The organism is Corallococcus sp. AS-1-12 (assembly GCF_020036995.1).
Classification (GTDB): domain Bacteria; phylum Myxococcota; class Myxococcia; order Myxococcales; family Myxococcaceae; genus Corallococcus.
Genome location: NZ_JAIQDD010000023.1, coordinates 111417 through 153686 on the forward strand (window position 1 = coordinate 111417; position 42270 = coordinate 153686).

38 protein-coding genes and 1 pseudogene (1 of these 39 cut by a window edge) are annotated in these 42270 nt (G+C 70.1%); 27 read left to right on the plus strand and 12 right to left on the minus strand.

Going from position 1 to position 42270, the window contains the following annotated elements; all coding sequences use genetic code 11:
* Positions 1–142, minus strand: partial view of a DUF2378 family protein gene (locus K8556_RS28725; protein ID WP_223743307.1) — the 5' portion only. 470 nt of this gene lie to the left of the window's left edge; the window shows 142 of its 612 coding nt (coding positions 1–142); its start codon is at positions 140–142; its stop codon lies beyond the left edge, outside the window.
* Positions 143–266: 124 nt separating this feature from the next.
* The gene (locus K8556_RS28730; RefSeq protein WP_223743308.1) at positions 267–659 is read right to left on the minus strand and encodes a response regulator; all 393 of its coding nucleotides are present in this window, start codon (positions 657–659) and stop codon (positions 267–269) included.
* Between the two features lie 305 nt (positions 660–964).
* Here K8556_RS28730 and fdh point away from each other — a divergent pair, with 305 nt between their 5' ends.
* From fdh to K8556_RS28755, 5 genes are read left to right on the plus strand one after another with little or no spacing between them, the layout of a single operon-like run.
* Positions 965–4225, plus strand: coding sequence for a formate dehydrogenase (fdh, locus tag K8556_RS28735; protein ID WP_255652377.1), 3261 nt, complete (start codon positions 965–967; stop codon positions 4223–4225).
* Between the two features lie 4 nt (positions 4226–4229).
* Entirely contained in the window at positions 4230–5030 is an 801-nt protein-coding gene (locus K8556_RS28740) for a 4Fe-4S dicluster domain-containing protein (protein ID WP_223743309.1), read from the plus strand.
* The gene (gene nrfD / locus K8556_RS39560; RefSeq protein ID WP_304504016.1) at positions 5027–6232 is read left to right on the plus strand and encodes an NrfD/PsrC family molybdoenzyme membrane anchor subunit; all 1206 of its coding nucleotides are present in this window, start codon (positions 5027–5029) and stop codon (positions 6230–6232) included. The genes K8556_RS28740 and nrfD overlap by 4 nt, the downstream gene beginning before the upstream one ends.
* A 43-nt stretch (positions 6233–6275) precedes the next feature.
* On the plus strand, positions 6276–7370 hold the full coding sequence (locus K8556_RS28750; protein ID WP_223743310.1) for an AAA family ATPase: 1095 nt from the start codon (positions 6276–6278) through the stop codon (positions 7368–7370).
* A 6-nt stretch (positions 7371–7376) separates the two neighbouring features.
* A complete protein-coding gene (locus K8556_RS28755; RefSeq protein ID WP_223743311.1) occupies positions 7377–7976 on the plus strand; it encodes a hypothetical protein in 600 nt (199 codons plus the stop codon).
* 3 nt (positions 7977–7979) lie between these two features.
* Here K8556_RS28755 and K8556_RS28760 read toward each other — a convergent pair whose 3' ends face one another.
* Complete coding sequence (locus K8556_RS28760; RefSeq protein ID WP_223743312.1) at positions 7980–8606, minus strand: hypothetical protein; 627 nt, start codon at positions 8604–8606, stop codon at positions 7980–7982.
* Between the two features lie 47 nt (positions 8607–8653).
* A complete protein-coding gene (locus tag K8556_RS28765) occupies positions 8654–9265 on the minus strand; it encodes a molybdenum cofactor guanylyltransferase (RefSeq protein ID WP_223743313.1) in 612 nt (203 codons plus the stop codon).
* Between the two features lie 156 nt (positions 9266–9421).
* Between K8556_RS28765 and glp the strand changes: the two genes are divergently transcribed.
* The 10 genes from glp (at position 9422) to epsU (ending at position 20903) form a co-directional block, all read left to right on the plus strand.
* On the plus strand, positions 9422–10675 hold the full coding sequence (glp, locus tag K8556_RS28770) for a gephyrin-like molybdotransferase Glp (protein ID WP_223743314.1): 1254 nt from the start codon (positions 9422–9424) through the stop codon (positions 10673–10675).
* Positions 10672–12120 (plus strand): formate dehydrogenase accessory sulfurtransferase FdhD, encoded by a 1449-nt coding sequence (gene fdhD, locus K8556_RS28775; protein ID WP_223743315.1) that lies wholly within the window; start codon positions 10672–10674, stop codon positions 12118–12120. The genes glp and fdhD overlap by 4 nt, the downstream gene beginning before the upstream one ends.
* Positions 12121–12422: 302 nt before the next feature.
* Positions 12423–13895: an exopolysaccharide biosynthesis polyisoprenyl-phosphate hexose-1-phosphate transferase EpsZ gene (gene epsZ, locus K8556_RS28780; RefSeq protein WP_223743316.1), complete on the plus strand. Its 1473-nt coding sequence runs from the start codon at positions 12423–12425 to the stop codon at positions 13893–13895.
* A gap of 110 nt (positions 13896–14005) precedes the next feature.
* The gene (wzx, locus tag K8556_RS28785; protein WP_223743317.1) at positions 14006–15559 is read left to right on the plus strand and encodes an exopolysaccharide biosynthesis flippase; all 1554 of its coding nucleotides are present in this window, start codon (positions 14006–14008) and stop codon (positions 15557–15559) included.
* 14 nt (positions 15560–15573) lie between these two features.
* The gene (gene epsY / locus K8556_RS28790; RefSeq protein WP_223743318.1) at positions 15574–16209 is read left to right on the plus strand and encodes an exopolysaccharide export protein EpsY; all 636 of its coding nucleotides are present in this window, start codon (positions 15574–15576) and stop codon (positions 16207–16209) included.
* A gap of 4 nt (positions 16210–16213) precedes the next feature.
* On the plus strand, positions 16214–17521 hold the full coding sequence (gene epsX, locus K8556_RS28795) for an exopolysaccharide export protein EpsX (protein WP_223743319.1): 1308 nt from the start codon (positions 16214–16216) through the stop codon (positions 17519–17521).
* A 10-nt stretch (positions 17522–17531) separates the two neighbouring features.
* Positions 17532–17708, plus strand: coding sequence for a hypothetical protein (locus K8556_RS28800; RefSeq protein ID WP_167508149.1), 177 nt, complete (start codon positions 17532–17534; stop codon positions 17706–17708).
* Between the two features lie 23 nt (positions 17709–17731).
* Positions 17732–18139, plus strand: a complete 408-nt coding sequence (epsW, locus tag K8556_RS28805; protein ID WP_223743345.1) for an exopolysaccharide biosynthesis response regulator EpsW — start codon at positions 17732–17734, stop codon at positions 18137–18139.
* Positions 18136–19635, plus strand: coding sequence for a PCP family exopolysaccharide biosynthesis protein EpsV (epsV, locus tag K8556_RS28810; protein ID WP_223743320.1), 1500 nt, complete (start codon positions 18136–18138; stop codon positions 19633–19635). Before epsW ends, epsV begins: the two co-directional genes overlap by 4 nt.
* Before the next feature lie 56 nt (positions 19636–19691).
* Positions 19692–20903 (plus strand): exopolysaccharide biosynthesis GT2 family glycosyltransferase EpsU, encoded by a 1212-nt coding sequence (epsU, locus tag K8556_RS28815; protein WP_223743321.1) that lies wholly within the window; start codon positions 19692–19694, stop codon positions 20901–20903.
* 3 nt (positions 20904–20906) lie between these two features.
* Here epsU and K8556_RS28820 read toward each other — a convergent pair whose 3' ends face one another.
* From K8556_RS28820 to epsH, 4 genes are all read right to left on the minus strand, one after another.
* A complete protein-coding gene (locus tag K8556_RS28820; RefSeq protein ID WP_223743322.1) occupies positions 20907–21362 on the minus strand; it encodes a MerR family DNA-binding protein in 456 nt (151 codons plus the stop codon).
* The gene (locus K8556_RS28825) at positions 21337–21777 is read right to left on the minus strand and encodes a hypothetical protein (RefSeq protein ID WP_223743323.1); all 441 of its coding nucleotides are present in this window, start codon (positions 21775–21777) and stop codon (positions 21337–21339) included. The genes K8556_RS28820 and K8556_RS28825 overlap by 26 nt, the downstream gene beginning before the upstream one ends.
* A gap of 51 nt (positions 21778–21828) precedes the next feature.
* Positions 21829–22167, minus strand: coding sequence for a hypothetical protein (locus K8556_RS28830; RefSeq protein ID WP_223743324.1), 339 nt, complete (start codon positions 22165–22167; stop codon positions 21829–21831).
* A gap of 88 nt (positions 22168–22255) precedes the next feature.
* Positions 22256–23566 carry an exopolysaccharide biosynthesis glycosyltransferase EpsH gene (epsH, locus tag K8556_RS28835; protein ID WP_223743325.1) on the minus strand — a complete coding sequence of 437 codons (1311 nt, stop codon included), beginning with the start codon at positions 23564–23566 and terminating at the stop codon, positions 22256–22258.
* A 56-nt stretch (positions 23567–23622) separates the two neighbouring features.
* On the opposite strand from epsH, the gene wzy reads away from it, so the two are divergent.
* The 3 genes from wzy to K8556_RS28850 all read left to right on the plus strand — a co-directional run bounded on the left by wzy (position 23623) and on the right by K8556_RS28850 (position 27275).
* Complete coding sequence (gene wzy / locus K8556_RS28840) at positions 23623–25188, plus strand: exopolysaccharide repeat unit polymerase (RefSeq protein ID WP_223743326.1); 1566 nt, start codon at positions 23623–23625, stop codon at positions 25186–25188.
* Between the two features lie 123 nt (positions 25189–25311).
* On the plus strand, positions 25312–26574 hold the full coding sequence (locus K8556_RS28845) for an AAA family ATPase (protein WP_223743327.1): 1263 nt from the start codon (positions 25312–25314) through the stop codon (positions 26572–26574).
* Positions 26571–27275 (plus strand): hypothetical protein, encoded by a 705-nt coding sequence (locus tag K8556_RS28850; RefSeq protein ID WP_223743328.1) that lies wholly within the window; start codon positions 26571–26573, stop codon positions 27273–27275. Before K8556_RS28845 ends, K8556_RS28850 begins: the two co-directional genes overlap by 4 nt.
* A 44-nt stretch (positions 27276–27319) precedes the next feature.
* On the opposite strand, the gene K8556_RS28855 is transcribed toward K8556_RS28850, so the two are convergent.
* Together K8556_RS28855 and K8556_RS28860 are read right to left on the minus strand one after the other, a co-directional pair.
* A complete protein-coding gene (locus tag K8556_RS28855; RefSeq protein ID WP_223743329.1) occupies positions 27320–27781 on the minus strand; it encodes a hypothetical protein in 462 nt (153 codons plus the stop codon).
* Positions 27782–27805: 24 nt separating this feature from the next.
* The gene (locus K8556_RS28860) at positions 27806–28852 is read right to left on the minus strand and encodes a cation diffusion facilitator family transporter (protein WP_223743330.1); all 1047 of its coding nucleotides are present in this window, start codon (positions 28850–28852) and stop codon (positions 27806–27808) included.
* Between the two features lie 162 nt (positions 28853–29014).
* Between K8556_RS28860 and K8556_RS28865 the strand changes: the two genes are divergently transcribed.
* Entirely contained in the window at positions 29015–30640 is a 1626-nt protein-coding gene (locus tag K8556_RS28865; RefSeq protein ID WP_223743331.1) for a mechanosensitive ion channel domain-containing protein, read from the plus strand.
* A 4-nt stretch (positions 30641–30644) separates the two neighbouring features.
* Here the strand turns inward: K8556_RS28865 and K8556_RS28870 are convergent, their stop codons facing one another.
* Positions 30645–31196 carry an RNA polymerase sigma factor gene (locus K8556_RS28870; protein ID WP_223743332.1) on the minus strand — a complete coding sequence of 184 codons (552 nt, stop codon included), beginning with the start codon at positions 31194–31196 and terminating at the stop codon, positions 30645–30647.
* Positions 31197–31589: 393 nt separating this feature from the next.
* Here K8556_RS28870 and K8556_RS28875 point away from each other — a divergent pair, with 393 nt between their 5' ends.
* Positions 31590–32282: a DUF6445 family protein gene (locus K8556_RS28875; protein WP_223743333.1), complete on the plus strand. Its 693-nt coding sequence runs from the start codon at positions 31590–31592 to the stop codon at positions 32280–32282.
* A gap of 3 nt (positions 32283–32285) precedes the next feature.
* On the opposite strand, the gene epsE is transcribed toward K8556_RS28875, so the two are convergent.
* The gene (gene epsE, locus K8556_RS28880) at positions 32286–33500 is read right to left on the minus strand and encodes an exopolysaccharide biosynthesis GT4 family glycosyltransferase EpsE (protein WP_223743334.1); all 1215 of its coding nucleotides are present in this window, start codon (positions 33498–33500) and stop codon (positions 32286–32288) included.
* 161 nt (positions 33501–33661) lie between these two features.
* Between epsE and K8556_RS28885 the strand changes: the two genes are divergently transcribed.
* From K8556_RS28885 to K8556_RS28915, 7 genes and pseudogenes are all read left to right on the plus strand, one after another.
* The gene (locus tag K8556_RS28885; protein ID WP_223743335.1) at positions 33662–34183 is read left to right on the plus strand and encodes a hypothetical protein; all 522 of its coding nucleotides are present in this window, start codon (positions 33662–33664) and stop codon (positions 34181–34183) included.
* Complete coding sequence (epsD, locus tag K8556_RS28890; RefSeq protein ID WP_223743336.1) at positions 34180–35217, plus strand: exopolysaccharide biosynthesis glycosyltransferase EpsD; 1038 nt, start codon at positions 34180–34182, stop codon at positions 35215–35217. The genes K8556_RS28885 and epsD overlap by 4 nt, the downstream gene beginning before the upstream one ends.
* 5 nt (positions 35218–35222) lie before the next feature.
* The gene (gene epsC, locus K8556_RS28895) at positions 35223–35759 is read left to right on the plus strand and encodes a serine O-acetyltransferase EpsC (protein WP_223743337.1); all 537 of its coding nucleotides are present in this window, start codon (positions 35223–35225) and stop codon (positions 35757–35759) included.
* A 61-nt stretch (positions 35760–35820) separates the two neighbouring features.
* Complete coding sequence (gene epsB / locus K8556_RS28900; protein WP_223743338.1) at positions 35821–37965, plus strand: GH44 family glycoside hydrolase EpsB; 2145 nt, start codon at positions 35821–35823, stop codon at positions 37963–37965.
* A gap of 10 nt (positions 37966–37975) precedes the next feature.
* A complete protein-coding gene (gene epsA, locus K8556_RS28905; RefSeq protein WP_223743339.1) occupies positions 37976–38776 on the plus strand; it encodes an exopolysaccharide biosynthesis glycosyltransferase EpsA in 801 nt (266 codons plus the stop codon).
* Between the two features lie 240 nt (positions 38777–39016).
* Complete coding sequence (locus K8556_RS28910; protein ID WP_223743340.1) at positions 39017–41815, plus strand: Ig-like domain-containing protein; 2799 nt, start codon at positions 39017–39019, stop codon at positions 41813–41815.
* 90 nt (positions 41816–41905) lie between these two features.
* Positions 41906–42270: pseudogene (locus K8556_RS28915) on the plus strand (hypothetical protein); the annotation flags it as partial.

The window sequence follows — 42270 nt, forward strand, 5'->3', positions numbered from 1 at the left end:
CCGGCCCGCCCAGGAAGCGGACCGCGTCCAGCACGCCCAGGAAGAACAGGCCCCGGCTCGTCTCCTCCGGCGCCGTCGCGGCCAGACGCGCTTCCAGGTCGCGGGCGACGTCCTCGGGTAGATTCAGCGTGCCAGCCGGCATCTGCGTCGTCCTTTGAATGAGGGGGAATGGACCAGGCGGGGACCTGACGGGGCGCGAGGATTCCACAGGTCCCGCTCCATCGCGAGTCCTCGATGCGCACGCGCCGCGCCACGCGACACATGTTTCACGACGTGTGAGGTCCTTGCTGGCCTTCCCCGGATGGCGGAAGGAAGTGGCGCACCACCTCCATCAGTGACGCCACCGACACGGGCTTGCGCAGGTAGGCCGCCGCGCCCGGCGGATGGAAGGGGCTGCCGGACAGCACGATGATGGGCACGCCCTCCAGCATGCGCTCCTGGGACAGCCTCGCGAGGAAGGCCTGTCCGTCCATCACCGGCATCATCAGGTCCAGCAGCACCAGTCCCGGACGCGGGTGGGACTTCAGCCAGCTCCAGGCATCCGCACCGTGGATGCACTGCGCGACGCGATAACCTTCCAGCTCCAACAGCGTCGCGACCGCATCCCGGAGGTCTTCTTCGTCCTCGATCAACAGGATGAGAGGGGCACTGTCCGTCATGCGGTTTCTCCACTCGCTTTCCGCCACGCATCCGGCCGTCGCGTGGCTGTGTGGGGATTCCGGCTCCGCCTGGAGACCCGGAGGTCCGCGGGGGGGAGGAGCCGGAAGAGGCATTGGCGCCGTGGAGAAATAACGACTCGAACCCCCCGGCCTGATTTCTTTCACCGCGCGTTTTCGTGCCTGCCCGCCTGCTCTCGCGTCCGCTACTGGACGTGGCCACGGGGCCGGCGGCACTGGCCCTCGCCGCCGCGCGTCCCCATCTTCAGGCTGGGGAGACGCGTGCGCGTCCTGAGAGAGGAGCGGCCTTGAAGTTCCGCGACCTGTTGAATGGCTGGCCGGTGCTGCGTCAGTTCGCCCGGGGAGATGGCCGGGCGCTGGGCGACACGGCGATGTCGGCGCGAAGCCGCTCGCTGGCTCCGCGCACGAAGTCCGCTGATGCCATCGTGAAGTCCATCTGTCCGTACTGCGCGGTGGGCTGCGGGCAGGAGGTGCACGTGCGCGACGGGCGCATCCTCGACATCGAGGGCGACCCGCACTCGCCCATCTCCCGCGGCCGGCTGTGTCCCAAGGGGGCCGCGACCTTCCAGTGGGTCACGGGCACGCAACGCGTGCGGCAGGTCCTCTACCGCCGCCCCGGCGGTACGGAGTGGGAGCCCATCCCCCTGGAAGAGGCGATGGACAAGGTGGCCGAGCGCGTGAAGCGCACGCGCGACGCGACGTTCGAGGTGACGGACGCGAAGGGCCAGTGGGTGAACCGGACGCTGGGGATGGCGCACCTGGGCGGGGCGACGCTGGACAACGAGGAGAACTACCTCCTCAAGAAGCTCTTCAGCGCGCTGGGTGTGGTGCAGGTGGAGAACCAGGCTCGAATATGACACGCGTCCACGGTGCCCGGTCTGGGCATCACGTTCGGCCGCGGCGGAGCCACGACGTTCCAGCAGGACCTGCAGCACTCGGACTGCATCCTCATCCAGGGGTCCAACATGGCCGAGTGCCATCCGGTGGGCTTCCAGTGGGTGATGGAGGCGAAGGCCCGGGGCGCGAAGGTCATCCACGTGGATCCGCGCTACACGCGCACCAGCGCGGTGGCGGACGTGTACGCGCCCATCCGCGCGGGCACGGACATCGCGTTCCTGGGCGGGCTCATCCACTACGTGCTGGAGCACGAGCGCTACTTCCGGGACTACGTGGTGCACTACACCAACGCTGCCACGCTCATCCGCGAGGGCTTCCAGGACACGGAGGACCTGGAGGGGCTCTTCAGCGGCTACCAGCCGGAGGCCAACCGCTATGACATCGCGTCCTGGCAGTACCAGGGCGCGGCGGGCGCCATCCCGGCGGCGGGCCACAAGGAGCTGACGGACGAGCCGGGCGCGGGCGGCGGCGGGCACGACCACCGCGTGGACGTGCACGACGAGCACCGCGACGAGACGCTCCAGCATCCCCGGTGCGTGTTCCAGCTCCTGAAGCGCCACTTCTCCCGCTACACGCCGAAGGTGGTGTCGCAGGTGTGCGGCGTGGAGGAGGCGCTGTTCCTCCAGGTGGCGCGGACGCTGTGTGACAACTCCAACCCGGAGCGCACCAGCGCGTTCTGCTACGCGGTGGGCTGGACGCAGCACTCGGTGGGCGTGCAGTACATCCGCACGGCGGCCATCCTCCAGTTGCTGCTGGGCAACATCGGCCGGCCCGGCGGCGGCATCCTCGCCCTGCGCGGGCACGCGTCCATCCAGGGCTCCACGGACATCCCCACGCTCTACAACCTGCTGCCCGGCTACCTGCCCATGCCGCGCGCGAACGCGCCCGCGGACGGCCTGGAGCACTACCTCCGGAACAACCCGTCCGGCAGCGGCTGGTGGTCGGAGTTCCCCAAGTACGCGGTGTCGCTGCTCAAGGCGTGGTTCGGGGACAAGGCCACGCAGGACAACGGCTACCTGTTCCGCCACCTGCCCCGGCTGACGGGCAATCACTCGCACATGCAGACGGTGGCGGACATGGCGGACGGGAAGCTCCAGGGCTACTTCGTCATGGGGGAGAACCCCGCCGTGGGCAGCATGAACGGGGCGCTCCAGCGCAAGGGGCTGCGCCACCTGGACTGGCTGGTGGTGCGCGACTTCACCCTCATCGAGACCGCCGAGTTCTGGCGCACGGCGCCGGAGGTCCAGGCCGGGCAGGTGCGGCCGGAGGACATCCCGACGGAGGTCTTCTTCTTCCCCGCCGCCTCGCACACGGAGAAGGACGGCAGCTTCACCAACACGCAGCGGCTGCTGCAATGGCATCACAAGGCGGTGGAGCCGGCGGGGGACACGCGCAGCGAGCTGCACTTCGTCTACCACCTGGGGCGCAAGCTGCGGGAGCGCTACGCCGGCTCCACGGACCCGAAGGACGCGCCGCTGCTGGATTTGACGTGGGACTACCCCACGCACGGGCCGCACGCGGAGCCCTCCGCCGAGGCGGTGCTGAAGGAAGTCAACGGCTACACGGTGGCGGACGGCAGGCCGGTGGACGGCTTCACGGCGCTGAAGGACGACGGCTCCACGGCGTGCGGCTGTTGGATCTACTCGGGCTGCTACAAGGACGGCGTCAACCAGACGGCGCGGCGCAAGCCGGGGCAGCAGCAGACGTGGGTGGCGCCGGAGTGGGGCTGGGCGTGGCCGTCCAACCGGCGCATCCTCTACAACCGCGCGTCCGCGGACGCGAGCGGCAGGCCCTGGAGCGAGCGCAAGCGCTACGTGTGGTGGGACGCGGAAGAGAAGAAGTGGACCGGCGAGGACGTGCCGGACTTCATCGCGGACCGGCCGCCAGAGTACCGGCCGCCCGAGGGCGCGACGGGGCTGGCGACCCTCGCGGGCAATGATCCGTTCCTGATGCAGGCGGACGGCAAGGGCTGGCTCTTCGCGCCCAGCGGGATGATGGACGGGCCGCTGCCCACGCACTACGAGCCCATGGAGTCGGTGGTGCCCAACCCGCTCTACGCGCAGCAGTGCAGCCCCACGCGCGAGGAGTGGCGGCGCAAGGACAATCCCTATCACCGGGCCTGGGGCGACCCGCGCTATCCGTACCTGGTCACCACGTACCGGCTCACCGAGCACCACACCGCGGGCGGCATGTCGCGCTGGCTGTCCTGGCTGAGCGAGCTGCAGCCGGAGATGTTCTGCGAAATCTCCCCGGAGCTGGCGCGCGAGAAGGGGCTGAAGAACGGGGACTGGTGCACGCTGGCCACGGCGCGCGGGGACCTGGAGTGCCGGGCGCTCGTCACGGAGCGCATCCGCCCGCTGAGGGTGAAGGGGCGCCAGGTGCACCAGATTGGCCTGCCGTACCACTGGGGCGTCACGGGGAGAGTGCGCGGCGAGGGGGCCAACGAGCTGACGGCGTTCGTCGCGGATCAGAACGTGGACATCCAGGAGTCGAAGGCGTTCACGGCGGACCTGCGGGCGGGGCGGATGCGCTCGGGGGAGCGGGCCGCGGCGGGAGCGGCGCCGCCTCCGTTGACGGTGCCGGAGGTGCCGCGCGACGTGACGCCCCAGGCGGACCACGCGGAGACGCAGGAACCCGAGGGGAAGGGATAGGCGCATGGGGAGCCGCAAGGGGTTCTTCACGGACACGACGCTCTGCATCGGCTGCAAGGCGTGCGAGGTCGCGTGCAAGCAGTGGAACCAGCTCCCGGACGACGGCTTCCACTTCACGGGGATGTCCTACGACCACACGGCGCACCTGGGCGCGGCGACGTGGCGGCACGTGGCGTTCGTGGAGCGGCCGGTGCCGTTGCAGGGGCAGACGTCGGGCGCGGGGGACTTCTCGTGGCTGATGATGTCGGACGTGTGCAAGCACTGCCAGCGCGCGGGGTGCCTGGAGGCGTGCCCCACGGGCGCCATCGTGCGCACGGAGTTCGACACGGTCTACGTGCAGCCGGACGTGTGCAACGGCTGCGGCTACTGCGTGTCGGCGTGTCCGTTCGGGGTGATTGACCGGCGCGAGGATGACGGGCGCGCGTGGAAGTGCACGCTCTGCTACGACCGCATCGGTGACGACCAGACGCCCGCGTGCGCGAAGGCGTGCCCCACGGCGTCCATCCAGTACGGCGACCTGGACGAGCTGCACGCGAGAGCGGAGTCGCGGGTGCGCGACCTGCATCAGCGAGGCATGACGGACGCGTACCTGTATGGGAAGGACGCGCAAGCCCAGCCGGGCACGGGCGGGCTCAACGCGTTCTTCCTGCTGATGGACAGGCCGGAGGTCTACAACCTGCCGCCGGATCCGGTGGTGCCGACGAAGAAGGCGCTGCGCTCGTGGGCCTCGGTGGCGATGGGCGCGGTGGGCATGGTGGCGGTGGCGCTGGGCGCGGTGGCGTTCGGCCGGGAGGGGCGCGGATGAGCGACGACACGCTGTTGGATCGGCTCCAGCGCAAGGCGGACGGGCGGAACATCGACCCGCGCGCGGGCATCCTGGAGGGCGAGGGTGCACAGCAGCGGGTGAAGGACCCGGAGCCCGCGCGGCAGGGGATGGACGTGCTGACCACGGTGCCGTCGCGCTCCGGGCCGGACAGCGCGGAAGCTCCGAGCTACTACGGCCTGCCGGTGTTGAAGGAGCCGCTGTGGATCTGGACGGTCCCGGCGTACTTCTACGTGGGCGGGGTGGCGGGCGCGGCGAGCGTGCTCGGGGTGGCGCTGGAGCACCTGGGGGGACGCAGGCTGGAGCGGCTGGCGGAGCGCTGCCACGCGGTGGCCACGGCGGGGGACATGGTGAGCGCGGGGCTGTTGATCCACGACCTGGGCCGTCCGTCGCGCTTCCTGAACATGCTGCGCGTGTTCCGGCCCACGTCGCCCATGAGCATGGGTTCGTGGGTGCTGGCCGGTTCGGGCGCGGTGAACACGGCGGCCTTCGTGCTGCGGCGGATGCCCGGCGCGCTGGGGGTCATGGGGCGCGCCGCGGGGTGGATGGGCGCACTGCTGGGCCTGCCGCTCGCGGGGTACACGGCGGTGCTGGTGAGCAACACGGCGGTGCCGCTGTGGCAGCAGGTGGGGCGCACGCTGCCGCTGTTCTTCATGGCCTCCGCGACGGCGAGCGCGGGGAGCCTGTTGTCCCTGTTCCCGCACACGGACGCGGAGGAGCGCGTGCTGCGCCGCTTCCGCATCGCGGGCAAGGTGGCGGAGGTGTTCACGCGCGAAGCGGTGGAGCTGGAGGCGCGGCAGGTGGCGGAGGTGGGGAAGCAGCTGCGCACGGGTGCGTCGGGAGCGCTGTGGGCGCTGTCGAGGACATGCTCCCTGGCGGGCCTGGTGATGGACGTGCTGCCGGGACGTGCGAGGTGGAAGCAGGTGACGGCGGACGTGCTGACCACGGTGGGAGCGGTGGCCGCGAGATACGCCGTCATCCAGGCGGGCAAGGCCTCCGCGAGGAACCCGCAGGCCACGTTCCAGGGACAGCGGCAGGGCCTGGGCGCGGCACAGGTGGACGGGAACACGGAGGCGTCGGACGGAAAGCCCCTGAGCTTCCCTTTGCCCGTGCTGGGTCAGGGCTCGGCGCCACGGGCCGGCATGCCCTACGCGCGGTTCATGGTGACTCGGCCGGAGCGGTAATACCGCGTCTTACCTTGTCGGTCGGGAGTGCTACGTTCGGAGCATGATCGAGTCCATCACGCTCGCGAACTTCAAGAGCTTCGGCGAGGAGCAGACCATCCCACTGGAGCCCATCACGGTGCTCGTGGGGCCGAACAACTCCGGCAAGTCGAACTTCATGAGCGTGGCGCGGTTCTTGGGCAACGTTGCTTTGACCGACGTTAGCGTAGCCGCCCAACAAGAAGGGAAGTTCCTCCTCCATGCACCACCATCTGGGGATGGCACCTGCTCTATCGGGTGGAAAACCCCTGAATCCCAATACTCCTTTCAACTTTCGCCATCCATCTCAGTGCTCAGCGAGTACGCGACAGATCCTGATGGTGTCCCGTTCTCATTGGCTTATGGAAAAGTCTTCGTCAGGGGTCGTGAGCACTCCGGATATCTCCACAAAGGAGGCCTCGCCATCCATGAGATGCGTAGTTGGAATCCTCCATTCCATCTCTTCAAGACTCCATGGAAGTCCTTCAGCAATACGAAGTCAGTCAAGCTCTCCCTCACTGCATTACGTGGGGATGCCGAGGTCATTCCCAACCCTGAAATAGGCCTAGATGGCCGAGGACTCGCGGCCGTCTTGGGCCTCTGGCGAGGGGCTGAACCCGAGAAGGTGAACGCGCTCAACGGCTTCCTAACGCGGTGCCTGCCTGAGTTGAAGGACGTGCTTGTGCGTCCAGCGCCAGTGCCAGGACATCAACGCCTCTGGTTCCGGCAGAAAGACGGTCTGGAGTTCGACGCCGAACACGTCTCCGACGGAGTGCTGGCCTTTACCGCGCTTGCCATGCACGCGCTCAGCAGCGAGTCGGGCCAACTCCTCTGCATTGAGGAACCCGAACAGTCCATCCATCCCAAGCGACTCCGTGAACTCGTCGATTTACTCAAGGATCTTGTCCGCGAACGCGGCTGCCAGTTCATCATCGCCACACACTCGACTGTGCTCCTCAATGTCTTCCGAGATGAACTGGAAGCCATCCTCCTCTTCCGCCGCACCGACAAGGGGACGCGCGTGAAGCGTTTGAGCGACGTACCCGAACTGGTCGAGGACCTTCAGAAGACACCACCAGGAGATCTTCTGGAGACCGGCGCCTTCAGCACCGCGTTCTGAAATCCCGTGCTCACGGTCGCAATCGCCAGTGAGTTCCACGCTTACGACGGGGAACTCTACCGTTACCTCCTTGAGCGGGTTCTCGGCACTCCTGTTCACGCATGGGAGAGTGAGCTCAAGTTCGACGGCTGCAAACATGTGCGAAAACAGGCAGGCCTGTATCTCAACACAGCAGCGAAGCATGGCGTCCGCCACGCGCTCGTAGCCGTCGACAATGACGGCGGGAGCAAGCGCAGGCTTCCCCACCACCCGGATCATGACGTCGCACAACAGAGCGCAAACGATGACGGGTGCCGTGTGTGCTGGCTGCACAGCGCCATTCCGCCGGACTGGCGCGAAGACCCCTATCGCTCCTGCGTGATCGTGCCCACGCAGACCCTGGAGACCTGGCTCCTCATCGCCAAGGGCCATGACTTCACAGAGCCGTCTCCCGAGCAGCGCTACAACCGTCAGGCGCTGAAGAAGGACTGCTACGGCAAGCCCCTGCCCTCAAGTCAGGTCATGAAGGGCAAAGCGCTAGAATGGCTCCAGCACCCTGAAGCCATCACACGACTTTCAGCACGCCCAAGCTTCCAGGCCTTCGTCGACCAGGTGAAACGCTGGTGACCTTTACGACAGGTGCGGGACCTGAAGGAGATCCACTGCCATCGCCCGAGGCGGCTGGGAGATCCACTGCGCCAGCGCCCCATCCAGGATCCGCCCGGTCGTGGCCTCGTCGTACTTGAGCGAGCGTCCCAGCGCGCGAGCCAGTCCCACCAAGAGGAAGTCCAGCTTCTCCGCCGCCCGCCGCACAGCGCTGTCCACATGCCTCGAAGTCCGCAGGTGCCGCGCGGCCTCGCTGGCACGCGGTGCTCCCATGGCAGGCAGGTGGTTCGACAGCAGCGCCATCAACACGTCCGGCCCCACATCACTCGCGAGCGCAGCGAGCCGTTCTCCCAGCAGCAGCACGAACCGAGCCTGCTCCTGCTGCTCATCAGCCATCCGCGTTCCTGTATCGAACGACCAGTTCGTGAACCCCTCCGAGTGGGGAACACGCATCTCCGACAGCTGCTTGTGCAGCGACAGGATGAGCACGTACTCCGGCTTCCCTCCCGCGTTCTCCAGCCGCACGCTGACGACCTGACTCCCGGTCCGCAGCCGCTCCTTGAGCAGGCGCAGGAAGGGCTCCCCCTCCGCGCCCTCCAGGGCGTAGCGAATCAGCGAGTTCCAGTCCCGGGTCATCCTGAAAGGGTCCATCCTTCCCTACTCCCCGTCAACCTGCCCCACACGCCCACGTCCCGGACTCACCGCTCCGGCAACGTCACGCCGTAGCGGACCAGGTCCTCCGGCGTGTTCACGTTCGCCAGGGCCCGCAGCTCCGGATCCACCGCGCGCAGTGCGTCCACGGGCAGCACCCGCGTGCGGAACCGCATCAGCAGCCCCCGCAGAGACGGATCCGCCACCAACGCTTCACCCCAGCGTGACACCAACTCCGTACGATAGGCCGCGAACAGGGGCTCCCACCGGCCGTCTCGCTCGATGCACACCGCGTCCACATCCTCGCCCCGTGCTTCCAGCACCACCCGCGCCGCGGCCTCCGTCACAAACGGCATGTCGCATGCCACCGCGAACACCCACCGCGTGCGGGCCGCGCCCAGGGCCGCGTGGACCCCTCCCGGTGCACCCTTGCCCTTCACCGCGTCCGCCACCGTGCGAAGCCCGAAGCGTTCGTACGGTTCCGGAACATTCGCCACCAGCAACACGTCCTCGAAATGCGACCCGAACGCCCGCAGCCGTTCCAGGGTCGTGAGGCCCTCCACGCTCAACAGCCCCTTGGCCACGCCTCCCAACCGGGTCCCCTGCCCCCCTGCCAGGATGGCCAGCGTCACGTCGGGAAAGGTCGCGGATCCGTCCATGTCCGCCGACCCTACACACCTCTCATCCTCCCGGAAAACGCTCCACATCCCGGATATCGCCAAGCCCCTGGGGGAGGGAGCAACCGCGCACCCCACGCCCCCCGTGGACAAGGCACGCGCACCCCGTCGTAGAGTCCGGCCTCCCGTCCTGGACGCATGCCGCTGACTCCCCTCCCCGCCGCGCGACTGGCCGCGCTCGACGCCATCGCGCCCGCGGCGCCCGCCCGCCTTCCCTTGATGGAAGCCCATGGCCGGTTCCTCGCCGCTGGCATCGTCGCGTCACGCGCGCTGCCCGGCTGCGACAACTCCGCCATGGACGGCTGGGCCGTGCGCGCCGGGGAGACCCGGGGCGCCAACCGGGACCGCCCCGCGCGCCTGCGCATCGTCGACACCGTCTACGCCGGCCACCTCCCGCGCCGCGCCCTCCAACCCGGCGAGGCCGCGCGCGTCTTCACCGGCGCCCCCCTCTCCCCCGGCGCCGACGCCGTCGTCCGCCAGGAGGCCGCGCGCCCCACCCCGGACGGCGCCCACGTGGACGTCTTCGTCTCCGTCGACCCCGGCCATGACCTGCGCCGCGCCGGCGAAGAGGTGATGCCCGGCACGCCGCTGTTCCCCGCCGGCCAGCGCGTGGACGCCACCGTGCTCGGCGTGCTCGCGTCGCTGGGCGAGGCCACCGCGCTCGTGCGCCCCGCGCCGCGCGTCGCCGTCGTCGCCACCGGGGATGAGCTCGTCCCCCCCGGCCAGCCCGCGGCGCCCCACCAGGTCTTCGAGAGCAACCGCGTCCTCGTGGCCGCCCTCGCCCGGGAGGCCGGCGCGGACGTCACGCACCTGGCCCGCTCGCGCGATGACGAAGCGGAGCTGCTGGCCCGGCTGGAGACGCTGGCGCCCCAGGTCGACGTGCTCATCACCACCGGCGGCGCGTCCGTGGGCGACAAGGACTGCGTGAAGCGCGTCCTCACCCGGATGGGCGCGCGCTTCCTCGTGGACGGCGTCGCGCTCAAGCCCGGCAAGCCCGTGGCCGTGGCCCGCCTGGGCTCCACCGCCGTCGTCGTGCTGCCCGGCAACCCCGGCGCCGCCACCGTCGCGTTCGACCAGCTCGCGCGCCCCCTCCTCTTCAAGCACCAGGGCGTCATCGAGCAGCGCCGCGTCACCCGCGCCCGCCTCTCCGAACCCCGCCACAAGCAGGCCGGCCTCACCTACCTGGTCACCGTCGCGGCGCTCGAGCCGCGCGAGGACAGCGCCGAGCCGTGGGCCCGCCTGCGCCCCCAGGGCGCCGGACAAATCCTCCAGAACGTGGCGGCCCGGGGCTGGGCCGTGCTCCCCGCCGGCCGCGCCGACTTCGCCCAGGGCGAGTCCGTGGACGTGCAGCGCTTCGACTCGCCGGACTTCCACGCCGTGGAGGCCGGGTGAAGCCTCCTCCCGCGATGGCCCTCGTCGGCCACTCCGGCGCCGGCAAGACGACGCTCCTGGAGCGCCTGCTGCCGGAGCTGGCCTCGCGCGGCCTGCGCGTCGCGTTCGTGAAGCACTCCTCGGATGCGCACCCGCTCCACCGCCCGGGCAGCGACACCGCGCGCCTGGACGCCGCGGGCGCCGTCCTCACCGGCTTCGCCACGCCGGACGGCACGCAGCTCACCACCCGGCGGCCCCTGTCCCCCGCGCTCCTCGCGCGCGACGCGGACCGCGTGGACCTGGTGCTCGTGGAGGGCTGGAAGGACGGCCCCCTCCCGAAGCTGGAGGTGTGGCGCGAGGGCCTGGAGGCCCCGCTCGCGGCCTCGCGCCCCGACGTCCTGGCGCTGGTGACGGACGCGCCCGCGCTGCCCGCCGCCGTCGCCTCGCGCCCGCGCGTGCCCGCCACCGCCCCCGCCGTCGCGGACTTCCTCACCCGCTGGCTGGGCGAAGCCGCCGCGCTGCCGGACGCGCATGCATCGAACGCCCCCACGAGGCCTCCTCTGCCTGAACCTCGCGGCGTCACCCACCGCGCCGTGCGCCGCTTCGACGGAGACACGCTCCGTGCGGCCGAGGATGACCGCGTGGCCGTGGAGGAGCCCCTGGAGATCCGCGTGAATGGCGACCCCGTCGCCACCACCATGAGAACCCCCGGGAATGATCGCGAGCTGGCGGTCGGCTTCCTCTTCGCCGAGGGCATCCTCGATGACCGCGACGACCTGGGCAGCCTCTTCCACTGCGGCCACCCCGGCGAGGAGGGCTACGGCAACGTGCTGGAGGTCGTCCCCGCCGCCGGCGCCGTGCTCGACCTGGAGCGCGTGGAGGCCACCCGCCGCGGCACCCTCACCACCTCCGCGTGCGGCGTGTGCGGCCGCCGAAACGTGGACGACCTGATGGCCACCCGCGCGAGCGTCGCCCCCGGCCCCGTCCTCTCCGCCCGCACCGTGGCCCGCGCCACCGAACAACTGCGCGCCCTCCAGCACACCTTCGAGCTCACCGGCGGAGTGCACGCCGCCGCCGCGCTGGACGCCCACGGCCAACTGCTCGCCGCCCACGAGGACGTGGGCCGCCACAACGCCGTGGACAAGGTGGTGGGCGCCCTGGTGCTGGCCGGCGCCGTGCGCGCCCCGCGCCGGTTGCCCACACCGCCCTTCCCCGCCGCCCCCACGGTGCTCGCCGTCAGCGGCCGGGCCAGCTTCGAAATCGTCCAGAAGGCCGCCCGCGCCCGCATCCCCGTCGTGGTCAGCGTGTCCGCCGCCAGCTCCCTGGCCATCGACCTGGCCCTGCGTGCCGGCGTAACGCTCGCCGCGTTCTCAAGGAACGGCCGCTGCAACGTCTACACGGCGACAGAACGCCTGGAGCCACACCCCCAACCCTCGGGAATTCCTCATGACTTCCGCCATGACTGAGCCCGGTGAAGGGGCAGCCAGCCGCCTGTCAGACCGGCATCGTACATGCAGTCGGCGGCCCCGCCGGGTCATGTGGGGGGCCAGGGGGGATCCAATGACCCCGTCCGACTTCAATGTCCACGCACGGGAACTCACACCCGACGGCTGGGATGGGTGTCCAAGTTTTCACCTGTTGTCATGTATTTCTTGCTGAGCAGTGGTTGCGCCGCGACGCACTATTTGGCAATCTTTCATTTCCTCCTGGTTAAACTTTTCTAGTCTAGACGGTATCCTCTGCAAGAGCCGGACGTGAGCAGAGGGGGGTGGACACGATGAGCAGTGCGACTGCAAGCGCCGAGGTCAAGGCTTCCGGGGCGACGGGGGTGACGGCCGCGGCCGAGGTCACCGATCCGCCGCGCCTGGCCCCTGGCTTCGCGGCGAAGCTGAACCTCACCGTGGACGTGGCGCTGCTGGTGGCGGTGCTGCTGGGCTCCGCCTGGATGCGCGGCGGGCTGACGTTCCCCATGAGCTGGGAGCTGCCCAGCATGGTGGTGACGGCGGTGCTGGTGTGGCTGATCACCGGCACGGCGCTGTGCCTGTATGACTCGCGCTTCGCGGAGCGCAGCAAGCTGGACCACGTGGCGCTGGTGTCCGTCACCACGCTGGCGGTGGTGACCATCCAGGCGGTGCTGGAGCTGGCGATGCCCATGGCGGCCCACGTGGGCCTGGCGCCGCTGCTCTTCATCTTCTGGCCGGTGGCGCTGCTGCTGCGCCTGGGCGTGTTCCGGCAGGTGGCCTCGCAGGAGGCCCCCACGGAGGAGGTGCTCATCGTGGGCACCGGCGCCATGGGCCGCTACACGGGCGAGGACCTGCTCAAGCGCGGCCGTCACAAGATTCTGGGCTACGTGCGCTTCCCGGAGGACCACGCCTCCGGCGACAGCCTGCCGGCGGACGTGCTGGGGCCCGCGGACGAGCTGGAGCGCCTGTTGCGCACGCTGCCCGTCAGCGAGGTCTACATCGCGGGCAACACGCTCAAGCAGGGCGAGTCCATGCAGGCGGCCATCAAGCTGGCGGAGCGCTTCGGCGTGCCGTTCGCGCTGCCAGCGCACTCGTTCCGCCTGGACCGCGCCCGCCCGGTGGAGTCCCGCGCGGTGGCGGACGGCTACCTGCACTTCGCCGCGGTGGCGCCCAAGCCGCACCAGATGGCCATGAAGCGCCTGTTCGACATCGCCGTGTCCGCGGTGGCGCTGTGGGCGCTCCTGCCGCTGTTCGCGGTGGTGGCGGCGGCCATCAAGCTCACCTCGCGCGGCCCCATCTTCTTCAAGCAGCTCCGCACCGGTCAGCACGGCAAGCCGTTCTACATGCTGAAGTTCCGCTCCATGGTGGTGAACGCGGAGGAGCTCAAGGAGCGGCTGGCCGCGCAGAACGAGCAGACCGGCCCCGTCTTCAAGATGAAGAACGACCCGCGCATCACCGGCATCGGTCGTTTCATCCGCAAGTTCTCCATCGACGAGCTGCCCCAGTTCCTCAACGTGCTCCGGGGTGAGATGAGCATCGTGGGCCCGCGCCCGCCGGTGCCCAGCGAGGTGGCGAAGTACGAGACGTGGCAGCGCCGCCGCCTGTCCGTGCGCCCGGGCCTCACCTGCATCTGGCAGGTGTCCGGCCGCAATCAAATCTCCTTCGAGCAGTGGATGTACCTGGACATGCAGTACATCGACCACTGGAGCCTCACCGGCGACCTGCGGCTGCTCCTGCAGACGGTCCCGGTGGTCATCACCGGCCGCGGGGCAAGCTAGCAACCGGCATCCGCTCGCGGGCCCGGCGTTGACGCGCCGGGCCCGTTCGTCTTTCCATGGGGCGGGCCTTCCTCCCCTGGCGTGCGCAGCCCCGAAGGCCCGCATCATCCATGACCGTGAACAGTCCGAACACCCCCTCCGCTGAAGCCGACGACGGCGCCCGTGCGAACGAAGTGCGCGGCGCGGTCCGCAGCACCCTGCAGCTCGGTGGCTCGCTGATGGTGACGTACGCCATCGCGCTGGGCATCCGCGCGCTGATGCCGCGCTACCTGGGGCCGGAGGCGTTCGGTTACTTCAACTGGTCGGAGGCGTTCGCCGCCACGTTCTTCGTGGCCACGAACCTGGGCCTGGAGACGTACATCCGCAAGGAGGTGCCCGTCCGCCCGGATCACGCGAGCGACTTCTTCGGCACCACCATGCTGCTGCGCCTGGGGATGACGCTCATCCTGATGGTGGCGCTGGCGCTGGTGCTCCACCACACCGGGGAGCCCCCGGAGGTGCAGCACCTGGTGCAGTGGTTCGCGGTGGCCCAGTCGCTCATCGTCATCAACGCGTCCATGGCGGCGCTGCTGCACTCCAAGGGCAAGGTCGCGGGCCTGTCCGTCTCCAACGTCATCACCAAGATTGTCTGGGGCGGCGGCCTGGCGCTGATGGCCGCGTTCGGCGTGGGCCTGCAGTGGCTGGCCGTGCCCATGGTGCTGTCGGAGGCGGTGAAGCTCATCATCAGTTGGAAGCTGGCGAAGGAGCACCTGGGGCTGAAGTTCCGCATCGACCTGGGCGAGACGAAGAAGGTGATGAAGGCGTGCCTGCCGTTCTTCCTCACCGCGGCGGCGCTGGCGTGCAACGGGCGCACGGACATGTCGCTGTTGGGCAAGCTCGCGTCGAAGGAGGAGGTGGGCTGGTACGGCGGCGCGTTCAGCATCGCGGGGCTCACGTTCCTCATCTCCCCCATCTTCGGCTGGGTGCTGATGCCCATGATGTCGCGCGCGGCGGCCCGGTCCCCGGAGGAGCTGTCGCACCTGACGCGCCGCTCGCTGGAGGGCGTGCTCGCGTTCACCGTGCCGGTGATGATGGCCATGGTGCTGGGCGCGGACCTGTGGGTGCGCCTGATGTGCGGCCCCGGCTTCGAGCCCGCTGCGCTGCCCCTGCGCGTGCTGTCCCCCATCTTCGTGATGGCCTACGTCACCATGGTCAGCAGCATCTGGCTGACCATGTCCAACAAGGAGTGGTGGGTGACGCTGGCGGCCACCATGGGCGCGGTGGTGAACCCGCTGCTGAACCTGGCGCTCATCCCGTGGCTGTACGGCCGCATCGGCCCGTCCGGCGGCGCCACCGCCACGGCGCTCTCCATGTTCCTCACGGAGGTCATCGTCACGGTGCTCTTCCTCGGCCGCATGGGAAGGAACTCCTTCGACCGGCGTTCCCTCCTCATGGTGGCGAAGACGGCCGGGGTGTGCGCGGGCTGCGTGGTGCTGGACCGGGTGCTCGCGGGCGCGGGCGTGCAGGCGTGGCCCCGGCTGGGGCTGACGGCCACCGCCTACGTGGTGGGCGTGCTGGGCACCGGCGCCGTGCGCCCCTCGGAGCTGCTCCAGGTGGTGCGCATGGCGAAGCAGCGCGGTGGTAATGGTGCGCAGGTGGCCGTGCCGGCCGCCCCCGCCGCGTGAGGAGCCTCCAGCCCATGCCTTCCCGCCCTTCCCGATTCCGCGGTCCCGTCTCCCGCGCGCTCGCGTGCGCCGGGCTGCTGCTCCTCCTCCCCGCGTGCGGCGGCCTGGGCAAGTACACCTGGGTGAACGACTACCAGGAGAAGCCCGTCGCGTCGGACGAGGCCTACCGCATCGTCCCCGGCGACGTGCTCAACGTGAAGGTCTTCGGCCAGGAGGCGCTCACCACGCGCGCCCGGGTGCGCGAGGACGGCCACATCAGCCTCACCTTCCTGGACGACGTGGAGGCCGCAGGCCACACGCCGGCCCTGCTGGCGCAGCAGATCCAGACGCGGCTCAAGGACTTCATCAACCACCCCGTCGTCACGGTGTCGCTGGAGGAGGCGCGCCCCATGTCCGTGACCATGCTGGGCGAGGTGGCCAACGTGGGCGCGCACGTGCTGGACCCGGGCGCGACGCTGCTCCAGGCGCTGGGCGCCGCCGGCAGCTTCACCGACTACGCCCACCGCGACCGCATCTTCGTGCTGCGCCGGGACGACCCGCAGGCGGAGCAGCCCACGCGCATCCGCGTGCGCTACGAGGACATCATCCGCGGCGAGGGGCGCGCGGCCGCCTTCCGCCTGCGCCCCGGCGACGTGGTGGTGGTGGAGTAACCGGATGCTGGACGCGGCCCTGGCGAGCGTGTGGCTGGAGGTGGCCGCCGCCTCCGTGACGTACGGCGCCGCGGCCCGCGTGGACACCCGCGCGCGCTCCATGGACGCCCAGGCCACCGGCGGGCCCGTGGCCCCCCTGGCGGCGGACATGGACATCGTCCCCACGGTGGGCCTGAAGTACGACGACGGCAGCGCGGTGGCGCAGGTGCAGTACGCGCCGCGCATCTCCTTCCGCGAGGCCACCACCGCTCCCCGCACGGAGGTACAGCACGTGGGGCGGCTGTTGGGGGACTGGCGCCCCTCGCGCGGGCTCACCCTGCACGGCACCCAGGAGTTCGTGCTGGGCCAGGTGAACCTCTTCACCAACCTGCCCCTGGGCGGCAGCCTGGACGACGACCCGACGGCGCCCGGGGACACGCCGGCCACGGACATCCCCATCCAGCCGCTGCCGGAGGGCGTGGACACGGTGTTCTTCCTGTCCTCGCTGACGACGCTGGCGGCGGAGACGGTGTGGCTGGGCCCGGGCTGGCGGCTCTCGGGCAGCCTGGGCTTCTCCGCCAGCGGCGGCCTGGACGACACGGCGAAGGCGGCGGTGCCCTTCCAGTACGGGCCTCGGGCGCAGGTGTCCCTGGGCCACTCCCCCGCGCCCCGGAACACCCTCTCCACCACGCTGGCCTTCTCGGACTCGCGCTTCTCCACCGGGGCGCGCGCCTCCGTGACCACGTTCACCGGCGGCTGGACCCACCGGCTGGACCGGCGCACGTCGGTGGAGGCGGGGGTGGGCGTGGGCGTGGCGTACTCCGTGCGCGCGAGCGCGGAGGACACCCCGGACGCCCCGGACGCCACCCCGTCAGGTGGCCGGCGGCTGACGACCCTCCAGGTCGGGGGCGCTCCGGGGGAGGACCCGGCGCAGCGCCTGGAGCTGCTCCCGGACCTGACGCTGGCGGTGTCCCACCGGGTGCCGTCGCGGACGGCGGACTTCAACGGCCGGCTCGCCGCGCGGGTGACGCCCTTCGTGGACCGGCTGACGGGGCTCGTCTACCCGCGCGCGGACCTGACGTTGAACGGCACCTGGGCCCTGAGTCCGCGATTCCGGTTCTCCGGGACGGGCGGCGGCGCCTTCGCGGTGGGTGGGGCGGTGGGGGACCGGCAGGTGGTGGGCGGTGTGGGCGCGGGTTGGACGGTGAACCGGTGGGTCACCCTGGAGGTGGATACGCGCGCGGCCTGGACTCGCTCGCCCGACGTGGAGGCGGCCCGCACGGCGTGGTCCGCGACGCTGGGACTGACGGTCCAGAAAACGGGTATCCTCTGAGCCTCCCTCCATGGCGAAGCTCATCCTCCTGTCCGTCCTGATTGCGACCATCGCGCTGCCCGGAGCGGCCGCGCGCGATGCGCATCCCTGGCGGGGGATGAAGAAGGCCATCTTGTGGGTGGCCCTCTTCAACATGGCGTACGCATATGGCGTGCTCGTCCTCGTGCCCAGGTACGGGTTCGGGTGAGGGAAGGAAAGGCGTCAGACGTGATGGAGCTCCAACAGCTCACCGTCCTCCTCGTGGAGGACTCTCCGATGTTCCGCGTCATGCTGCGTGACATGCTCCAGCAGATGGGCGTGAAGAACGTGGTGGAGCAGCCCAACGGCAAGGCCGCCATGGAGTACCTCGCGGCCGGCGAGCCCAAGCCGGACCTCGTGTGCCTGGACCTGACGTTGCCGGACGTGTCCGGCTACGACGTCTGCGAGCACATCCGCCGCACGCCCGCCATCGCGCACGTGCCGGTGCTGATGGTGTCCGCGCGCAACCTGCCGGAGGACAAGGCCTACGCGGAGGAGGCCGGCGCCAACGGCTACCTGGGCAAGCCCTTCACGCCCGAGGAGCTGGAGAAGCGCGTGCGGCAGGTGCTCAAGGCCGCCATGCCCCGGGGCAGCGCGTGACCACGCCCGCCCCGCGCACGCCGCGCTCCGCCCCGCCCCCGCCGTACGTCCCCGAGCGCGAGGAGACGAACGCGCCGGCGGACCTCATCGACTGGGGCTTCCTGTTCGACGGGCTGGGCTTCGTGCGCAGGGCCATCTTCCGGCACTGGTTCCTGGGGCTGTGCATCATCGCGGTGATGGCGGGGCTGGGGTCCGCGGCGGCGAAGCTGATGCCGCGCAAGTACCACGTCGAGACGCGGATGCTGACGTACCGCAACCTCATCATCTCCTCGCTGGTGAACCCGGGCCGCTCCATCCCGGTGGAGGCGGATCAACCCACGCGCGCCGCGTGGGAGATGGTGCTCAGCCGCGGCAACCTCAAGTCCGTGGTGAAGAACGCGAAGCTCATCGAGTACTGGGACCACATGCGGTCCCCCTTGAGCCGCCTGAAGGAGCAGTACCTGAAGAAGGCGCCGCCTCCCATGACGGACGAGGAGAAGGAGGAGGCGCTCATCGCGATGCTGGAGACCAGCCTCATCGTGATGGCGGAGGGCGGCAGCGGCACGGTCACCATCGGGGTGGACTGGAGCGACCCGCAGATGGCCTTCAACATCGTGGAGGCCGCGGCGCAGAACTTCCTGGACATGCGCCACGAGTCGGAGATGGGCGCCATCTCCGAGTCCGTGAACATCCTCCAGGGCCAGGTGGCCAACGAGGCCGCGAACATCAAGCAGGCCATCGCGGACCTGGAGCGCGCGGTGCGGGCCGCGGACGCGCGCCGCAAGAAGAAGGAAGCGGACCCCAAGCAGGCCAGCGCGCGGCAGGCGCTGCTCCAGACGGACCACGCGCTCGCGCAGTTGAAGTTCCTGGTGCAGGCCAAGCGCCGCGCCATCCGCGACGTGGAGGAGTTCCGCGGCCGCCGCCTCACGGAGCTGCGCGCGCAGTTGGCCGAGCAGCGCGTCGTCTTCTCCCCGCAGCACCCGGTGATCGTGGACCTGGAGCAGCGCGTGGCGACGATGCAGGCGGACTCGCCGCAACTGACGTCCCTGCGCGCCGAGGAGCAGTCGCTCATCCAGGAGTACCTGCGCATGGGCGGCACGGACGTGGACTCCGCGACGGAGGGCACCAGCCTGGCGGCGGGCTTCGGGCAGCCCCTGGCGGGCGCGATGCTGGGCACGCCGGATGATCCGGAGGTGGCGGTGGCCACGGACCGGATGCGCATGGTGGTGATGCGGCACCAGGAGAAGCTGCGCCGGTTGGACCAGGCGCAGACGGAGCTGGAGATTTCGAAGGTCTCCATGAAGCACCGCTACAGCGTGCTGTTGCCGGCGCTCTTCCCGGAGAAGCCGTCCAAGCCGAACCCGAAGCTCATCGCCATCGCGGGCGTGGTGGGCGGGGTGGCGCTGGCGGTGTTCGCGGCGGTGGCGCTGGACATCCTGCGCCGCCGGGTCCTGGAGAAGTGGCAGGTGGAGCGGCTGCTCAAGTTGCCGGTGCTGGCGGAGCTGGAGCGGCGCTGAAGGTTCGTGCGTTTGGCCGTCCTGGGTGATGGCGCGAGCGCGGGGGTGACACTGTCGTGACGGTCTGGACCTGGGTGGACGTGGCGCTGTGCGTGGGACTGCTGCCGGTGGTGGTGGGCTGCGGCTACCTGCTGCTGCTGACGCTGATGTCGGGGCGCAAGGCGGCGCCGGTGCCGCCGTCGCCGGCGGCGCGGAAGTTCGACGTCATCATCCCCTCGCACAACGAGGAGCTGGGCATTGCCCGGACGGTGGCGAACCTGTCCGCGGTGGACTACCCGGCGCACCTGCGGCGCATCATCGTGGTGGCGGACAACTGCTCCGACGCCACGGCGGAAAAGGCGCGAGAGGCGGGCGCCACGGTGCTGGAGCGCCAGGACGCGGAGAAGCGCGGCAAGGGCTACGCGCTGGCGCACGCCTTCGAGCACAGCCAGCGGGACGGCTTCGCGGACGCGGTGGTGGTGGTGGACGCGGACACGGTGGTGTCCGCGAACCTGCTGCACGCGTTCTCCCGGCGCATCGAGGACGGGGCGCACGGCGTGCAGGCGCACTACGGCGTGATGAACCCCACGGCGTCGTGGCGCACGCGGCTGATGACCATCGCGCTGGGGATGTTCCACCGCGTGCGCTCCATGGGGCGCGAGCGGATGGGCGTGTCCTGCGGCCTGCGCGGCAACGGCATGTGCTTCACGCACGCGGTGCTGAAGCAGGTGCCGCACGACGCGTTCAGCGTGGTGGAGGACCTGGAGTACGGCATCCGCTTGGCGCGCGCGGGGCACCGCGTGCACTACGCCTGGGAGGCGGAGGTGCTGGGGGAGATGGTCACGGCGGAGAAGCAGAGCCGCTCGCAGCGCCAGCGCTGGGAGGGCGGCCGCGCGCAGATGCGCAAGCTGCATGGGTGGCCGCTCTTGAGCGACGCGCTGAAGCAGAAGAGCGGGCTGCTGCTGGATTTGTCCATGGACGTGCTGGTGCCGCCGCTGAGCCAGTTGGTGCTGGCGACGGTGGCGGGCTCGGTGCTGGCGGCCGGGGTGGCGTGGCTGTCCGGCGGCACGGCGGTGGCGGCGTCCGCGCTGGCGTCGTTCGGGCTGATGTCGCTGGCGCTGTACGTGCTGCGCGGCTGGTGGGTGTCCGGCGTGGGGGCTCGCGGCCTGCTGGACCTGGCGTGGGCGCCCATCTACGTGGTGTGGAAGGTGTGGCTGATGGTGCGCGGCCCCGGCGCGGAGAAGCGCGGCGAGTGGGTGCGCACCACGCGCGAAGCCGAGCGGCGGTAGCGCTCAGGCGCGGGGCTTCCGCTTCGGCGGAGGCTTCGGCGCGCCGAGCGACGCCTGGATGGGGCACACGGTGTCCGGCGGGCAGAAGCCCTCGGCCATCAGCGTGGTGATGGCGCGGCGCATGCGGCGCAGGTCGTCGATGCGCGCGTCGATGGCCTGGACCTTCGCCTCGGCGAAGCGGGTGACGTCGCGGGTGGGGGTGCCGCGCCTGTCCGTGAGGGCGAGCACGGCGGCCACCTCCTTCAGCGTGAAGCCCAGCTCCTGGGAGCGGCGGATGAAGCGCACGCGGATGGCGGCGTCCGGGCCGTAGAGGCGCTGGCCGCTCTCGCTGCGGTCCAGGGGCAGCAGCAGCTTGCGGCGCTCGTAGAAGCGCAGCGTGGACAGCTTCACGCCGGACTCCCGGGCGAGCGCGCCGATGCGCAAGGGGGCTGCTTCAGCGGGCCGTCGCGGGGATGCCACCACGCCACCTCCTGGCGCCGAGGATGACACCGCCCTGGGCGAACATCCACGCCAGCTCCAGCACGAGGAAGACGACGAGCACCCGCGTCGCGCCCTGGGTGAGCGACCACGCCATCCAGGTGGAGAACAGCGCCCGGCCCGCGGTGTCCACGGCGCCGTTGAACGCGGTGGGGTGCACGAGCCGCACCACGGACCACAGCGTCACGATGGTGCCGAACAGGGCCACGAAGAACAGGTGCGTGGACGTGAACGCGGGGAGCGGCTCACCGCCCAGCCCCAGCGCGAGGTGCGCGGACCGGATGCTCGCGAGCACGGCCTCCGCGGTCCACGGCGTGGCGAAGGGGACGGTGACGACGAAGTCGTACAGCGCGCTGGCGAAGACGACACGGCGAAGCAGGGACGGTTCAGGGTTCATGCGAAGGACGCTAACCCCTGCACCTTGGTGCAGAGGCAAGGGCCCTCTTGTTCAAGCGGGCGCGGCGACCCGCCGTGCGCCGAGCAGGAGCGCGCCCTGCACGACCATGCCCGCGACCTCCATCACGAGGAACACGCCGAGCACCTGGGATGCCCCCTGCGTGAGCGCCAGCACCATCCACGCGGAGACGAGCCCCCGGCCCACCGTGTCGATGGCGCCATGCAGCGCCGTGGGCTGGAGCACGCGGACCAGCGCCCAGATGACGGCGAGCACGCCGAAGAGGGCGACGAAGAACAGGTGCGTGGGCGTGAAGGCCGGCGTGGACTCACCGCCCAGCGCCAGGCCCTCGTGAGCCAGCGCATGACGCCCAGCATCGCGTCCGCGGTCCACGGCGTGGCGAACGGGAGCGTGACGCACAGGTCGTACACCGCGAAGCCACGGACCGCGCGGGGGAGCAGGGCGGAGCCCATCCCGGCCCTCAGTCCGCCAGCGGCATGCCGAAGTCCGGCTGGCCGCGCTCGCCGGACACCCAGCGATACACCTCCAGCACCTGCTCCGCCTTCGCCTTCCACGTGAAGTGCTTGAAGATGCGCGCCCGCGCGCGCTCGCCCATGGGGCCGATGACGGACGGATCCGCGACCAGCTTCTCCAGGACGCCTCGCACGCGCTCGACGATCTCCTGCGGGCTGCCCATGGGGATGGCGAAGCCCGTGGTCGGACTGACGATTTCACCCGGACCGCCGTAGTCCATCACGATGGGCACCAGCCCCAGCGCCATCGCCTCCGCCACCACCGCGCCGCCGAACTCGCGCACGCTCGGGAAGCCGAAGATGTGGTTCTTCGACAGGCGGCCCTGCAGCTCCTGGTGCTTCACCCAGCCCGCGAACGTCACGCCCTTCTCCAGGCCGCCCCTGGCCACCTGCGCGCGCAGGTTCTGCATCTCCGCGCCGTCGCCGATGAGCTCCACCTGCACCTTGCCCTCGCGCACCAGCGGCGCCGCCGCGTCGATGAGCATCGCCATGCCCTTGTACGGCACGAAGCGCCCCACGAACGCCACCCGCAGCGGCTCCCCCGGCTTCGGCGGCTCCGCCTTCGCGGACCCGAAGCGCCGCACGTCGATGGCGTTCTCCGGGATGTAGACCACCTTGTCCTGGTACTCCCGCGACAACTGCGCCCGCGTCGCCCGCGAGCCCATCATCAGCGCCGCCGCGTTCCTCCGCGTCGACTGGTAGAAGGGCATCAGCTTGTAGACGTCCCGGATGTAGCTCAGCCACTCGCGCTCGCGCAGGCGCGCGTCCCCGAAGCCCTTGGGCCACGGCAGGCCGCCGTTCATGGGGCCCATGATGAAGGGCACCCCCGCGTCCGCGCACCGCGCCGCCAGCGTGCTGGGCGTCGTGGGGCTGATGGGCGTGTAGCGGTGCACCACGTCGAATTCCTTCGCGCGGATGCGGTCCCCGAAGCGCCGCCAGAGCAGCTCCTCGAAGTAGTAGTAGGGCAGCACGCTCAGCGCCGTGGCCGTCGTCCAGCCCACGCCCGCCTTGCCGCGCAGGACCTCGCCCACCTTCTCCAGCGGGCGCTCCACGGGCGTGGAGTCCAGGGCCGTGAAGTCCCGGCCTTCCACCAGCCCCTGCTTGAGGATGTTCTCGCGGTTGCGGACCTGGGTGACCAGGTGCACGTCCGCCACCTCGGAGAGCGCCCTGGCCAGGGACCAGCCCTCCAGGGGGACGCTCACCCAGTCTGGGTTGCACAGCTCAGCAATCAGGAGGACGCGGGGTCGGGTGCCAGCCATACGCCTTCCGCATCTATCCCAACCCGGGCCCGGGATATAGCCTCCCCCTCGCTCGAATGGCCTTCAAACCCTCGCTCGCCGCCTGGCTCCAGTACATCGTCATGGTCGTGGGCCTGGGCGCCGTCACCCTGGGGGCGGCCGCCGTGGGTAACGGGGACCCCATCGTCACCCTGGCGCCCGTGCTGGCCGTCACCGTGGTGTGGGTCATCCTGAAGGTGCCGCTGCGCTACCTGACGCTCACGGTGCTCTACCTGGTGCTGGCGGTGGACTACACCCCCGAGCGCCCCCAGTCGATGTTCTGGCCCTCCCCGCTGTTCCCCCTGGGGAAGCTGCTGTTCACGCAGATGCATGAGCTGGTGGGCATTGGCGCCCTGCGCTTCCCGCTCATCGACGGGCTCATCGTGGGGTCCATCGCGCTGGGCATCTACCGGCGGGCCACGAAGTCGACGATTGATCCGCCGGTGGTGCCCATCCCCCGGCCGCTGGTGGTGGTGCTGACGCTGTCGTTCTTCTCCATCATGTGGATGGAGGTGTGGGGCATCGCGCGGGGCGGGGACATCAAGAACTCGCTCTGGCAGTGGCACCAGGCGGCGGTGCTCCCGCTGGTGGGGATGATGTACCACTACAGCCTGCGAGGGCCGGAGGACTGGCCGGTGGTGGCGAAGACCATCATCGCGGCGGCGCTGACCAAGTCGGCGGTGAGCACGTACTTCGCGCTGGTCATCATCCCGTCCCAGCACCTGGAGGTGGAGTACACGACCTGCCACTCGGACTCGATGACGTTCATCTTCGCCATCACCGTGTGCATCGCGCGGTGGCTGGAGCGGCCCAAGTCGGGCCACGCCATCCGGGGCCTCCTCATCATCCTCCTGGTGTTCATCGGGATGTTCTTCAACGACCGCCGGCTCGCGTACGTGAGCCTCGTGGGCGGTCTGGCGGCGGCGTACCTGTTCAACCCGTGGACGCCGCTGAAGAAGCTCGTCACGCGGGGGCTCATCGCGTGTTCGCCGCTCTTGGTCGTGTACTTCCTGGTGGGGTGGAACTCCAACAGCGGCGCGTTCAAGCCGGTGCAGACCTTCAAGTCCATCATCGAGGGGCAGCACGCCGAAGGAGAGCTGGACTACCGCGACATCGAGAACCTCAACCTCATCGCGACGTGGAACACGAACCCCGTGTTCGGCACGGGCTACGGGCACGAGTTCCTGGAGCCCTACCCGCTGCCCAACATCGCGTTCGTGTTCCCCACGTACCGCTTCCACCCGCACAACTCGCTGTTGGGCCTGTTGGCCTTCGGCGGGTGGTTCGGGTTCACGGGCGTGTGGATGTACCTGGTGGTGACGGTGTACCTGGCGGCGCGCGCGTACCACCGGGCGTACTCGGCGGAGCACCGGACCGCGTGCCTGGTCATCGTGGGCGTGGTGGCGTCCTACCTGAACCAGGTGTTCGGAGACATGGGCATCATCTCGTACATCTGCACGTTCCAGGTGGCGGTGTGCTCCATCCTCGCGGGCAAGCTGGCCATGGTCACCGGCGCGTGGCCGTGGCCGCAGCGGGAGAAGGTGCTGGGCCTGACGCGCGCGGCACCGGAAGAGGCGCCGCCCTCGGGAGCGACGGCGGCCTGAACGGCTTTCGACTGGCCGGTTTCCTGGAATGCCTGGGACGACGAGGGACGAAACCGACGTTTGTCCCGTCTATCGACCTGACCTATACCCGCGCCCAGAACGGGGCCCCTGCCCGGAGAAGAGATGCTCGAACGGCTGGAACTCCATCATGTCGGACCGGCCTCACGGCTCGAGCTCGACCTAGCCCCGCGCCTGAATCTCCTCACGGGTGACAACGGGCTGGGGAAGACCTTCATCCTGGATGTGGCTTGGTGGGCCCTGAGCCAGACCTGGGCGGGATATCCCGCGTCACCTCACCGCGGAGAGCACCTCACTCCGGAAATCGCCTTCCGCCTCAAGAGTGCTCAAGGCGTCTTCGGCTCCACCAGCGAGTACGACTACGGCGGCCAGTTCTGGCGCCCTTCCCAGACGACTTCGAAGAACTCCAGCCTGGTCATCTATGCCCGCATCGACGGTTCCTTCTCGGTCTGGGATCCGCTGAGGAACAGCTCGCGGCCACACTCCACCCGGCCCGGTACGCCACTGCCACAGAGCGCGTATCATTTCACTCCCCAGCAGGTCTGGGATGGTCTGGAGCCGGATGGGAAGGTGCTCTGCAATGGCCTGATTCGGGACTGGGCCACCTGGCAGGGGCGCAACGACGTGCCCTTTCATCAACTGCTACGGGCCCTGGAGGTACTGTCGCCCTCCGAGCGAGAACGGTTGGCTCCCGGAGAACTGACCCGGATCAGCCTGGAAGACGTTCGCGACATGCCGACGCTTCGGACCTCGTATGGCCAGGAGGTTCCAGTGGTTCATGCCTCCGCGGGAGTCAAACGCATCATCGCCCTGGCCTATCTCCTTGTCTGGTCGTGGCAGGAGCATGTCCAGGCGAACCGGCTGCTTCACCAAGGCGTGACGCGGCAGATCATCTTCCTTATCGATGAACTCGAATCCCATCTGCATCCCCGATGGCAGCGGACCATTCTTCGCTCGCTCCTGGGCGTCATGGGCGCGCTGACCCGCGAAAAGGTCGAGGTCCAGGTGCTCTCGGTGACGCACTCGCCGCTGCTGCTCGCCTCGTTGGAACCGTTGTTCGACCCCGCGAAGGATGCGCTCTGGAACCTGGACCTGGTGAACCAATCCGTGGTCCTGAAGAAGGAGCCCTGGTGGCGCCGGGGTGACGCGAACTCGTGGCTCACCTCGGACGTATTCGACCTGACGGAGCCCCGCTCGCTGGAAGCGGAAGAAGCCCTCCAGCAGGCCAAGGCGCTCATGGGCCGCAAGGGTGTCACGCACGAGGAATTCAACGAGGTCCGTCAGAAGCTCCGGGCCAGTCTCTCGGACGTGGATCCATTCTGGCTGCACTGGGGCTTCTGGGCGCAGGAGGCAGGACTCCAGAAATGATCCGGGTCGAGAAACAACCCGAGCCGCGTCCGCCCGGCTTCGACTTCGACAATCGAGTGCGTCAGCCGGGGCTCAGCGCACTGGCTGAACTGACGGGCCAACCCCAGACGCTCACGCGCTCAGGACGCCCCATCGGGCAACGGGCCATCCGGGTCGAGGACCTGACGCACAACGACCTGCGGGACTATCCCTATTGGACGCGGGCGCTCGATGCCATGCACGAGGCCTATCGAGGCATCTGCGCCTATTCATGCTTCTACATGGAGCCCCTCTGCGGGCCCACGGTCGACCACTTCGTCGCCCTTTCACGCACGGGGGCTGCGCAGGCCTACGAGTGGGACAACTACCGGCTGGCGTGCTCGCTGATGAATGCGGCCAAGAACAAGTTTCCGGATGTGCTCGACCCCTTCGTCATCCAGGACGGCTGGTTCACGCTCAACCTGGTCACCTTCCAGGTCGAAGCGGCGGAAGGCCTCGATGAGCCGTTGAAGCAACAGGTTCAGGCCACCATCACCCGCCTGAAGCTCGACTCGCGGGAGGTCAGCAACACGCACCTCAAGTGGTTCGAGACCTACTGGAAGCCCATGGTGCCCACTCAGCCGATACCGCTGTGGTTCCTTGAACAGCGAGCGCCCTTCCTGGTCCGCGAAATGCGTCGCCAGGGGCGTATCCGGCCTGAAGATGCCGCGGGCCTTCGGTGATGTGCACCCCTGCGCGCTCGCTGACTCGATTCTCCTGAAGAGGGTTAGCGCTGGATGCCGACGATGCGCCACTGGCGCGTGTCGATGGCGTACGTGGCGCTCGCGTCCGTCACGGGCCCTTCGGAGTTGCAGACGTCCTGCCGGGGCACGAAGCGCACGAACATCACGCCCTCCGGGCCGGGCGACGTCCACACGTCGAAGGAGTCCCGCCGGTAGAGGCACAGCTCGTCCGCGGTCGCGCCCTTGTGCGGCTTGAGGTCCAGCGGGCGGAAGTCATCCATCGCCAGCTGCGTCGCCACCGCCACGGCGGCGGGCGTCTGCGTGCGCCCCTCCGCGGGCAGGTCCAACGGGAACTGGAAGCGGGCCATGTCCGCGTCGGAGGCGCGCGGCGGGCGGATGGGCCTGCCGAAGAGGACGCAGCCGCAGAGGGGCAACGCCAGCAGCGCCACGAGCCCGCGTTTCACGAACAGCCCTGACGAACCCTGGCGCCCCATCGAGTCCTCCATGGACGTGACCCTCCCTGGCAAAGCCTATCCGGTCCGGGCGCGGAGCTCCGCGGCCTCGGCGGCGGCGGCGCTCAGGTGCTCCAGCTCCAGGTCGATGTGCTTCGCCTGCGGGATGGCGCGGCGGACCTCCGCTTCGATGGCGTCGATCTCCTCGCTCAGCGTGCGGATGAGGTGCCGGGCCGCGTCCGTCAACGCGCGCTCCCGCTCCGCGCCCACCGGGGGCAGCCCCTGCGCGGGCAGGGCCTCCGCCAGCCGGGCCGCCACGAAGGACTCGCTGAAGCGCAGCTCCGCCTTGAACTGGTAGGACTCCGGCGTGAGCTGCCGCGTCTTCACGTCGTGCAGGTCCGCCAGGCTGGGGCGCGCGCGCAAGAGGTCCTCGAAGCGCTGCTCCACGTCCGAGGGCACCGACCGGCCCAAGAGCAGCTCCCGGTTCTCCACCATCAGGTAGAGGGCGATGAGCCCCAGCAGGATGCCCACCGTGAGCGACGCCAGCGCGTCCCACACCGGGTTGCCCGTCACGTGCGCCAGCCCGATGCCCGCCGTCGCCAGCACCAGGCCCAGCACCGCCGCGCCGTCCTCCAACAGGATGGCCACCGACGCCGGGTCGGCCTTCGTCCGCACGAAGCGGAAGAAGGGCTCGCCCGCCGCCTGCGTCAGCAGCCCCCGCACCGCGAACAACAACACGCCGCCCTCGATGAGGAACGACAACCCCAGCACCGCGAACGTCACCGGCCCCGTCTCCGCCACGTGCGGGTGCAGCAGCGACTGGATGCCGTGGTAGACCGTCACGCCGCAGCCCACGAAGAAGATGCCGGACGCGGACAGGATGCCGAAGATGAAGCGCTCGCCTCCGTAGCCGTACGGGTGCGAGTCGTCCTCCACGCGCGCCGCCCGCTTCAACCCCAGGAACAACAACACCTGGTTGCCCGTATCCGCCGCCGAGTGGATCGCCTCCGACAACATCGCCCCCGACCCCGACAGCAAGAAGGCGATGAACTTGATGAGCGTGACCAACATATTGCCGGACAGCGCGGCGATGACGGCCTTGAGCGACGAAGCAGGAGCGGACATGGAGGTGCGAAACCTACCATGACGCCATGACGCGACAGGGCCGTCGCCCTCCCGCCCGTCCGCACCGCGTCCGGGCCTTGGCGGTCCGCGTCATCCCCGCTGGACAGCCCCCGCCCGGGGTGATTGTTTGTTCTCAAATTACATACAAATCAGGAGAGTGCCGTGCGCCGTTTCGTGCCGCTGTGGGTGTTGCTGCTGTTGGGGCCGGTGGGGGCCTTCGCGTTGAACGCGGGGCTGCCTCCGCCTCCGCCGGAGGTGGACCGGAGCACGCCCACGGCGACGGCGGCGGGGTTCCTGGACGCGGCGCATGCCCGGGACGGGCTGCGGGCGCCGCACTACCTGGACCTGTCGCGGCTGCCTCCGGAGACGCAGGCGGAGGAGGGGCTGAAGCTGGCGCGGCGGCTGGTGGTGGTGATGGACCGGACGCTGTGGCTGGACTTCGCGCGCATCGGCAAGGAGCCGGCGGGCCCCGGGGAGCGCGCGCGCCGCGAGGTGCTGGGCCAGGTGGCCACCTCGCGAGGCCCCCAGGACATCGTGCTGGAGCGGGTGGACGCGCAAGGGGGCCCGGTGTGGGTCTTCAGCGCGGACACGGTGGGCGCCATCGACACGCTGTTCCAGGAGCACGGGTCGCCGCTGCTGGAGATGCTGCCGCCGGTGTTCTTCACGCGCCCGCTGTGGGTGCTGGAGACGTGGCAGTGGCTGGGATTGATGGTCGTGCTCGTGGGGGCGTGGGCGCTGGGGCGGCTGGTGGAGGCGGTGGCGCTGCGGGTGGGCGCCCGGGCCGCGGGGCTGACGAAGTCCGGCTGGGATGATGAGGTGCTCGCCGCGGGCCGGGGGAGCATCCGCTACGTGCTGGCGGGCATGCTGGCGGCGGCGGGCGCGCGGCTGCTCAAGCTGCCTCCGCCCGCGCAGGCGGCGGTGGACCTTGCGGCGCGCTCGGTGATCATCGTGGCCGTGGCGCTGTTCGTGCTGCGCTTCCTCACCCGGGCGGCGCGGTTCGTGGAGGCCAAGGTCGCGAAGTCGCCAGAGGGCGCGGACGTGGCCCGGGTGCGCGGGCTGCGCACGCAGTTGGCCATCCTGCGGCGCGTGGTGGAGGTGGCGGTGGTGCTGGTGGCCGCGTCGCTGCTGCTCCTCCAGTTCGAGGCGGTGCGCAACGTGGGCGTGTCGCTGCTGGCGTCCGCGGGCATCGCGGGCCTGGCCATCGGCCTCGCGGCGCAGAAGTCGCTGTCCACGCTGCTGGCGGGCATCCAGTTGTCCATCACGCAGCCCATGCGCATTGGCGACACGGTCATCGTCGAGAACGAGTGGGGGTGGATCGAGGAGATAACCCTCACCTACGTCGTGGTGAAGGTGTGGGATTTGCGCCGGCTGGTGATTCCCATCACGCAGTTCCTGGAGAAGCCTTTCCAGAACTGGAGCAAGGTGTCGCCGGACATCCTGGGCACGGCGGAGTTCTACGTGGACTTCCGCACGGACGTGGCCGGGGTGCGCGCGGAGCTCAAGCGCATCCTGGAGCAGGAGTCGCAGGGGCTGTGGGACGGCAAGGCGCAGGGGCTCCAGGTGACGGACCTGAGCGAGCGGACCATGAAGCTGCGCGCGCTGGTGAGCTGCTCGGACGCGGGCAAGGCGTGGGACCTGCGCTGCCTGGTGCGCGAGAAGCTGGTGGCCTACCTCCAGGCCCAGCCGCACGGGCTGCCGGTGCTGCGCGCGGAGGCCACGCCCCTGCCCCTCCCGGAGGAGAAGGCCGCGGGACCGGCGCTGCTGGCCGCGCACGCGGTCAACCGCTGAGGACTCAGTGCCACGTGCCCACGGAGGAGAGCCGGCGCTCCTCCGCGATGGGCTGGAGCCGCTCGCGCAGTTGTTCGCGCACCTGGTGCAGCCACCAGCCCACCGTGCCCGTGGAGCGGCCCACCTGGGCGCCGATGCTCACGTAGGAGCGCCCCTGCGCTCGCAGGTGGAAGACCTCCCGCTGCTGCGGCGGGAGCCGCTCCACCGCCTCGCGCAGGTCCTTCTCCTGGATGAACGTCCAGAGCTCGCCGGCCTCCACCTCCTCGGGGTCGTCCGCCAGCACCGTCACCCAGCCCGCGTTCACCGCCTTGCGCTGCTCCGCGCGGTGGTGGCGCAAGAGGCTGATGGCCCGCGTGTTGATGACCCGCCCCGTCCACGCCCGGAAGGCCTCCGGCCCCTGGAGGTGCAGCCGCTCCTTCCACGCCTCGTCCAGCGCGTGCTGCACCAGGTCCTCCGCGTCCGCCGCGTTCCCCAGGATGCGCTGGGCGTGCTTCAAGAGCCCTGAGCGGAACTGGATGACCAGCGCCGCGAACGTCTGCATCTCTTTGTCAGCCATGGAAGTGCCCCCCCGAGCTCCGTTTCCGTGCAGGACCATCATGACCAAGCCATTCAAGCCGGACAGAGCAAACTATCCATGAATTACCCAGAGTGTCTGGAAATCCCATCCCACCCGGCGATTTCCACCTCCAACGTCCCGAATGCATCCACTGTCTGTCTTTCGGGTGTCCATCCAGGGCAGGTGCGCCTGGGTTTCCGACAGAAGCACACCGGGGTGATCAGCAGTCGTCATCCCCGGCGAAGGCGCACGACGAAGGCCCTCCGGGGTGATTGACCCCGGGGCAAAACGCCCCGGTGTGGCGAGTCCCCCGGTGGGATGGGGCAGAACGCCCCGGCCCGTTGTGTGAAACACCGGTGAAGACACGGCAGGGTTCTTGCTGACACGCCCCCCATGCTCGACACACGGCGCCCGGAGTCGGCCGTCCGCGACGTGCTCCCCTACCGGAAGCCGAAGCTGGGACGGGACTACTGGATCAAGGACAACGCCCTGCCCAACGCGCTGGAGGTCTACGAGCGCAACCTGGCCCGCGAGGACTGGACCCTGGGCGCCCCGTGGAAGCCCGAAATCTGGCCCGGCATCCGCGCGCCCCACGCGCTCACCCCCGCGGAGCTGGCCCCCATCGAGCAATGGATCTGCGCACAGGCCGGCGTGCGCGCCCTCAAGCAGGAGGCCCCGGCGCAGGGCTCGCTGTCCCACAACCACGTGCAGCTCGTGGGGGAGAAGGAGTCCACCGCGAAGCCGCACGTGGACTCGCTGGCGCTGTGCGACTTCGCGGGCGTCATCTACCTGCACCCCAAGCCGCCCGTGAAGCACGTGGGCACGTCCTTCTACCGGCTGCGCATGCCCGGCGGCGGCCTGGGCGGCAACACCTGCCCTCCCGGCTGCGTCAACCTCACCCAGGCCTTCGGCGTGACGAAGCTGCCCGCCAACGCGTGGACCCAGGACGTGGAGGTGGAGAACGTCTTCAACCGCCTCATCGTCTACCGGGCCGACTTCGTGCACTCGGCGACCGCGTACTTCGGACAGGGCGACAAGCGCAGCAAGCGCGCCACCGCCCTGTTCTTCTGGAAGGCCGTGCGCTGACGGCTACGCGAGCATCCGCGCCAGCATGTCCGCGCTGCGCTCGCTGCTGAACTGCTCCTCCACCTTGCGGCGGCCGGCCTCGCCCAGCCGCACCGCCTCGGCCGGGTCGCGCGCCAGCTTCTCCAGCTTCTCCGCCAGCACCGCGGGCGCCTGCGGCGGCACCAGCACGCCGTCCACGCCGTCGTCCACCAGCTCCTTCACGCCGCCCGCGCCCGTCACCACCACCGGCGCGCGCATGGCCATGGCCTCCATGATGGCCACGCCCAGCGGCTCCTGGAGGCTCGCCAGCGCGAACAGGTGCGAGCGCTGGATGCCGTCCTTCACCACGTCCTCGCTCACCGCGCCCAGCAGCGTCACCGCGTCCGTGAGGCCGTCCTGCGCGAGCTTCGCCTCCAGCACCTTGCGGTACGTGGTGCCGCCCGCCTCGTCCTCGCCCGCGATGGACAGCCGCGCGTCGATGCCCTTCTTGCGCAGCATCCCCACCGCGTCGATGAGGTCCGCGTGCCCTTTGCACGGGTTCAGCCGGCCGCACGCGAACAGCCGCAGGGGCCCCTCCCCGGACCACGGCTCGTAGGGCACCGTGCGCTGGAAGCGCGACAGCTCCACGCCCATGGGCGCCAGCTCGATGCGCTCCGGCAGGCTCCCCGCCAGCTCCTGGCGCACTTCGGCCAAGAGCTTCTTCGTGATGACGAAGGCGAACTTCGCGTGCCGCCACTTCTCCCGCTGGTTCGGCCCGTAGTCGTCCAGCGGCCCGTGCAGCGTCATGCTGTACGTGAGCCCGGACAACAGGTGCGCGAACATGGCCACGTGCGCCGCGTTGGCGCAGGAGTGCACGTGCACGTGCGTCCAGCCGCGCTCGCGCGCCAGCGACGCCAGCCGGCCGCCCATCACCGCGAACGCCACCAACTGCGCGCGGCCCTTCGCGTCCAGGCCCTCCGCCCGGGCGATGGAGGCCAGCACCCGCGCCCAGCCCGTGGGCATGGCCCGGGCAATCTCCAGCGCGGCCCGCAGCACGCCCAGCGGAGGCGGCGGCGCCAGGTACTCCGTGCGCGACATGGCCTCGCGCGCCCAACTGTGGCTGATGATGCGCGCGGGCGGCGGACGGGTGGACACCAGCTCCGGCGACACGCCCTTCCCCGGCAGCGCCTGCAGCTCGCGCCAGAAGAAGATGTGGGTCTGTCCGGGGAACTCGGGAATCAGGTAGCCGATCTTCTGCACCCCTCTTCCATAACACGCCGCGTCCCCCAGGCTCCCCGTGCCCGGGCCGCGTCCTGAGGGGGTCAGCCGTGACAGCAGACCGGTGGCGCGCTCCTTCGCCTGCCCGCCCGCCCGGGTCGTTGGGTCATGACGCCTCATTGCGTTATACCGTCCGCGCTCCCATGTCCGCCGATTCGAGCCCCCCGTCACCCGCCGAGGAGACCCCGCCCGCCAGCGCCGTGCCCTCGCCGGAGCTGTCGCGGCTGTGGTTCGCGCTGGACCGCCGCGCCTGGAGCTACCTGGTCGTCGTCCCCGCCCACCCCGGCGCCCCCGCGCAGGACGCGGGCCAGGCCCTGATGGAGGCCGGCGCGCCCTACCCGGAGCCGCCCCTGCGCCTGGTGGACGCCACCGGCATCGAGCCCGCTGGCGCCCCGCGCATGGTCCAGGAGGTGCGCCGCCGCGTGGAGCAGGGCGAGCGGGTCATCGTGGTCATCGACTCGCTCGTCACCCACCCCGCGAGCCTCCCGCTGGCCCTGGCCGCGGACACCGCCCTGCTGGTCGTCACCCTGGGCGAGACGGACTTCGGCTCCGCGCAGAAGACCCTCAAGCTGGTGGGCGAGGACCGCTTCGCCGGCAGCGTCACCTTCCCGCGTCCCACGAAGAAGCAGAAGCGCGCCGACGCGGCCAAGAAGAAGAAGCCATGAGCCCTTCCGACTCCCCCGCTGCCCCGGCCCCCCGGCTCAGCGTCGTCATCGCCACGTACAACCGGCTGCCCCTCATCACCCGCCTGCTCCAGCAGTTGGCCGGCCAGACGCTGCCGCCCGAGGACTTCGAGGTGGTGGTGGTGGACGACGGCTCCGCCTCCGACGTGAAGGGCCCGCTGTCCGCGCTCAAGCTGCCCTACACCCTGCGCGTGGAGGTGCAGCAGAACGCGGGCGCCGCCGCCGCGCGGCACCGGGGCGTGCTGGCCGCGCGGGCCCCCACGGTGCTCGTCACGGATGACGACATGCAGGTGGCCTCCGACTTCCTCGCGCGCCACCTGGCCCACCACCCGCCCGGCTCGCGCAACGTGGTGCTGGGCCGCATCCGGCCGGACCCCGAAATCGGGGAGATGCCCCTCTTCGAGCGCTGGTACGCGCACCTCAACAACCGCATGGCCGAGGAGCTGTCCGTCCCCGGCGTGAAGGCGCGCGGCAACCACCTCTACACGGGCAACGTGTCCTTCCCCCGCGCGGACTACGTGGGCGTGGGCGGCTTCGACAAGACGCTGGGCCAGTCGGAAGACGTGGAGCTGGGCGTGCGGCTGGAGAAGGCCGGCTGCGCGTTCCTCTTCGCGCCGGACGCGTACGTGCTGCACGGCAGCGACCACGTCAGCTTCGAGAAGTGGATCCGCCGCGCCCACCGCTACGGCATGTTCGACACCCACGTCTCCGTGAAGCACCCGGACGTGAAGGGCGTGAACCCGTGGCGCCTCTTCTTCGAGACGAACCTGCTGTCCCGCCCGCTGCTCGCGTCCGCGGTGGTGGCGCCGGAGGCGTCGCGCAAGCTGACGGAGGCCGTGGTGAAGGCCTCCACCGTGGCGGACAAGCTGGGGCTCACGGGCGCCGCGTTCGCGGGCACGTCCGTGGCGTACGGCATGGAGTACCTGCGCGGTGCCCGCACGGAGGCCGGCGGCTGGGTGGGCGTCGCCAAGGGGCTCGCTCGCTACCTGCAGGGCCGGGGAAATCCCCAAGGATGAAAGCCATGTTCGGAGCCCTCATCTCGGACGCGTTGGAGATGGCCAAGGCGGCCAGCGGTACGTCGGACGCGAAGTCCATCGCCAAGGTGGTGCTGACCAGCGACTCGTACCGCATCACCGCGCTCAACCGCGCGCGAGAGGCGGCGCTGGCCTTCCACATCCCGCTGGTGAACCACGTGCTGCGCGTGGCCCAGACGGCGGTGATGGGCATTGAAATCGGCAAGGACGTGACGCTGGGCAAGGGCGTGTACTTCGTGCACAGCCTGGGCGTCGTCATCGGCGGGGACGCGCGCATCGGCGACCGCGTGCGCTTCTACGGCAACAACACCGTGGGCACCGCCAAGGACAACGGCTACCCCACCATCGAGGACGACGTCTGGATTGGCGCGGGCGCCCGCATCCTGGGGCCCGTGCGCATCGGGGCTCGCTCGCGCATTGGCGCGAACGCCGTGGTGCTCCAGGACGTGCCGCCGGACAGCGTCGCGGTGGGCATCCCCGCGCGCATCTTCCCGCGCAAGGACCTGGACGAGGTCCCGCTGTAGCCGCTGTCGCTTGCTGATCCGCTGTGCCGGGTTCGTTCCGGGGGATGCGTTGAGGAAGGTCATGGCAGAGACGAAGCACGGCCGGTGGAAGCGGACCGTCATCCTCACCTGCGCGGTGCTGGGCGGCGGCGCGGGCGTGGCGATGGCGCAGCAGCAGGGCGCCAGCAAGGACGCCACGCAGCCCGCCGCGCAGCCCGCCGCCACGGACGTGGTGGCCGTGTACGACGGGGGCCTCCAGGCCGGATGGAAGGACATCGGCTGGGCGCCTCGCGAGCTGCCCGGGGGCGCGCCCGCGCGCCTGCGGATGTTCAATTACGGCGGGTGGATCCTCTACCGGCCCAAGCTCCAGGGCGCGTACGGCGCGCTGAGCTTCCGCTTCACCGCGCCGGAGGCCTACGGCGAGTTCCTGGACGTGCGCCTGGACGCGCCCGGCGCCGCGACGTTCCCGCACGTGCGCATCAGCCCGGAGTTCATCGTCAAGAAGGACCGCGAGTGGGCGGAGGTCGTCGTGCCCATGGAGGTCCTCAACCCGCGCAGTGAGCCCTTCGACCGCCTGGTGCTGCGCGCGTCGAAGGAGGTGGGCCGGGACTGGGTGCTCTTCGACAAGGTGGCCCTGGTGCCGCTGTCTCCGGACGTGGCCGCCGCGCGCGCCGCGGGCGGCGGGCGCATGGGCCGGGGCGACGGCCGCGAGTCGAAGATGGTCATCGACTGCACCGCGCCGTCCAGGCCCATCAGCCCGCTCATCTACGGCATCGCGCTGGACGGCAACAAGGAGACCACGGACACGCACCAGTGGAAGCTGGGCGCCACCATCCGCCGCTGGGGCGGCAACCCCACGTCCCGCTACAACTGGAAGCTGGGCCGCGCGTGGAACACCGGCAACGACTGGTACTTCCGCAACGTGCAGCTCGGCTTCGGCGCGGATGACTTCCTGGAGTCCAACCGGAAGAACAACGTCCAGTCCGCGCTCACGCTGCCGCTCATCGGCTGGGTGGCCAAGGACACGTCCTCCGTGGGCTTCCCCGTCTCCGAGTTCGGCCCGCAGCAGGCCCAGGACGACACGGAGCCCGCGGGCGGCAACGGCGTGCGCCGCGACGGCACGCCCCTGGTCCCCGGCGCGCCCACCACCACCAGCGTGCAGGCCCCGCCGGAGTTCATCGCCGAGTGGGTGAAGTCGCTCAAGGCCGCCAAACGCGGCGTGAACATGTACATCCTGGACAACGAGCCCGCCCTCTGGAGCTCCACGCACCGGGACGTGCACCCCGAGCCGCTCACCTACGACGAGCTGCTCAAGCGCACCATCGAGTACGGCACCGCCGTGCGGAAGGCGGATCCGGAAGCCGTCATCGCCGGTCCCGCCGAGTGGGGCTGGACGAACTACTTCTGGTCCGCCGCGGACTTCGCCCCCGGCCGCCCGCCGTACACGGACCGCCGCGCGCACGGCGACGTGCCGCTGCTGGCCTGGTACCTGCGCGAGCTGCGCGACCACGAGAAGAAGACCGGCGTGCGCCTGCTGGACGTGGTGGACGTGCACTTCTACCCGCAGTCCAACGTGGGCCTGGGCCTGGAGGGCGCCACCGACCCGGAGACCAACGCGCGGCGGATCCGCTCCACCCGCGCGCTGTGGGACCCGACGTACAAGGACGAGTCGTGGATCTCCGAGCCCATCCAGTTGATTCCACGCGTGAAGCAGTGGATCGCGGAGAACTATCCCGGCCGGGGCATGTCCATTGGCGAGTACAACTTCGGCGCCATGAAGCACATGAGCGGCGGCCTGGCGCAGGCGGAGGCCCTGGGCCGCTTCGGGCAGCAGGGGCTCACGTCCGCGTTCTTCTGGCAGTACCCCGCGGAGAACAGCCCCACGTTCTGGGCGTTCCGCGCGTACCGCGACTTCGACGGGCGCGGTGGCCGCTTCCAGGACAACGCCCTGTCCACCACCGCGGCGGAGGGCACCAGCCTCTTCGCGTCCCGCGACGCGTCCGGCAAGAAGCTCACCGCCGTGCTGCTCAACTTCGACCCCGAGCAGGCCGCCCAGGCCCAGGTGGAGTTCAAGGGCTGCGGCTCGCTCAACACCGTGCGCGTCATGGGGTACTCGGGCGCGCCGGGCGGTTTCACCGAACAGGCCACCGGCACCAAGGCCGAGCAGACCCTGTCGCAGCGCCTTCCCCCCTACTCCATCACCGTGCTGGACCTCACGGTGAAGTGAAGACGACGCCTTGACCACCGCACACGCCCCCGCCACCTCTCCCCGCCCGCGCCTGAACATCGGCCAGCTCACCATCGACCAGCTCACCTTCCCGGAGGCCGTCACGGCCATTGGCGAGCTGGTGGACGCGCACCAGGGCGGCTACGTCTTCACCGCCAACGTGGACCACGTCGTCCTCGCGGAGACGAACACGCGCTTCCGCGACGCGTACGCCAAGGCCACCATCTCCGTGGTGGACGGCATGCCCATCGTCTGGGCGTCGCGCATGCTGGACGTGTCGCTGCCGGAGCGCATCGCCGGCTCCGACCTCATCCTCCCGCTGGTGAAGCTGGGCGCCGAGCGCAAGTGGCGCATCTTCCTGCTGGGCGCGGGCCCCGGCGTCGCGGAGAAGGTGGGCAAGCAGTTCCAGGCGCAGTACCCCGGCATCGAGGTCGTGGGCTGGGACTCGCCCATGGTGAACCTGGACGCGGGCGACGCGCAGAACGACCCCATCGTCGCGCGCATCCGGGAGAAGGACCCGCACCTGCTCTTCGTCGCGCTGGGCAGCCCCAAGCAGGAGGTGTGGATTTCGCAGGTGGCCCAGAAGCTGGGGCCCACGGTGGCCATCGGCATTGGCGCGGGGTTCGACTTCATCGCCGGCACCGCCAAGCGCGCCCCGGAGTGGATCGCCAGGGCCGGCTTCGAGTGGCTCTACCGCCTCACCCACGAGCCCAAGCGCCTGTGGCGCCGGTACATCCTCAACGACTCCCAGTTCGGCGTGATTCTCCTGCGCGAGCTGTGGAAGCGCACCCGGGGTTCACAGGAAGGCTGAGTCTCAAAGGACTCGCCTGACTGGCTGCATGTCCTTGATTTCTAAGGCTCGGGTGCTTTTCCCCTCCCTGGACAGTTACAGCCAAACTTGAGTATTCTTGCCCCGCACGCCTTTCGCGGGGTGCACGGGCCATGGTGCCTGAGCCTCGCGTCCGGGTGTGCCCACCCGCAGGCCCCTGGACGTGCCCTCATGTCATCAGCCGTCTCCCGTTCGTCGCCCCGTTGGGCGGCGAGACTCCTCATGTTCGCGGCGTTGTTGTTGTCCGCCTTCAGCGTGCCGGCCGTCGCGGCCACCAACACGGAGGCCACGCAGAAGGCCATCCAGTTCCTGAGCGCGGACGTGGCCAACTGGACCACGTCGCAGAACTGCATCGCGTGCCACCGCCAGGGCGCGGCGGTGTTCGGCCTGTCGAGCGCCAAGGCCAATGGCTACAACATGGCGCAGGCCACCTCCAACGGCCGCACCATCCAGGGCAACCTGGACCTGCTGGGCGCGCGCATCAAGACGGACCAGAAGCCCGCGGGCAACTGGCTGCACGAGGGCACGCTGTACCCCAATGAGAAGACGAGCTGGGCGTCGTTCGGCCTGGCGGGCTTCGACCAGTACGTGTCCACGCAGTACAGCAGCGCGCTGGTGATGGCGGCCAACTGGGCCGTGAGCGTGCAGCAGGCCAGCGGCCGGTGGCCGGAGGACCACATCAACTTCCCGGTGGACCACGGCAGCGTGCCGCTGACGGCGCGCTTCCTGGTGACGCTGTCGCAGGCGAAGCAGCGCGTGGACCCGGCGAAGGCGGCGCAGTACCAGGCGGCCATCGACAAGGCGGCCGCGTACCTGCGCGCGAACCTCAACAACAACGACACGTCCGGCGCGGGCGACGGCATGCCGTACACGTTCCAGAAGTCGTGGGCCATCGTGGGCCTGAAGGCCGCGGGCCCGGGCCTGAACGACGTGAACGCCAACGCCATCCAGACGCTGGCCAACCAGCTCATCGCGATGCCGGCGGTGAGCGGCAAGGGCTGGGGCAACCTGCCCTCGGACGCGTCCAACGACTTCGCCACGGGCATTGGCGTGTACGCGCTGTGCCTGGCGGGCAAGGAGCCGGCGAGCAACGCGCGCCTGTTCAACGCGATTGAGTGGCTGAAGTCCCGCCAGGCGGCGGACGGGAGCTGGGGCTCGGGCACGGCGACGCCGGACATCCCGACGACGTTCGCGTCGCTGGGCCTGGCGTGCTTCGGCGACTTCAGCGTGGAGGTGTCCGTGGTGGGCGAGGACACGAAGATGTTCCCCATCTACGACCCGGCCGCGTCGGAGACGACCTACACGTTCAAGGTGAAGAACCACGGCTACCAGGCGGACACGTACACGCTGAGCGCCGCGGGCGGCCTGCCGGGCTGGACGGCCACGCTGAGCCGGCCCACGGTGTTCCTGGCCTCCGGCGCGGAGTCCACGGTGACGCTGACGGTGCGCGCTCCGGCGAACCTGCTGCCGTCGCTCCTGTCGGAGGTCACGGTGACGGCGGCCTCGGGTGGCGCGCCGGGCGTTTCGGCCTCCGCTCGCGCGAAGACGTATACGCCGCCGCCTCCTCCGGTGACGGGCCTGGCGACGACGACGACCATCCTCACGCCGGCGGCGAACGCGAGCGTGACCATTGGCCAGGCGACGCTCCTGTCCGCGCGCGTGCGCAACGCGTCCACCAACGCGGTGGTGACGGGGCCGCTGAAGGGCGTGGTGACCTTCTTCGTGGCGGGCGTGGCGATTGGCGCGGATGACGACGCGGACGGCGACGGCGTGTTCTCCCTGCCGTGGAGCATCGCGACGGACTCGTGGACGGCCACGGGCGCGCAGGACTACCGCGCGGTGTACTCCGGCGTGACGCTGCAGCCGAACAGCCAGAACCTGCTGGGCAGCACGGCGGCGCAGACGCTGAACATCAACGCCTATCCGTTCACGCCGCCGGAGGTCATCATGGGCAACCAGCCCGCGTTCCTCCGCGAGACGACGCTGAACGCGTGGGGCTTCGTGAAGCCGGCCACCAACGGCGCGGTCATCACCTACGCGGCCTTCATCGTGAACGGCGGCGCCCCGGTGGTGGTGAACCCCGAGCTGAGCGGCGGTCTGGTCTACGTGCCGGTGGAGCTGGTGGAGGGGCCGAACATCATCCAGCTCACGGGCCGCGACAACCTGGGCGGTGTCACCACGAAGCAGATCAACCTGACGGTGGACCGCGTGCCGCCGGTCATCACCATCCAGTCGCCGGTGCAGGGCCAGGTGGTGGGGAGCCTGGTGGACGTCATCAGCCAGATTGACGAGCAGACGCCGACGCGCGTGGAGACGCAGTGGGTGAACACCACGCTGCTGGAGTTCGGCACCGGTTCGGTGACGCACCCGGTGAGCCTGCCGAACTTCGGCGAGCAGGGCATCCTGGTGCGCGCCACGGACTCGGCGAACAACGTGACGGAGGCGGTGGTGCACGTGTTCGTGGAGCCGGGCACGCCCACGGTGACGACGGACCCCGCGGACGGGGCCACGTTCGGGCCGCGCGCGAACCACTCGCTGCCGTATGTGATTCGCGTGTCGTCCGTGTCGGCCACGACGGTGAAGCTGGGCGCGCAGCAGTTCCAGTTGCCGCGCGGCGGCGGTGAAATCCAGACGTCGGTGACGCTGGCGTCGGGCGTGAACACGCTGACCATCGACGCGACGAACGAGGCGGGCCGCACGACGCGCGTGACGCGCACGGTGCGCTACGACACGCAGGCGCCCACGGCGACGCTGCTGACGCCGGCCCCGGGCAGCACGGTGGGCGGCGTGGTGACGCTGACGGCGCGGGTGACGGATGCGCTGAGCAGCATCAAGAACGTGGCGTTCACGCGGGACGGGTCGGGCATCCGCGCCGGCACGCTCCAGTCGAACGGCAACTGGACCGCGGAGCTGGACACGCGCGAGCTGCTGGATGGCACGCACACGGTGGACGTGTGGATGACGGACGCGGTGGACAACTTCGTCATCCAGAGCTTCAGCTTCACGGTGAAGAACAACTAGCCGTCTGTCATTGACGGCGGTGCCCCTGCGGGGCGGAGGGTCCTCCACGGGCCTTCCGCCCCGTTGTCTTTGGAGCGCATGCTGGTGGGCATGCGTGCACAAGTGGCCGGCGTGTGGATGGTGTTGTTCGTGCTGCTCACGGGCTGCGCCAGCGGGCCCACGGTGCGGCTGCGCACGGAGCAGGGGACGCGGACGTACGCCCCGGCCACGTGGGACCGGAGGGTGCCGGTCAGTGCTCGGGAGTTCGAGGAGGCGCTGACGCGGCTGTTATTGGAGGTCCCGCTGACGGTGCGGGCGCCGAAGGTGGTGCGCGCGGTCGCGAAGAAGGGGGCGCAGTTGGACCTGGGGTTCGGGTTCCTGCTGCGGGACGGGTACGGACGGTGGTGCCGGGCGCATGAGGCTTCGAGGGACTGTCTGTCGTTGCTGGAGGACGGGGCGGGCTTCGGTGAGCTGGA

Coding starts and splice junctions, on each gene's coding strand:
- K8556_RS28875 (WP_223743333.1), top strand. CDS start 31,590: ATGCTCGACACACGGCGCCCGGAGTCGGCCGTCCGCGACGTGCTCCCC.
- epsX (WP_223743319.1), top strand. CDS start 16,214: ATGCTGGACGCGGCCCTGGCGAGCGTGTGGCTGGAGGTGGCCGCCGCC.
- epsC (WP_223743337.1), top strand. CDS start 35,223: ATGTTCGGAGCCCTCATCTCGGACGCGTTGGAGATGGCCAAGGCGGCC.
- K8556_RS28750 (WP_223743310.1), top strand. CDS start 6,276: ATGATCGAGTCCATCACGCTCGCGAACTTCAAGAGCTTCGGCGAGGAG.
- K8556_RS28885 (WP_223743335.1), top strand. CDS start 33,662: ATGTCCGCCGATTCGAGCCCCCCGTCACCCGCCGAGGAGACCCCGCCC.
- K8556_RS28825 (WP_223743323.1), bottom strand. CDS start 21,777: ATGAACCCTGAACCGTCCCTGCTTCGCCGTGTCGTCTTCGCCAGCGCG.
- glp (WP_223743314.1), top strand. CDS start 9,422: ATGCCGCTGACTCCCCTCCCCGCCGCGCGACTGGCCGCGCTCGACGCC.
- epsH (WP_223743325.1), bottom strand. CDS start 23,566: ATGGCTGGCACCCGACCCCGCGTCCTCCTGATTGCTGAGCTGTGCAAC.
- K8556_RS28760 (WP_223743312.1), bottom strand. CDS start 8,606: ATGGACCCTTTCAGGATGACCCGGGACTGGAACTCGCTGATTCGCTAC.
- wzy (WP_223743326.1), top strand. CDS start 23,623: ATGGCCTTCAAACCCTCGCTCGCCGCCTGGCTCCAGTACATCGTCATG.
- K8556_RS28730 (WP_223743308.1), bottom strand. CDS start 659: ATGACGGACAGTGCCCCTCTCATCCTGTTGATCGAGGACGAAGAAGAC.
- K8556_RS28855 (WP_223743329.1), bottom strand. CDS start 27,781: ATGGAGGACTCGATGGGGCGCCAGGGTTCGTCAGGGCTGTTCGTGAAA.
- K8556_RS28845 (WP_223743327.1), top strand. CDS start 25,312: ATGCTCGAACGGCTGGAACTCCATCATGTCGGACCGGCCTCACGGCTC.
- nrfD (WP_304504016.1), top strand. CDS start 5,027: ATGAGCGACGACACGCTGTTGGATCGGCTCCAGCGCAAGGCGGACGGG.
- K8556_RS28850 (WP_223743328.1), top strand. CDS start 26,571: ATGATCCGGGTCGAGAAACAACCCGAGCCGCGTCCGCCCGGCTTCGAC.
- epsD (WP_223743336.1), top strand. CDS start 34,180: ATGAGCCCTTCCGACTCCCCCGCTGCCCCGGCCCCCCGGCTCAGCGTC.
- wzx (WP_223743317.1), top strand. CDS start 14,006: ATGACCGTGAACAGTCCGAACACCCCCTCCGCTGAAGCCGACGACGGC.
- epsW (WP_223743345.1), top strand. CDS start 17,732: ATGGAGCTCCAACAGCTCACCGTCCTCCTCGTGGAGGACTCTCCGATG.
- K8556_RS28740 (WP_223743309.1), top strand. CDS start 4,230: ATGGGGAGCCGCAAGGGGTTCTTCACGGACACGACGCTCTGCATCGGC.
- epsY (WP_223743318.1), top strand. CDS start 15,574: ATGCCTTCCCGCCCTTCCCGATTCCGCGGTCCCGTCTCCCGCGCGCTC.
- K8556_RS28860 (WP_223743330.1), bottom strand. CDS start 28,852: ATGTCCGCTCCTGCTTCGTCGCTCAAGGCCGTCATCGCCGCGCTGTCC.
- K8556_RS28870 (WP_223743332.1), bottom strand. CDS start 31,196: ATGGCTGACAAAGAGATGCAGACGTTCGCGGCGCTGGTCATCCAGTTC.
- epsB (WP_223743338.1), top strand. CDS start 35,821: ATGGCAGAGACGAAGCACGGCCGGTGGAAGCGGACCGTCATCCTCACC.
- K8556_RS28910 (WP_223743340.1), top strand. CDS start 39,017: ATGTTCGCGGCGTTGTTGTTGTCCGCCTTCAGCGTGCCGGCCGTCGCG.
- K8556_RS28800 (WP_167508149.1), top strand. CDS start 17,532: ATGGCGAAGCTCATCCTCCTGTCCGTCCTGATTGCGACCATCGCGCTG.
- K8556_RS28765 (WP_223743313.1), bottom strand. CDS start 9,265: ATGGACGGATCCGCGACCTTTCCCGACGTGACGCTGGCCATCCTGGCA.